Here is a 57,671-nt window from a genome sequence, read left to right as displayed (position 1 = left end):
CCGTCGGCCACAACCGCCGCCCGAGCGAGTCCGCTCTGGCAGGCGGCCAGCAGTTCAGTGAGTTCGGCGCATCGCCGGACCACCGTGACGGGACCGTGGAGCCGCTCCAACCCGCCCACCACATCCTCGCGGGACTGGCCCACTGTGACCACGGGGATGCTCATGAGGCCCCGCCGCCCGGGTTCCACACCACTGAAATCTTGGCCTGGTTCGCCTGCGCGCCGAGGATGGCCGGCATGTGGCTGTCGGCAACCAGCACCATAAGCACCGTGTTGCGGGAGGACCCCAAAGCCGTGGAGCCGGCGGTCACCTGGGCAATTTCCGCACCAGGCAGCAGGAGCTTTGGCTCACTAAAACCGTTGCGCGCATCCGGCAAGGCAACCCAGACATCCACCCGGGTCCCGGCCACTGCCTGCGGCGGCAGTGCTTCATCAACGGTCACGGCCACGGGCTTGCGGTCCAACGCATCCACAGTGGCCAGGCTTTCCTTCGGCACCAACTGGTTCTTGCCGATTCTCTGGACCGCCACCAGCCCGTCCGGCAGCCCTGCTTCAACGGTGACGTAATGCTGTTCGGTCTCACCCAGGCGGACCTTGGCCCGGACCACATTGTCCACGGTCAGCTTCTCCCCCACCGCAATGGAGTCCCGGGCGGCGTATACCTCGGTGGTCCGATCGGCGCTGCCAACCAGGGAGATCACTCCCACCACCGATGCCAGGACCAGCAATAGGCCAACCAGCAGGCGGGGATCCCTCCACGACGGCGGTTTCAACCTGGCACCCGTACTAGCTGCATCGTGACTCATGCTTTTCTCCCCCTTGCTCCGGCCCAGTCGGTTGGCTGCGCCCGGACACCTCATTGTTACGGCATGGGCCCCGGAACAAAAGTCAAAACGACCAAACAACATGAAACTGTGGATAACCGCACTAGATGGCACCTTCAATGGCAAAATGAAACTATGCCCAGATTCCTCACTCTTGCCGATGTTGCTGAACAACTGCAGATCAACTCCCCGGCAGCCTACGCTCTGGTACGCAGCGGAGAACTGAAAGCCATCCAGGTGGGTGGCCGCGGGCAGTGGCGCGTGGAGGAAAAGATGCTGGAGCAATACATCGAAGAGCGTTACGCCGAGGCCAGCCGCATGATCCAGGAAGCAAAAGCCAAGCAAGGTTGACCCAGGCCCAGGGGGCCGCCTCTGATGCGCCACCGTCCGTTGAGTTTTTGTCCAGATAATCGCCTCAGACGGGCGGCAAAGTCCCATTAGGTGAACAAAAAACTCCGGCCCGCGGCGCTAGAGTTCCCCTGCACTCCATGACCGGAGCGCCCCCAGCGCCGCAAACGGAATCGTGGCAACCTGCCGGACCTGCGATGCCCGCCGGGACTCCCCGGGGGTAACCAGCGCGAGGTCCAAAAAGTCACTGCCTACCCTGTCAATGACTCCCGCCAGCCCAGCGCCGCTTTCCGGCATGTGACGCAGTGTAACTCCGAGTTCGGCCCGATCCCGCGCGAGGCCCCGCAGCGCATGCGCCAATCCGATCCGGCGCCGTACCTGCGACGTCTCGGCCATAGAGACCCGCCCCAGGCCAGCGTAGCTCGCCACCGCGCCATACGGGATCAGCACCTGGTGACGCATCTCGTTCAGGACCAGGGCGTCGGCGCCGGCATGACTCAAGGTTCCTTCGAAGACGCGTCCGCACACCAGGTGCACTGCCACGTGACTCTCCAGGGAACCCCGCAAGCGGTCAGCCAGGGCTACGGAGGCGGTTTCCGCTCTCGCCCGTTCAGAGATCTCAGCATCAAGCCCCAGCCGCTCGCCCTCGGCGAACTGTGCCTCCATGTCACTGAACAGAGCATCCCAACGCATGGGGCCAAGCGTAGGGCGCGGCTTCATCCGAGGTCAATTCACCGAAGACTTCACTCCAGTCTCTGGACAAATCCACTAAAACTGCGTCAAACTGATCCTAGATTTATCAAACAACATCAAACAGCATCAAACCTTAGATAGGAACCACCATGGCGGCCGGTACAACACGCGGGCTCCGCGCAGACGCCGTTATGGCGGCGTCCATCCTCCTGTTGGGATTCTTCCTCTGCGTCGCCGGCGGGGGCATGGTGGATCGGTGGCAAGTATCAACAGCCCGCCGCCAAGGCCCGGATCTCGATGACCTACTTGGTGCTGTGGCCATTGCCGCAGGACTGGCCATCGTGGCGTGGTGGGTCCTCTCGATGATGATGGCGGCAACGGCTGCCGTGCTTGACAAGTGCGGCAGGCGGCGGGCCGCCGCCAGGGCAGGCAAGTGCTGCCCTGCATTTATGCGTCGGCTTGCCGTGGCCGTACTGTCGGTGCAGCTGCTGACGGCACCGCTGGCTCACGCTGCCGCAACACCGGCCGGACCTGCCTGGGTACCTACCCAGGAAGTGGCCGTCCAGGACGTACCGGTCCACGGCGTCGCCATCCAGGCGCAGTGGTCCCCCACCAGCGGCCACCCGCAGATCCCTGAAGCAGAGGGCACAGCTCCCGGGGACCCAGGAGACCGGACCAGCCAAACTCCTGCAGCTGCGGTCCGGCCCGACTGGCGTCCCAGCCCGCCGGTTCTGGACCCCGGCCTGATGGCTGCCCAGCCCGTCCGGGCGGAGCAGACCACACTGCCGGCGTTGAGTGAGGTCACAGTGCTGGCCGGCGACACACTGTGGGACATCGCCTCCGGCCACTTGGGCCCGGCTGCGTCGGATGTGGACGTCGCCCTGCACTGGCCCCGCTGGTATGAGGCCAACAAATCCCAGATCGGCGAGAGCCCGCACGTCCTGCTGCCCGGGCAGATATTGAAAGCACCTTCCGCGGCCTGACCGACGTTCCGACATTCATCAACTCACGACTAAGGGGAATCACATGTACGCAGTTACGCCAATCCACTCCGCCCCGGTTAACCCGGGCAGCGCGGCAGCAGTCCGCCAGGCACCTCCGCGCACCACTTCCGCGCCGGTCGCGCCCCTGCATGCTGCAGACGAGACCTCAGAAATCCTGGCAATCACCCGCAGCACCGTCCAGGCGGCCATGGAAGTCCTCGCCGGCATCCGGCCGATCCACCAGCTCGCGCGGCGCCTGGACCCGCGCTGCCTCGCCGTTCTGCAGCACCGCTCGGCCCTGATCCGCCGCGAACAGGGCCGGTCCGCCTCGCCATCCCTGGCCCGGCTGCACAGAAACTCCATCGTGCGCTCGGTCCGCGCCTGCGAGGTCGCCCCGGGCATTTATGAGGCAAGCGCCGTGGTGGTCGACGATGTCCGGGCCCGGGCGGTGGCGGTCCGTCTTGAACGCAGCAAGCAGGTCTGGCGCGTGACCGAGTTTATGGTCGGCTGACCGTTTGCCCACAATTGGCAGCCACGCGGTGACAGACGAAGAAGTGCCCGGAGCTAAATTGCTCCGGGCACTTCTTGTCTCCCGCTGCGGCCTACAGGTTTTTGCCTGGAAACCGTGACTGGATCAGCGGCGCTTCTTCTTGGCCGGACGCTTGGTGGCGTCCTGCGCAGCAGCTTTGGCCGGGTTGCCGGACTTGGACGAGGAACGGGCTTCCACCCGGGTCTCGGATGCGCCGTCTTCACCGGGAGCCGTGTACTGCAGCTGGGCAGGCTTCTCCGGCGCTTCCAGGCCAGCGGCGTGGATCTGCGGCTCAACGTGCTCCGTGTGGCCGCCGGCTGCGTCCGGAACCACCACATCCTGGGCCGGAGTCACCTCAACTTCAAGGTTGAACAGGAAGCCGACGCTTTCCTCGCGGATGGCCTCCATCATGCTCTGGAACATGGTGAAGCCCTCGCGCTGGTATTCCACCAGCGGGTCACGCTGTGCCATGGCACGCAGGCCGATGCCTTCCTTGAGGTAGTCCATCTCGTAGAGGTGTTCCTGCCACTTACGCCCGATGACTGAGAGCACCACGCGGCGTTCCAGCTCGCGCATGCTTTCGGAACCGATGGTCTCTTCACGGGTCTGGTAGACCACGCGGGCATCGGAGAGCAGTTCTTCCTTGAGGAATTCAACAGTGAGCTTGGACTTGCCACCGGCTTCCTCAATGATCTCCTCCGCTGTGACGCTGACGGGGTAGAGAGTCTTGAGATTGGTCCAGAGCTGGGTGTAGTCCCAGTCGTCGCCATTGCCTTCGGCGGTGGCGGATTCAATCAGGGCGATGATGGTGTCCTCGACAAAGAACTGGACCTTCTCGTGCAGGTCGTCACCTTCGAGGATCCGGCGGCGGTCACCGTAGATGGCTTCGCGCTGGCGGTTCAGGACGTCGTCGTACTTCAGGACATTCTTGCGCTGCTCGGCGTTGCGGCCTTCAACCTGGCCCTGCGCCGACGCGATGGCCCGGGAAACGAGTTTCGATTCCAAAGCCACGTCATCCGGAACGGAACTGTTCATCAACCGCTCGGCTGCGCCGGAGTTGAAGAGCCGCATCAGGTCATCGGTCAGGGAGAGGTAGAAGCGTGATTCGCCCGGGTCGCCCTGGCGGCCGGAACGGCCACGGAGCTGGTTGTCGATACGGCGGGACTCGTGCCGCTCAGTTCCCAGGACATACAGCCCGCCGAGGTTCAAGACTTCCTCGTGTTCGTCCTTCACGGACTGATTGGCGGCCTCCAAGGCAGCAGGCCAGGCGGTTTCATACTCTTCCGAATTCTCTTCCGGGTCCAGCCCGCGCTTGGCGAGATCGGCCACCGCGGTGAATTCGGCGTTGCCGCCCAGCATGATGTCCGTGCCTCGGCCTGCCATGTTGGTGGCCACCGTGACAGCACTCTTGCGTCCGGCCTGCGCAACGATGGCCGCCTCACGGGCGTGGTTCTTGGCGTTCAGGACTTCGTGCCTGATGCCCTCCTTGGCGAGCAGCCCGGAGAGGTATTCGCTCTTTTCGACACTTGTGGTGCCCACAAGGATGGGCTGGCCCGCCTCGTGACGCTCGGCAATGTCCTTTACGACGGCGTCGAACTTCACCTTTTCGTTCTTGAACACGAGGTCCGACTGGTCGAGGCGCTGCATGTCCCGGTTGGTGGGGATGGCCACCACGCCGAGCTTGTACGTGCCCATGAACTCGGCGGCCTCAGTCTCGGCCGTGCCGGTCATGCCTGCCAGCTTGGAGTACATCCGGAAGTAGTTCTGGAGCGTCACCGTGGCCAGCGTCTGGTTTTCGGCTTTGATCTCCACGGCTTCCTTGGCCTCGATGGCCTGGTGCATGCCCTCGTTGTAGCGGCGCCCGGCCAGGATGCGGCCAGTGTGTTCATCAACGATCAGCACTTCGCCGTCGAGGATGACGTAGTCCTTGTCCCGCTTGAACAGTTCCTTGGCCTTGATGGCGTTGTTCAGGAAGCCGATGAGCGGAGTGTTGGCGGATTCGTAGAGGTTCTGGATGCCCAGGTAGTCCTCCACCTTTTCGATGCCGCTTTCCAGGACGCCGACGGTGCGCTTCTTCTCATCCGCCTCGTAGTCCTCACCGGCCTTCAGCCGCTGCACTACCTTGGCAAATTCGCTGTACCACCGGTTGGTGTCGCCCTGCGCCGGGCCGGAAATGATGAGTGGCGTGCGGGCTTCGTCGATGAGGATGGAGTCGACCTCATCAACAATGGCGAAGTTGTGGCCGCGCTGGACGAGTTCTGACTGGTCCCAGGCCATGTTGTCGCGCAGGTAGTCAAAACCGAATTCATTGTTTGTGCCATAGGTGATGTCCGCGGCGTACTGCTGCCGGCGCACCGCGGGATCCTGGTTGGACAGGATGCAACCGCTCGTCAGGCCAAGGAACCGGTAGACCCGGCCCATGAGGTCTGACTGGTATTCGGCAAGGTAGTCGTTCACCGTGATGACATGGACACCATTGCCGGTGAGTGCGTTGAGGTAGGCGGGCGCGGTGGCCACGAGCGTCTTACCTTCGCCGGTCTTCATTTCGGCGATGTTGCCGAGGTGGAGTGCGGCGCCACCCATGAGCTGGACGTCAAAGTGACGCATGCCCAGGGTCCTGGACGAGGCCTCGCGCACCGCGGCGAAAGCCTCCGGCAGGAGATCGTCCAGTTGCGCGCCGTCCTGGTGGCGGGCGCGGAGGTGGTCAGTTTCCTCGCGGAGCTCAGCATCCGTGAAGGTTTTAAACGAGTCTTCGAGCGCATTAATCGAGTCGGCATAGTTCCGCAGTTGCCGCAGGGTTTTTTTGTCACCCGTGCGGAGAAGTTTTTCGATAAGTGATGCCACGTGAAGATACTCCCAGTCTTATGCTGCCGAATTCTGGCGTTTTTAGTCTACGGGAGAGACACAGGCCACGCGGCCGGTTTTCCCTGAGAGCGGAGCGGGCCCGCACGGTGGCGCAGGGCCCGCGCGAGAGACTCCGCCAAGTCGCCGACCGGGTTGACCACAATATCGTCCAGCTCCAGCCATCCGGCCATCAGCTCCAGCTCGGCGGCGAGTTCGAAGGCGGTCCCTGGCGGTGCGTCCGGCTCACCGTACGCGGACCTGACCAGCAGTTTTCCTGCCGCACGGTCCGCCTTAAGGTCTACCCGCGCCACGATCGTATCGCCCAGCAGGAAGGGCAGGACGTAGTACCCGAAGCGCCGGAGATGCGAGGGCGTGTAAATCTCGATCCGGTAGTGGAACCCGAAGAGCTCCTCCAGCCGGCGCCGTTCGAAGACAAGGGAGTCAAAGGGACTGAGCAGGGCCCGCCCAGTTGCCCGCCGCGGCCTGGCTGCGTCGGCATGGAGATATACCTTCCGGTCCCAGCCCGCGACAGCCACCGGCTCCAGCTTCCCCATGCTGACCAGGTGGTCCACCGAAGCGGCTGCCGCCTTGACGGGCGTTCGGAAGTAATCCGCGAAACACTTCACGGTTCCGATGCCATGGGCCTGCGCGGCGGCATCGATGAGCCGATGCATGGCCTCCACAGGGTCCGGCGTGGCTTCGAGGGCAAGCCGGTGCGGCAGTACCTTGGCCGTCAGCGTGTACTTTCGCTCGAATTGTTCGGTTCTGGACGCCGCGGAGATGGTGCCGGCCTCGAACAGGTCTTCAAGCACGCGTTTAACGGCGTTCCAGTTCCATCCCCAGTTGTCCTCCCGCCGGTCCTCCACATGCCCGATGTACGCCGTCAGTTCTCCGGCTGTCATGGGCCGCCCGTTGGCGAGGGCGCCGAGGATCTTTCCGGCCACGGCGTCGCGCAGTTCCGGGTCCATGGCGGATGCCCCCACCCACGTGCGTTTCTGCCATAAGCGGAGGTCCTGGAAGTGCTCGGGCCGGATGAAGCTGGCCTCGTGCGCCCAGTACTCCATCATTCGTCTGGGAGGCGAGCTGGCCATCCGCTGAAGTATGTTGCGGTCGTAGTTGCCGAGCCTTGAATAGAAGGGCAGAAAGTGACTGCGGGACAACACGTTGACGGAATCGATCTGGACAAGCTGGATCCGGGCAAAGGTACGGCCCACCGTCCGTAAGGTCACGGGGCCGGCGGGCCGTCCTTTGTCGAGTCGCTGAGCTGCCAAGGCGATCCGCCGGGCCTGGTTAAGCCTCAGCGTCGCTGGCACATCAGTCCCTTCATTGAGAGGCGTAAAGCGACTTAGATTTTTGCAGCCTCGTCATCGGAGCGGTAGGCGAGGATTTTTTCTTCGACGGCCGTTTCCCCCGGCTCGCATTCGTGGTCCAGGGTAATCACTCCGTACGTCCAGCCACGGCGCCGGTAGACCACCGAGGGCGTATTGGTGGCTTTATCCACAAACAGGTAGAAATCGTGGCCCACGAGCTCCATGTTGTCCACAGCATCGTCAAGAGTGAGGGAGGCCGCAGGGAAGACTTTGCGCCGGATCAGTACAGGAGAGTCCCCTGCCGGGATGTCGTTCTCAACCTCGTAGGGCGAGCGTTCAACAGGTGCTGCCTGGGGTTCGCTGCGATGGCTCGCCTCGACGTAAATGGGCTCGCTGGTACTTGCGGGTTCCAGTGACGCGGTGGCCTCACGTACTGCCTTGGGTGTGTGACGCCCGTGGTGGACCTTTTTACGGTCTTTGGCACGGCGGAGACGTTCAAGGAGCTTGGTGTAGGCGAGATCGAACGCCGCGAATTTGTCTGCGGCGCTGGCTTCGGCACGGATTACGGGTCCCCGGCCCAGAACCGTCACTTCAACGGTGAGCTGGTCGCCGGTCTGGCGGGCGTTCGTTTCCTTGGAAACCTTCGCATCCACCCGCTGGACCTTGTCGCCAAGTGACTCGATCTTCGAGATCTTTTCACCGGCGTATTCGCGGAATCGGTCTGAGACCGTGAGATTTCGTCCGCTGATCATAAACTCCATGGTGCCCTCCAAATGACTTCGGTGACACGACGGCGACACTTCCCATGGGCCGATCTGCTTGACAGTCGAGCCCCTTTCCGAGCCGCCATCGAAAGGTACAACTTGTTCTTGGTACCCACAACCGACGTTAGTTCATGGCCACCTGTTATTCATCCTTTCTTCGTTTATTTTTTTCTAAGACGGGCCGCTTTCCGCCAGCTCCCGGGCCGGACGATTCGCCGCCAGCTGAATCAGGCGGGCGTGTCGCGGCGAGGACCACAGCCCCCACCACTACGGCGCCGCTGACGTGGAGCGCGCGGGCTGCTTCCGCCAATGTGGCCCCTGTTGTGAGGACGTCGTCGACAATGATGCACCGGCGGCCGGACACCCGCGCGCCGTGGCGTACCGGGACTCTCATGGACCCCCTGACCCGGCTGGCCCGGGCACCACGGCCGAGTCCCTTTTGGCCTCCGGGCAGCCGTTCCAGTGCGGCGCGGCGCCTTGATTTCCGGATCACGTCAACCACCGGCACCCCGGGAAGGGTGGTCCCCCGCCGCAATTCTGCCAACAGGAGGTGGACCGGGCTGAAGCCCCTCTTGACGTAGCCGGCCGTACTGCTGGGCACGGGAACCAGGCAGACGCCGTCGACGCCGGCCACGGCCGCGGCAATGCCCCGCCCCAGACCCCGCGCCAGGACAGCCGTGAGCTGGAGCTGGCCATGGCTCTTGAACGAAAGCACGGCCTGCGCCAACTCCTCGCGGTACACCCCCGCCGCCACCACGGGAAGGATCAGGCCGCCGTCGACCTTCATCAGGGCCGGCGCGTGTTCCTCTGCCCGGAACGGGTGCCTGGTCAGCAGGCGCACCTGGCGTTCGCACGCGACGCACAAGGCCAGGTCCTCCGCGCCACAGCAGACGCAGTCCACAGGGATGGCAAGTGCCAGCAACTCCGCGGCGGCGGCTCCCATCTGTTCGGCGGCCCGCAACCAACGGCGGCTGTAGCCGCCGCGATGCTTGGCGTGCACCACAGGGGGCAGAATGTCCGGATCCAGGCTTGCAGCACTTCTGGCAAGGCTGTCCTCGGCGCGACAGGCAGCACGGCCCTCGGAGCTGGGCGCAGGAGAGCGCAGGACAGGAAGGTGCCGAGCGGGAGGACGTGCGGGCTGAGCTTCGGTCACACCCCATGGTGGCCTCTCGGCCGCGGCCCCGGAACCCCCAGGCCGGGCTATGTGGACAGCACGCTAGCCAGGGAATGATGGGTCGATGGGACCCTTAATCTGGGGCGACCAGCCGTTGCCCAGCCGCTGGAAAATGCCCTCGCCTGACTGGCCGTAGATTTCCTCCAGCCCGTTGCCGGCGCTGAGCCACACCAGCCCAGGCCATGGCGCCAGCTGCTGGGGTTGCCCGGAGGTGAGGGACAGCAGCTCCGGCGTGACATTCGAGCCTGCCGATGCCTTCATCACGGCAACCGTGGTGTCGTTCACCCAGACGCCCTGGTCCGGGTCGTCGGAAGCCACCAGGGTGATCGGGGCAGTCAGTTCCCGGGGAGTCCCGTCGGCATTCCGGATGATCCCGGCAATCTGCACCTTCGTTTTGCCGTTGTGTTCCGAAATGACCAGCGCCCGGACACCCTCACGGGAAATCCTCAGCTCCTTGACAATTCGTCCGGCCAGCCAGGACGGCGTGAGGGTAACGGTGGGAACTGCAGCGCCTTCGGCCACCCCGATGGGCCGATAGGCGACCACCTCAGTGCCCCCGGTGGCTCCCGGCCCTGCGGCCCACACCCAGTCATAAAGGCTGAAGGAAGGGTGCGTGATGGTGGCGCGCGTTGTCAGCGCCCGGGCCGGCTGTCCCGGCACCATGCTGTAGAGCGTCGTCCGGCTGTCGTTAAGGAAGGCCACGGTCTGGGACACCGGGGATTCCGCTGGGTAGCGCGGACCGAGCGAGGACACCGGCTGCATACCCGGCAGCGGGGACACCCTGTTGTTCTCGTAGCGAACCAGCTCATTGCCGCTGACGGCGATCTCGCGGACCGGCACGTTTTTGTCCCGCACCGGGGGCAGCACGGAGCCGTTGTCCTCGACCCGGACCAGGTCCTGGTTGGCGTGCAGCTCCACATTCACGACGTCGGGCTGGCTGCGGAATGTGAGTGCAAGCTGTGTCTGCATCCGGAGCCTGTCCTCCGTGGACGCCTCCGTGAGTTCCTTGGCGGTGAGGTCCACCTGCGCGGCTCCGGACACCACCGGAACCGATTCGCGGGCGAGCTTGATGCCGGACGGGAAGGCGCTCACCACGGCACCGCGAAGGTACGGTGCGGGGCCGGCAAGCAGGGCGCTGGTCATGGCCTTGACGGTCTTGTTCTTGATGAACCAGCGGACGTCGGGCACGGCATATGTGAAGCTGGGATCGTAGAAGTAGATGGGATAGGCCCCGTAGATGACCTTGAAGGTTTCCTCCGGGATCGCGGTTCCGTCCGGGATGGCTGAGATCCGCCATTCGCCGTCCACCTGGGTGAGTGTGGCCGGGATGTTCTCGATGGTGCCTTCGGGCATCTGGGTGGCGACGCCGTCAACATCTACGCTGTAGGACACGTCCAGCTGGTAGTTGTAAACGTTGTCGACGCCGGTGCCTACCACTTTCGCCTCGCGGTAGACCAGTGAGCGCTGGTCCGGTTTCCAGGACACGGACGCTGCCTGCGTCAGGTATTCGCGCGCCACCGCGTAGTCACCCTCGTAACCGGTACCGGCACGGTAGAAGTAATCAATGATGTTTTCCGGAGTAGCGCCGGCCTGGGGCGCGGCCGGGAGGAATACCGGTGCATTGACGTTTCCGGCGCTGCCTTCCGCACTCTTCCCCACCGGCCCGGCAGTCGGAATGCGCGCGCACGAAGCCAGCAGCAGCACAACAACGAGCAGCACAACGCTCCTCTTCAGCATTATGCGCACTCGTCGTCCCATCATGAAGGCTCCTTCGGCGTTCCTTGCCCCAGTGCCAGCACGTTCTTGGCGTGAGGAAGCTTGGGGAGGATGATGTCCTCCGGCTCAAGCTGCACGGGTGACCGGTCGATCTCCTCGCCCTGGCGCAACGGAATGGTCAGCCGGAAGTTGGCCCCTCTGCCCTTGTTTCCCCATGCCTGCAGCCAGCCATTATGGAGTTTGGTGTCCTCCATGGCGATGGACAGGCCCAGGCCGCTGCCTCCGGTGGTGCGGGCCCGGGCCGGATCCGCACGCCAGAACCGGTCAAAGACACGGGCGGCCTCGGCAGGAGTCATGCCTATCCCCTGGTCCCGGACAGCTACCCCCACCGCTGACTGATTGGCCGCAACAGTCACGGTAACCGGCCGGCCTTCGCCATGCTCCACAGCATTCAGGATGAGGTTCCGCAGGATCCTGTCGATCCTCCTGGCGTCCATTTCCGCGACAATTCCCTCGGCGGGCGCCCGGAGGATGATCTCAGAGCCGTATTCGGCCGCGACGGGCGCCGCCCCGTCGATGACGTGGGCAATCACCTGCAGGATGTCCTCGGGCTCGGCGTCGAGCATCGCCACGCCGGCGTCGAAGCGGGAGATCTCGAGAAGATCGGCCAGCAGGGATTGGAATCTCTCCACCTGGTTGTACAGGAGTTCGGCGGAGCGCTTGTTGATGGGGTCGAAGTCGTGGCGGGCGTCGTACAACACCTCCGCGGCCATCCGGACTGTGGTCAGGGGCGTGCGGAGTTCATGCGAGACGTCGGAAACAAACCGCTGCTGCATCTGGGAGAGCATGGCCAGCTGGGTGATCTGCTCCTGGAGACTGGCGGCCATGTGGTTGAACGACGCCCCGAGGCGTGCCACCTCGTCCTCGCCCTTGACCACCATCCGCTCCTGCAACTGGCCGGCCGCGAGCTTCTCCGACACCAGGGCAGCGTGGCTGACCGGGCTCACCACGTTGCGGGTGACGTACCAGGCGATGGCCCCGATCATCAGCACCAGCACCGCGGCGCCGGCCAGGAGGACACCCTGGATTTCGTCGAGCGTCTGCTGAGCCGTGTTGACGTCATAGATCAGGTACAGCTCATACACAGTCCCGTTGAATGTCACCAGGTTGCCCACAGCAATGCCCGGCCTGTCCTCGGTACCTACCGGAATCACGGTGGAAGCCCAGTACTGGTCCTTGCCTGATGCCTGGACTGCCGTACGGAGTCCAGGCGGGATGACGCTGACTGTCAGCTGGTCCGACGCCCGCGACTCCACCCAGCGGTTCCTGGGTTTGGTCTGCTCGGGCTTGGCTTCGAAAACGTAGCGTCGCTGGATGACGGAGCCGCGGCCCTCCACGGCGTTCAGGGTGTCATAGACCAAGGTGATTACGCTGGACTGGTCCGTGACCTGGGCGCCGTCGAACGTCTCCTGGACCTGCTTGACGTAGTAACGGGTTTCGGATTCTGCCTGAGTCAAGCGCTCCTGGAAAAGGTTGTTGGCGATCTGGTTGGACAGGTAGGCGCCCACGGCACCAAAGGATGTCACAGCCAGCAGCAGGGTGGTGAGGACGGTCCGGAACTGCAGGGACCGGCGCCAGCGCCGACGCATGGACCGCCCGATAAAACGGACAGCAGGGAAGAAACGGGTCACGCCGATCTGGACCAGGCGGCCCACCCGCAGCCCCACGATGACTCCGCGGCGCCGCCAGATCCGTGCCCGGAACGGCAGCGTTGCCAGCTCCGCCGGCAGCGCATCCGTATGCTCCGGGCCCTTCGCAGCGGGAGGGGCCGGGGCGCGGTGCGCTTCTGGTCCTGAGGGCTCAGGAACCTGCTTTGTAACCGACACCACGAACCGTCAATACAACTTCGGGAGCTTCCGGATCCCGTTCAATTTTTGACCGGAGGCGCTGGACGTGGACGTTGACCAGCCGGGTGTCCGCCGCATGGCGGTAGCCCCAGACCTGCTCCAGAAGAAGCTCGCGGGTGAAAACCTGCCATGGCTTACGGGCCAGGGCTACGAGGAGGTCAAACTCCAGGGGCGTCAGCGAGATCCGCTCATCGGCACGCTTCACGGTGTGGCCGGCCACGTCGATGGTGATGTCTGCGATCCGCAGCGTTTCAGGCGCTTTCTGGTCGCCGGGGCGCAGGCGGGCACGCACCCGCGCCACCAGTTCGGCGGGTTTGAAAGGCTTGGGCACGTAGTCGTCTGCGCCTGACTCAAGGCCGCGGACGACGTCGGACGTATCCGCCTTGGCGGTGAGCATCACGATGGGAACGTCCGATTCGGAACGGATCTGCCGGCAGACCTCGATGCCGTCCACGCCGGGAAGCATCAGGTCAAGCAGCACGAGGTCAGGCTTCGATGAGCGGAAAATATCCAGCGCCTGGCTGCCGTCGGCGCAAAAGACCGGCTCAAAGCCGTCATTGCGCAGAACAATCCCAATCATTTCGGCCAGCGCTTCGTCATCGTCAACTACCAGAATGCGTGCCTTCATAGTTATATGTTCCCCTATTGAACAGGGTTTGTCCTGTTCAACGGCCCTACGGCATGGCGCCACGCTATGACGTCCGACGGCGGAACTATAGGCTGGCCATACGCGGACAGTTCCGCACGGGGAAGGAACAGGGTGCCCAACCAGGATCCGAACATGCAGCAGCCGAATCCTGCCGGCGAGGCTGGGAGGAGCCAGCCGCCGGGGAGCCTGCCTCCGTGGGGTCCCCAGCCAGGTCCGGCCCAGCATACTTGGGGCGGTCAGCCGGTATGGGGCCCAACGCCGGGTGGCCCGCCGGATTGGGACACGCCTCAGCACACCCCGTACGGCGGCCCGCCGCCGTACCAACAGCCCCGCTACGTGGCACCGCCCAAACCCGGCATCGTTCCGCTGCGCCCGCTGATGTTCGGCGAGATCCTGGACGGCTCCTTCCAGGCGATCCGGCGCAATGCCAAGGCCATGCTGGGCGCCGCGCTGCTGGCGCAGACACTCGCCGCAGTGCTGACGGCAGTTCTCACGGCATTTTCCGCCACGTCGGCGGCGTCGCTGAAGACCTGGGCGGAGGGACTGACTGAGCAGGACCTGGTACCCGTGGTGCTCACCTTCGCGTCCGGCGTCGTGCTGGTCTCGGTGCTGACCGTTTTCCTGTCGGCGGTCCTGCAGGGCGCCATGGTGGTCCCGGTCGCCAGGTCCGTCCTCAACCGCCCCACTGGCTTCAGGCAGATGTGGGCATTGGCGCGGTCCCGCGCGTGGGCACTGATCCGCCTCGCGGCGTTGCTGGTCGGCGCCGGGCTCCTCGTAGCGCTGCTGTTTGCGGCGCTGGCAGTGCTGCTGGTCAGTACGGTGGGTGGAATGGGCGCCCTGATCCTGATCCCGCTGGGTCTCGTGTGCTTTGTGCTGTACGTGTGGGTCTACATCAAGCTGATGGTGGCTCCCGCTGCCGTGGTGGTAGAGGAGCTCGGGGCGGTGGCCGGCATATGCCGCTCCTGGGAACTCACACGAAACAGCTGGTGGCGGCTCCTGGGCATCACGTTGGTGGTGGGCATCATGGTGGGGGTTATCGCCCAGATCGTCACCATTCCGGTCTCTCTTCTCTCCGGCTTTTACACCGGCGTGGTCTCACCGCATGGTGGTGCCGAGCAGGCTATGACGGCGGCCGTGGTGGCGGGCGTTGCCACCGCGGTCGTTGGTGCGATGGTCGGCGCGGTGGGGTTCGCATTTCAGACCTCCGTCATGGCGCTGCTCTACCTTGACCTCAGGATGCGCCGGGATGGACTGGATATCGCCCTGCTCCGGTTGCTGGAATCGGGCGCGGATCCCGACGGCGTCCCGGGCCGCGGCGTCGCGGTCTACAGGGAGGGACCCGGCCAAACTCCGCGGCCGCCCTACGGGGGACCGCCAAACGGAACGCCACCGTTCGGGGCATGGCCCGATGGCCGCTGAACCACCGGTCCTGCCCGGCCGCGACGAGGCCCGCCGCTGGTCCGTAGAAGAACTTGCCAAGCCGGAATACCGCGACGCGGCCCCCGGCTGGCTGGACAGCGTGTGGGCAGACATCCTGGATTGGCTGCGGTCCCTTGACGGCGGCTCCGGCCCGGACAGCACCGCCGCGGCGCCGTGGATCGGCGTGGCCATCGCCGTGCTGATCGGCGCGACGGTCATCCTGGCCCGCCCGCGCCTCAACGCCAAAGCCAAGCGTGCCGGAGACGTGTTCGACGCCGACGCAACAGTCAGTGCTACGGCCTACCGCCAGCGTGCGGAAGCCGCGGCCGCAGCCGGCGCCTGGAGTTCCGCCGTCGTCGATTGTTTCCGTGCGCTGGTGCGCACGGCAGAGGACAGAACGGTTCTCGACGCGCGGCCCGGCCGGACCGCCGACGAGGTGGCACACGAACTGGCCACGCCGTTTCCGTCAGAGGCCGGCCGTCTGACGGAAACTGCGCGTACGTTCGACGGGATCCGCTATGGCAATGAAGACGCAGACCAGGCGGACTATGCCGCCGTGCGCAGGCTGGACGTCACCCTGCAGTCCCTCACGCCGGCGAGCGCGGCCCTGCCCGCTGAACGTGACGAACCGGCGGTTCAGCGATGACGCAGGGTCCCACCATGCAGAACCCTTCGCTGGATCGCCTGACGCCCAAACTTCTGACGCAGAGTGCACCGGAGGCACAGCCGGGTTTCGCCCCTGCACTCCGATCGGATTCCGGGTCCGGTGCCGGTTCCTGGCTCCGGCGGCACCGCGGCGGGGCAGCGATCGGCGCGGCGGCCGCCGTCGGACTGGCGGTGGTCATTTCCTCCCAACTCACGTCAAAGGGCGATTCTCTGCCCTTGTCCGTCCACAACGCCGGCCCGGCCGGCGCCAGGGCGGTCAGCGAGATACTTGGCCGCCACGGAGTCGAGGTCCAGGATGTTGGATCCTTTGACGCGGCCACCACGGCACTCGCGGACCGGCCAGGTGCCACCCTGCTCCTGTACGACCGGAGCGGATTCCTGGACCAATTCCGGCTGGAACAGCTGACCGCAGGTGCGGGACGCGTGGTGCTGGTGACGCCGCGGCTCAGCACGCTGAAGGCCCTCGATACCGGCATCAGCCAGGCGGGCGTGGTGCCGGAGTCAACGGCGCTCCTGGCACCGGGCTGCGATCTCAGCGATCCCGCCGCGGCCGGTGCTGTGTCCGGAACCGGCGGCTTCCTGTACGACGGCGGCACGGTGTGTTTCAGCCCGCCGGGAAGCAGCGCCGGGCTGCTTGTCCGCACGGACGACGGCGGCCTGACCGTCCTGGGCAGCACCGCCCTCCTCAACAACGGCGGGCTTGCCGACCCTGGCCATGCCGCGCTGGCCCTCCGGACTCTGGGCAGCTCAGAGGACCTCGTCTGGTACCTGCCCGGACTGGGCGACGCGGCCGCTGCGGAGTCAACGCAGACACTTGATGACCTCGCCCCTGGCTGGGTGGCTTTCCTGGGGCCGTGGCTGGTCTTTGTGGCGGTGCTCGCCGTCGTATGGCGGGGGCGCCGCCTGGGCCCGCTCGTCTTTGAACCGCTGCCTGTGGTGGTCAAGGCCGTGGAGACCGCCGAAGGCCGGGCGCGCCTTTATCAGGATTCCCACGCACTGGACCGTGCGCGGGACAACCTCCGGGCCGGCACCCTGGTTCGTCTGGCACACGCCCTTCGGGTTGGATCCGAGGCCACTGCCGACGACGTCGTGCAGGCAGCGGCCCGGCACCTGGGCCGGCCGGTCACCGATATCAACGGCGTGATCCAGGAAAGCCCCGGTACCGCAGCCAGGCTGGTGCAATGGTCACAGGAACTGGACAAACTAGAGAACGAGGTCAGGACCCGATGAACGAACCGTACGGCTCCCCGCAGATCATGGATACTTCCCCGCGGACGCTCGATCCCGCCCGGCAGGCACTGCTGGATGTCCGCCACGAGGTAGCCAAGGCCGTGGTGGGCCAGGATGCCACCGTCACGGGACTCCTGATCGCACTGCTGTCCCAAGGGCATGTGCTGCTCGAAGGCGTGCCCGGGGTGGCCAAAACACTCCTGGTACGGGCGCTGTCCGCCGCGCTGAGCCTGGACACCAAACGCGTTCAGTTCACCCCTGACCTGATGCCCGGCGACATCACCGGTTCCCTGGTCTATGACTCGCACACCTCGGAATTCAGTTTCCGCGAGGGGCCGGTCTTCACCAACATCCTGCTGGCCGACGAAATTAACCGGACGCCACCGAAGACGCAGGCCTCCCTGTTGGAGGCCATGGAGGAGCGGCAGGTCTCGGTTGACGGCGTGTCCCGGCAGCTGCCGGGGAACTTCCTGGTGGCGGCAACCCAGAACCCCGTGGAGTACGAGGGAACCTATCCCCTCCCAGAAGCCCAGCTGGACCGGTTCCTGCTCAAGCTCACCATGCCGCTGCCCGGCCGGACCGACGAGGTGGAAGTGATCCGGCGGCACGCGGCCGGCTTCAATCCGCGGGATCTGGCCGCCGCCGGTGTCCGGGCGGTGGCCGGGGCCGAGGACCTCGAACGGGCACGGCAGGGAGTGTCCACCGTTGCCGTCGAACCGGAACTCATCGGCTACATCGTGGACCTGGTGCGCGCAACGCGGCAGGCGCCGTCGTTCCAGCTGGGCGTTTCTCCCCGCGGCGCGACTGCGCTGCTGAACACCTCCCGTGCCTGGGCGTGGCTGTCCGGCCGCAGCTTCGTCACCCCCGATGATGTCAAAGCACTGGCGCTGCCGTGTCTGCGCCACCGGGTGTCCCTGCAGCCTGATGCCCAGATGGACGGGGTCCGCGTGGACGATGTCCTGGGCAGCATCCTGGCGTCCGTCCCCGTCCCCCGCTGATCCGCTCGGACATGGCACTCTCCGGACGGTTCGTGTTGCTGGCAATGCTGGGCATGGTGCCGGTACTGCTGTTCCCCGGCGGGGGAACAGTCCTGGGCGTGGTCGGGGCGCTCGCTGCCCTCCTTGGCCTGGACCTTGTACTGGCCGCGTCCCTGCGGGCCATCATCGTCACGCGCGCCGATCCGGGCAACGTGGCCCTGCACGGCGTGGCTTCTTCGGTCCTCACCCTGCGCAACGGTGGCCGACGACGGCTGCGGGCCACCGTCCGGGACGCGTGGCAGCCGTCTGCCGGGGCCGTGAATCCGGTCCAGGACCTGGACATCCCCGCCCTGGAAAGCCGCCGGATGACCGTCCGGTTGCAGCCGGTCCGCCGTGGCGATATGGCCGCCCGGCACGTCACTGTCCGCTCCCATGGACCTCTTCAGCTTGCGGCACGCCAGCGCACGTTTGACTGCAGCGGCCTCCTCCGGGTCCTGCCACCGTTCCATTCCCGCAGGCACCTGCCGTCGAAGCTCAGGAAACTCCGCGAACTCGACGGCAAGGCCGCCGTGCAGATCCGTGGTGCCGGCACCGAATTCGACTCATTGCGGGACTACGTCCGCGGGGACGACGTCCGCTCCATCGACTGGCGTGCAACCGCCCGCCGGTCCGCCGTCGTCGTCCGCACCTGGCGCCCGGAACGCGACCGGCGCGTGGTGATCATGCTGGATACCTCGCGCACGTCAGCCGCGAGAATCGAGGACGAACCCCGGCTGGATACCGGCATCGAAGCGGCACTCCTGCTGGCGGTGCTGGCCGAGCGTGGCGGTGACAAAGTGGATTTCCTGGCCTACGACCGCCGTCCGCGCGCCCGGGCCAGCTCTGCCACCACCGGCAACCTCCTGGGGCAGCTGGTGCAGGCGATGGCGCCCCTGGAGGCCGAACTGATTGAGCTTGACTGGTCCAGTCTTCCGGGCCAGATCCGGGCGGTCTCCGCACACCGGTCCCTGGTGGTGCTGCTGACGGCCCTGGACGGCGGAGCACCGGAGGAAGGGCTCATTCCCGTAGCCGCGCAGCTCGCGCAGCAGCACGTTGTGGTGGTGGCCGCTGTCCGTGATCCCAGGCTGGGGCAGATGCTGCATGAGCGTGGGAACGCCGCCGGCGTATTCCGGGCGGCAGCGGCTGAACGCGTACTCCTGGAACGGGCCGCGGTCAGCGCCGAGCTCCGGCACCACGGGGTGGAAGTGGTGGACGCGGAGCCACACCACCTGCCGCCGCAGCTAGCCGACATGTACATCCGGCTCAAGGCGGCGGGTAGATTGTGAATCACCGCAGCGCCGCTGACGGTACCGGCCAGGAGGTCACCATGAACGTCCCTATTTACCGGCAGGCCCTGGGCGAGGACTACTACCGGCTGCAGCCTGAGCTGCAGGAGTACTTTTCCCTGGCGCCCGGCTCGGGGCATTATGGCGTCGGAGAGGGCGTGTTCGATGTTGTGGGCTGCCGGCAGGCCTGGCTGCGGCCTCTCCTCAAGCTCACCTCCGGCGAAGACGCGTTTTTCCCGGATTACGGCGAAGGGATCCCCTTCCGGATTGAAAACCATGCGCACCAGGATCCGTTCGGCCGTTCCAGCCTGACTGCCCGGCGGGAAATCCGTTTCCCAGGGCACTTGCGGATTTTCCAGGACACCACCAGCCTCGTGGATTCCGGCGGCAGCCCGCGGCTGGTGGACTACCTGGGTCGTTTCCGGCGCATGGTGACCGACCTCAAGCTCAGTGTGACGGAGGAGGGCAGGCTGCGCGGCGTTTCCGACGCGTCCCGGCTGTTCCTGGGACCTCTCCGACTTCCGCTGCCGGCCATGGTTGACGCCAAGGCCTACGCCGAACAGTGGTGGGACGCCGATGCCGGCGAGCACGGTAAGCACCGGATCCAGGTCAAGGTCATCCAGCCACAGGCCGGGCTGGTCCTGGTCTATGCGGGCGGCTTCGACTACCGCCTGCGTCCTTACACTGGCGGCAGTTCGGCGCAGAGTTTCCTGCCCCGCTACGCCCGGCCGGACCGTTGGGAAAACCGGACGTAGCTGTTGGCCGTACGCGCGTTCAAACGGTGGGCCCGCTCAGCCGTGTGCACGCTGGTTCAGTCCGTCGGCCACCTGGGTGAGCCGGCCCAGCACCGCTGTGGCGGTGACCGGCGTATGGCCGGAAAGTCCCGCCGAGGGGGTGACCCGGATACTGCCGAGGGACGACGCCGGGAGCCCCAGCTCGTGCCACGGCCGCCAGACGGACTCCACCACGTCGGCCGCCCTGGGCAGCGTGCCGCGGCTGACGTCCAGGGCGCCGGCCCAGATCCGTTTGCCTGCCTCCACTGCTGTGGCCAGCTGCTCCCATTGCCGTGTGGTCAAGGCCCTCAGCGGCACGGCCACGCCGTCGGCACCGGCGGCTATGATCCGGTCAATCGGGGCCTCGATCTCTGGGACAGAGATAACGATTTCGGCGGCCCCCGCGGCGCGCAGTGCCTCGATCACCATCTGCCAGGACTCGGTGATCTCCTGGCCACCCACCGCCCGCAGCGTGCGGTAACCGCTCGACGTCGGAATAGTGCCGGCCAGTACGGCGGCGATATCAGGCTCATCGACCTGTACCACCAGCCGCGCGCCCGGAACCGCGCTGGAGATCCGGGACAGGTAACCACCAACCCCTGCGGCAAGTGAGTCGGCGATGTCCCGGCGTGCGCCGTAGTCGATCAGTGCCCGTTCACCGTTGTGCAGGTGCAGCCCGGCGGCTAGACCCAGCGGTCCCAGCAGTTGAACCTTCAGTTCAGGGGCCGTAGCGTCCTCGGCGCCCGCAACATCGGCAAGGACATTAATGTCCGTGGACAGTGCCGACGCGGCCCGGCGGAAATCCTTGCCGGGACGGTCCACCAGCCGCCAGCCGTACGGCTGGACATCCACGGCCATTTCAACCAGGAGTGCGGCCGTCCGCCCCAGGGCGTCGGAGCCGACTCCACGGTCCGGAAGCTCGGCCAGGAACGGCAGGTGCGGGCTGCCGAGCTCACCGCGGATAATGCGGGCAGCCTCCACGGGGTCCTCCCCCGGCCAGGGCCCAAGCCCGGTGGCAGTTACTTCCACTCTGCAGCGGCCTGGTGGTCCTCGGCGATGGCTTCATGATGCCGGATGACCTCGCCGATGATGAAGTTCAGGAACTTTTCCGCAAAGGCGGGATCGAGGTGTGCATCCTCTGCCAGCCGCCGGAGACGCGCGATCTGGGCGGATTCCCGGCCCGGGTCACCTGCGGGGAGCCGGTGCGCGGCCTTGAGGAAGCCCACTTTCTGGGTGGCCTTGAACCGTTCGGCCAGGAGGTACACCAGGGTCGCGTCGATGTTGTCGATGCTGGAGCGGATGGACAGCAGTTCCGCCATCACCGAGTTGTCCACCTGGCCTGCCAGCGAACTCGCGGCGGCATCGTAGGTGTCGGTGTCGGGAACATCGTGGTTTTGCTGCGTCATGGTCCAAGTCTATGGGTCGGCCGCGGAGATTCTTCCGGCGTTAAGCGGCGGACGGACACCCCGCCTGGTGGGGCGGGGTGTCCGTCTGGTGGTTCCGCGGCTGTGGAGTCGCCGCGGTGGGGTCGCCGCGGTGGGGTCGCCCGGAGTGCCTACTGCGCCAACAGCGCCCGGTGCGCTTCCCGGCGTCGGGCCTGTTCGTCCGGATCAGGGACCGGCAGGGAGGCAATCAGCCGTTTGGTGTAGTCGTGCTGCGGCGCGCCCATCACCTGGCTGCCGATGCCCTGCTCCACCAGCTTGCCCTTGTACAGGACGCCCACCCACTGCGACAGGATGTCCACCACCGCGAGGTCGTGGCTGATGAACAGGGCCGCAAACCCGAACTCGGCCTGGATTTCCTTGAAGAGTTCCAGGACCTTGGCCTGCACGGAAACGTCCAGGGCCGACGTTGGCTCGTCAGCGATGAGCAGCCGCGGGTTCAGGATCAGTGCCCGCGCCAAAGATGCCCGCTGGCGCTGCCCGCCGGACAGCTCGTGCGGGTACCGTGCAGCGTACGACGCCGGCAGCTGCACCGATTCGAGCAGTTCAGCCACGCGTTTGCGCGCCTGCGCCGGGCTGGGGTTGGTGTGGATGATCATGGGTTCCGCCACGCAGTCGCCGATGGTCAGCTGGGGGTTGAAAGACGCGGCCGGATCCTGGAACACAAAGCCGATGTCCTTCCGGAGGGGCTTGAACGTCCGCTCCTTAAAGTTCAGCATCTCGTAGCCGAGTACCTTCAGGCTTCCGCCGGTGGTCCGGTTCAGGCCCGCGATGGCCCGGCCGATGGTGGTTTTCCCTGAGCCGGATTCGCCCACCAGTCCAAAGACTTCGCCCTGGGACACGGTGAAGCTGACCCCGTCCACGGCCTTGAAGGCCGGTGTTCCCAGCCTGCCGGGATACTCGATGGTCAGGTTGATTGCCTCCACCAGCACCGGCGAACCCTGGTGGGCGCGTTCCAACATGCCCTCCGACGCCGAGTTCCGGCCCAGGTGGGGCACCGCGGCCAGCAGCCTCCTGGTGTAGTCCTGCTTGGGTTCGGCGAACAGCACCCGCACCGGCGCGTCCTCCACCACATCACCCTGGTACATCACCACCACCCGGTCCGCGAGATCGGCCACCACGCCCATGTTGTGGGTGATCAGCACGATGGAGGTGCCGTACGTGTCCCGAAGGTCCCGGAGCAGCTCCAGGATTTCGGCCTGGACGGTGACATCCAGGGCCGTGGTGGGTTCATCGGCCACAATCAGTCCCGGGTTCAGGGCCAGCGCGGCGGCGATCACCACGCGCTGCTTCTGGCCGCCGGAGAACTGGTGCGGATAGTAGTTGACCCGATGTTCCGGATCCGGGATCCCCACTTTGCGCAGCGCTTCAATGGCACGGGCCTTGGCATCCTTGGCCGAGACCCGCTTCCCGCCAGCGTGGGCACGGATGCCCTCTGCAATCTGCCAGCCCACGGTGAACACCGGGTTCAGGGCCGTGGAGGGCTCCTGGAACACCATGGCGACATCGCGGCCGCGGATCTGCCTCAGCTTCGCGGCGCTGACGCTGATCACGTTATTCCCGTTAATCAGGACGGCGCCGCCGCTGGTGGCGGTCTCGGGCAGCAGCCCGAGGATGGTTTTCGCGGTCACGGTCTTGCCGGAACCGGATTCGCCCACGATGGCCAGGACCTCGCCGGAGCGGACGTCCAGGCTCACGTCCTTCACGGCGTAGACGTCTCCGCCGTCGGTGGCGAAAGTGACTTTGAGGTGGTCGATCTCCAGTACTGGCTGGTCTGCCGGCCTGGACTGGTCAGGTACCGAATCAATAGTGATGGTCACAGTCCTCTCACATCCGCTGCGATGGCAGCCTGCGCGGCCGCGGTTGATGGTCCCGGGGCGCCCTTGGCGCCTGCAGCCTTGCGCCCGCGCAGTCGCGGATCGTTCAGGTCATTGATGCTTTCACCCACGAGGGTGAGGCCAACCACCGTCAACACGATGGCCATGCCGGGGAACACGCCGGTCCACCAAATGCCGGAGGAGGCATCGGACATGGCCTTGTTCAGGTCAAAACCCCATTCGGCGGCGGAGCTTGGCTCAATACCGAAACCGAGGAAGCCCAGGCCTGCCAGTGTGAGGATGGCTTCGGAGGCGTTCAGCGTGAAAATCAGCGGCAGGGTCCGGGTCGCGTTGGAAAAGATGTGCCTGCTGATAATCCTGGCGCTGGAGGCGCCAACAACCTGCGCTGATTCCACAAAAGGCTCGGCCTTGAGCCGGATGGTTTCCGCCCGTATCACCCGGAAGTACTGCGGGACAAAGACTGCCGTGATGGCGAACCCGCAGGCGAAGATACCGCCCCAGAATCCTGACTGTCCCTTGTTGATGGCAATCGACATCACGATGGCGACGAGGAGTGTCGGGAAGGCGTAGATTGCGTCAGCAATCACCACCAGCACACGGTCCAACCAGCCACCGAAGTAGCCGCTCACCAGTCCGAGGAACACGCCCAGGAAAATGGACATCAACACGGCAGCAACAATCACTGCCAAAGCTGTCTGCGATCCCCAGATCACCCGGGACAGGACGTCGTAGCCACCCACTGTGGTTCCGAGCAGATGCTTGCCACCGGGTTCGGCCTGCGCCGGGAATGAACCGGCATCGTCGGAAATCTGGGAATACCCGTACGGTGCCAACAGCGGCGCGAATATCGCAGCCACCACAAAAACAGTGCAAAGCACGACGCCGATGAGCAGCATTGTGCGTTGCAGGCCAACGCTTTGGCGGATGTGGGATGAGACCGGAAGCCGGTCCAGTAAGGACTTCTTTGTTGGTTCCATTGATGTGGTGGCCATCAGTACCTCACCCGCGGATCAATCAGGGCAGCGGCAATATCAACCACGAAATTGGTGATCGCCACAACGACGGCCAGCAGCATAACGATGCCCTGGACGGCAACAAAGTCACGTGCAGTGAGGTACTGCGCCAGCTGATATCCGAGGCCTTTCCATTCGAAGGTGGTTTCGGTCAGCACCGCACCGCCGAGCAGCAAGGCAATCTGCAGACCCATCACCGTGATGATGGGAATCAGTGCCGGCTTGTAGGCATGCTTTGTCACAAGGCGGTATTCGCTGACTCCGCGGGATCGGCCTGCCTCAACATAGTCCTTGCCCAGCGTGCCGATCACGTTGGTGCGGACCAGGCGGAGGAAAACGCCGGCCGTCAGAAGGCCCAGCGCGACGGCGGGAAGGACTGCATGGTGGACAACGTCGCCAAAGGCTGCCACGTTGCCGCTGCGTAGGGCGTCCAGCCAGTAGACGCCAGTGGGCGCCGCCAGCCTGCCCATCGCCAATTCGGTTGTGGTGGAAGCGCGGCCGGCCACCGGGAACCAGCCCAGACCCACCGAGAAAGTCAGCTTCAACAGCAAGCCGGCAAAGAAGACAGGGGTGGCGTAGCAAAGGATGGCGAACATGCGCAGGAAAGCGTCCGGAACCTTGTCGCGTTTGTGGGCGGCGAACATTCCCAGCGGTATCCCTACTAGCAATGCCACCACCACGGCGTTGATGCTCAGTTCCAGGGTGGCGGCACCAAATTTGGCGAGCATCTCAATGACGGGCCGGCCATCTGAAATGGTCCGTCCGAAGTTGCCGGTGGCGATGTTGCCAAGATACTCGATGTACTGGATGAAGAGGTTCCGGTCGTAGCCTGCCTGGTGTACCAAGGCGTCAATTTGCTCTTGCGGCAGGCGTCCGCCCTGGGCCGCCGTAATGGGATCGCCGGTGATCCGCATCAGAAAGAAGACCAGGGTAACGAGGATGAAAATTGTCGGGAAAATGAGCAGGAAGCGAATCAGGATGTAATTCCCGAGGCCACCTCCCGCAGATTTGGAGGTGGGGGCCGCAACTGTAGGCGGCGGCGCATCAATTAATGTGGCCATGCTGTCCCTGCTTGGTTTGATCTAGAAATTGTGGAGCCAACGCGTAGGAGGCAGGGCCATCCGGCCCCACCTCCTCACTCGGGTTTGTTCGGTATTGCCCGGAATCCAGGTCGCTACTTGGAAACGGTGCCGAGCCGGAACTTGAACGATGCATCCAGGGTGGAATCCACACCCTTTACGTTGGTCCCTGAAACGGCCACTTGGGCGCCCTGCAGCAACGGCAGAGTGGAGATGTCCTTGGCCAGCAGGTTCTGGACCTCCTGGATTGTCTTCTCACGCTCGGCCTTGTCGGCGGTGACCAACTGCTTGGCGACCAGCGTTTCGACCTCAGGGTTTGAGTAGTGGTTGTTCATGAACCCACCGCCCACAAAGAAGGGTGTCAGGTAGTTGTCCGCGTCACTGAAGTCCGGGAACCAGCCCAGCTGGAAGACGGGGTAGCTGTCCTTCTTCGACGCTGAGTTATAGGTGACCCACTCCGTGGACTGCAGATCCACCGTGAACAGTCCGCTCTTCTCCAACTGGTCCTTGACCATAGCGTATTCGTCACCGGATGACTTGCCGTAGTGGTCGGGGTTGTACTGCAGCTTGATAGTCACGGGGTCAGTGATGCCGGCGTCGGCCATGACCTTCTTGGCCTTGTCCAGGCTGGGTTTGCCGGAGCCGTCCCCGTACGCCTGCTTGAACGATTCGTTGGCTCCCACGAACCCGGAGGGAACGTTGGACCACATCGGCAAGTAGGTGCCCTTGTAGACCTGGTCCGAGATGGCCTGGCGGTCGATGAGGTTCGCAGCGGCCTGCCGGACGGCAAGCGCCTTCTTCGGGTCAGCGTCCGGAGCCTTTGCGCCGTACGGCATGGTGTCGAAGTTGAAGACGACGTAGCGCATCTCGCCTCCGGGGCCAACGTGGACCGTGACGTTCGAGTCCTTCTTGAGGTCATCGATGTCCGTGGCGCTCAGGCTGCGGTTGGCAACATCGATCTGGCCGCCCTTGACCTCCAACTTCATGTTGGTCTGGTCGGTGTAGTACTTGATGGTCGCCCCGGCGTTGGCCGGCTTGCCAAGAACGCCCTTGTAATCGGGCCACGCCGTCAGGCTGACCAGCGTGTTCTTGTTGTAGGAGTCGATGACGTACTGGCCATGGAACGCCTTGGCCTTGACAATTTCGTCGTCGGCAACCAGTTTGTCCGCCGGGAAGACTTCATCGTCAACGATCACGGCGGCCGGGCTGGTCAAAATCTGCGGGAACGTTTGGTCGTTGGCCTGCTTCAGCGTGAAAACCACGGTGCTGGCATCGGGTGTGGCGATGGACTCAATATTGGTCAGCAATGATGCCGGGCCATTGGGATCGTTGATCTTTTTCTGGCGATCAAACGAGAACTTGACGTCTTTGGAATCCAGCACGTGTCCATTGGCCCATTTGAGATCGCTCTTCAGCTTGACCGTGAATTCGGTGGGCTTGGTGAATGATGACGATTCGGCAAGGTCCGGCACGGGATCGGCGCCTCCGGGCTTGGAATTCAGCAAGAAGGAGTAAATCTGGTTGATCATCATGAACGAACCGTTGTCGTACGAGCCTGCCGGGTCCAGTGCTACGACCTTGTCCGTAGTGCCGTACGCAATAACGCTGCTTGCATTCTCCGAGGCTGTGCTGCCACCGCCACCATCTGTGGGGCCGGTGCAGGCCGTTAATGCGAAGGCGGAAACGCCTGCGAGCGCGATAACGCTCCGCAAGGCTTTGGTGCTCTTGGTCATCTGTGAACTTTCTGTTCGATGAGTACGCGCTCGCCGCCCGCAAATGGGTGTCTTGGCTTGAGCGGGCAGCGCGCTGTCCTGATGCCTAGATTCAACCAGACGCCGGACTCATCAACCGGCTTTTTTGTGAGTTGAGACACAAAATTTACCTGACCAGGGTGAATTTGCTCCGTCTCAGAGCTCCGCGCGCTGCAAAGACCGGGCAGCATCGATGGTGGCCTGCCCCAGGACGCGGCTGCCCTGGTACAGGACGACCGTCTGGCCGGGCGCCACACCGCGCAACGGGTCGGTCAAGGTGACCAGCAGCTGAGGTGCATCCTCGCCGGGCAGCACACGCGCGGTTGCCGGGACGGGGTCTCCATGGGCGCGGACCTGCGCGTAGCAGTCAAACTCGGCGCCGGTTTCGATTTCCGCGATGGGCAGGCCGGCCCAGGACACCTTGATGCCGCGGATCTCGTCAATGGCCAGCAGCGCCTGGGGCCCCACCACCACTTTGTTTTCCTTGGGCCGGATCTCCAGGACGAACCTGGGCTTGCCGTCCGCTGCGGGCGTACCAAGCTTCAGGCCGCGGCGCTGGCCCACGGTGAACGCGTTGGCCCCCGGGTGCTCCCCCACCTTTATGCCGGTCTCGTCCACGATGTCGCCGGTGCTCATGTCGATCTTCTCGGCGAGCCAGCCCGCGGTGTCGCCGTCGGGAATGAAGCAGATGTCGTGGCTGTCGGGCTTGTTGGCCACCGACAACCCCCTGCGCTCAGCCTCGGCCCGCACTTCAGCCTTGGAAGGTGTGTCCGCCAGCGGGAACATGGAGTGTTTGAGCTGCTCGTGGGTCAGGACACCCAGGACGTAGCTCTGGTCCTTGGCCCAGTCGGCGGCGCGGTGCAGCTCCGGATTACCGTCAGCATCCTGGATGACCTTGGCATAGTGGCCGGTACAGACGGCATCGAACCCCAGGGCAATCGCCTTCTCCAGCAAGGCTGCAAACTTGATTCGCTCGTTGCAGCGCATGCAGGGATTGGGTGTCCGCCCGGCCGCGTACTCATCGATGAAGTCCTGGACCACGTCTTCCTTGAAGCGTTCCGAGAAATCCCAGACGTAGTAAGGAATGCCCAGCACATCGCAGGCCCGCCACGCATCGCGCGAGTCCTCGATGGTGCAGCAGCCGCGGCTGCCCGTCCGCAGGGTGCCGGGCATCCTGGACAGCGCAAGGTGAACGCCGACGACGTCGTGCCCGGCTTCGACGGCACGTGCTGCGGCAACGGCGGAGTCGACTCCACCGCTCATGGCTGCTAGAACTCGCATGCTGGCTTTCTTTAGGGTCAGGGGGATGCAGGCAGAGGCGGCTGCCGATCAACCGGTAGCCGCAGGAATAGCACAATGCCTGCGTCACCAGTCTATCGCCACGCCGAATTCTCCCCAAAAGACCCCTTGACCCGGCAGGCCTTCACTTCTAAAGTCAGGATTAACAGTTTTAGACTTCGAGCACGCATCAGCGGGAATCGGGCGGACATGGCTAAGGACATTGCTAACGCGGGGGGCATTGTGATTGCCGGCGGAGGCCTGGCCGGGGCCACCGCCGCCAAGACGCTGCGGGCGGAGGGGTTCAAAGGCCGGGTGACCATCATCGGCGCAGAGCGGCATCACCCCTATCTCCGCCCGCCCTTATCCAAGGAGTATCTGCTGGGCAACGCCGCCGAGGAGACCATCCCGGTGGTGCCGCCAGGCTGGTACGCGGAGAACGACGTCGGACTCCGCCTGGGTGTCCGCGTCACGGGCATCCGGCCGGACGCCAGGACCGTGGACCTGGACGACGGCAGCACGCTGGCCTACGGCTCCCTGCTGCTCGCCACCGGAGCGGCGCCGCGCACCCTGCGCCTGTCCGGCAGCGACCTTGCCGGCGTTTCCACCTTCCGCACGCTCGATGACAGCCGGCGGCTGCGCAGCCGCCTCGCGACGGGCGGCCTGAAGGTGGTGATGATCGGTTCCGGCTGGATCGGTATGGAACTGGCTGCGGCTGCCGCCACGTACGGCAACACGGTCACCCTGCTGGGACTGGAAGCGATCCCCCTGGCTTCGGCCATCGGTCCTGACCTCGGACGGTTCTTCCGCGGACTCCACGAAGCCAACGGCGTGAGCTTCCGGCTTCCTGCCTCTGCGCGGGAAATTACCGGCGACGGCGGGGCTGTCACCGCGGTAATCACCGATTCCGGAGAAGTGCTCCCTGCGGACATTGTGGTCATCGCCGTCGGCGTGGTCCCCGAGACTGGCCTTGCCCAGGCTGCCGGTCTGGCCCTAGACAACGGGATCCTCACGGACGCCTCCCTGCGGACAAGCGCTTCCGGCATTTTTGCCGCCGGGGACGTCGCCAACGCCATGCACCCCTTCACCGGCCGGCACCACCGCAGCGAGCACTGGTCCAATGCGCTGAACGGCGGGAAGGTTGCGGCCAGGGCCATGCTCGGCCTGGACGCCGCCCTGAGCACGATTCCTTATTTCTACACCGACCAGTACGACGTCAGCATGGAATACTCCGGATTCCCGGCACTGGCTGCGGGCGCTGAGACGGTGATCCGCGGGTCCTTGGAGGACAAGGAGTTCATCGCGTTCTGGCAGCAGGATTCCAGGGTGGTGGCCGGGATGAGCGTCAACTGGCCGCGGAAGCCGCAGCCCGGCGCGCAGAAGACCATTAAGGCCCTCATCTCGGCCAGAACTCAGGTCTCAGCGGGGCGGCTCGCCGACAGCTCCGCCGGACTTGATCAGCTCCTGCCGGCGGACGCCTGACGCGCTACCGTACCCGCAGTCTGGATCGAGGATTCATGCCCGGCCATCCCTGCCTGGCGGGCGCGCTGGTACGCGCCCGGGAGGGCCGTCAGCAAAGCATCCACGTCCGCGTCGGTTGAGGCATGGCCCAGAGTGAAGCGCTGCGCGCCTCTGGCCGTCGCCTCATCCAGGCCCATGGCCAGCAGCACGTGGGACGGGCGCGGGACACCGGCTGTGCAAGCCGATCCCGTAGAGGATTCCACCCCCGCCAGATCCAGCAGGAACAACAGGGAATCACCCTCGCAGCCAGGGAACGTGAAGTGTGCGTTGCCGGGCAGCCGGCCCTCCCCCGGGGCACCACGGAGCACAGCTTCGGGCACCCGCGCGAGGACGCCGTCGATGAGCCTGTCCCGCAGTGCCGCGATCCTCGCGGAATCCACGGCAAAGTGTGCGGCGGCGGTTTCGGCGGCCGCAGCGAAGGCGGCGATGGACGCCGTGTCCAGCGTCCCGGAGCGCACGTCGCGTTCCTGGCCGCCGCCGTGCTGCACCGGGGTCAGCTTGACGGCCCGTCCCAACAAGAGTGCGCCGACTCCCACCGGTCCGCCGATCTTGTGCCCGGAAACGGACATCGCGTCCAGCCCGGAGGCCTTGAAATCCACCGGCAGCGAGCCGAAGGCCTGCACGGCATCCGAATGAACCGGCACCCCGGCGGCATGCGCCAGCTCCACAATCCTGTGGACCGGCTGGATGGTGCCCACTTCGTTGTTGGCCCACATGACCGTCACGAGCGCAATGGTCCCAGGGTCCCTGGCGAGCTCGGCGGCGAGGAGATCCAGGTCCACCACGCCTTCGCTGTCGACCGGAAGCCAGGTGACACTGGCGCCCTCGTGCCGTTCCAGCCATTCAACGGTGTCCAGCACGGCGTGATGCTCCACGGCGGAGCAAAGGATGCGCCGCCGTGCCGGGTCCTCGCCGGAACGGGCCCAGTACAGGCCCTTGACGGCGAGGTTGTCCGATTCAGTGCCGCCGGACGTAAAGATGACCTCGGAGGGATGGGCGCCTGCCGCCGTCGCGATGGCTTCCCTGGCGTCCTCAACGGAGCGGCGGGCCCGGCGGCCCGAGCCGTGCAGCGACGAAGGATTGCCCGTGCGGGACAGTTCCCGGGTCAGGGCCGCCAGCGCCGCGGCAGAAAGGGGCGTGGTGGCTGCATGATCGAGGTAGACGGGCACCCCTCAATTCTAGCGGCGCCCATGGCGCCCATCCGCGGCCCTGGCCGATCAGGCGTCAGGGCGGGGTGATCCTGGCACAGCACTGGCCCGGCTCACTGTTCGGCGCCACCCGCTCCGCCGGCTCCCCGCACGCCGCAGCCGCGCCCTGCAGGAAAGATCCGTTCATGGCGCACACCACGTCCGGGTGCGCTTCCGAGAGCCGATGGAACGGGCAGTTCACCAGCACGTAGCCGCCCGCGCCGTCAGGCCGTGGCCCGTAGCCTTCTCCTGCGAGGAAGTCCGCCAGGCTTGCGGCGCCGGAGGCCAGCGCCTGGCCCTTGCCGTACGACGTTGCCAGCAGGGAACCGCCCACCGCTCCACCGGTCGCTGTGGAATGCTCGATCGCTGCGACCAACAGCTCAGCGGCGAGGTCATAGTTGCGGTCAGGCACGGAGGCGCCGACCTCGCTTGCTGCCTGCCGGTACATTTTCGCCGGCCGCCCGGAGCCCGGACCCGACTTCCCGGCAGCCTTGTGGAATTCCACCGTAAGGAGTCCGTCCTGGACCAGCCTGTCGAGGTGGAAGGATGCCGTGCTCCTTGGCAGCCGGAGGGCCAGCGCGGCATCATCGCGCCCCACTGCGGTATCCGAGGCGGCGATCAGCTCAAAAAGCTGCCGGCGCTTCCCGTCGCCCAATGATGCGACAGCCGCCATGCGGCGGCCCCACGGAAGTCTGCGCACGCTGTACCCCTCTCTCTAAAAACAATATCCATTGCTTAATTCAGCCTATGTTTCTAAAATAATGATACCTACTTTTAGAAGGAGTCCCCCATGACAACCAACACGAAAATCAACGCGGGCGGTCGGCTTCAGTCGATGGCCCCGAACCGGCAGGCGTTCTTCCTGCTGCGAACAGTCTTCACCGTCGCACCGATTCTCTTCGGTCTGGACAAGTTCACCAACATCCTGACGGACTGGACCATCTACCTGGCGCCGCTTGCCACCACCGTGGTGCCCGTGTCCGCGCAGACCTTTATGTACATCGTCGGCGTCGTCGAGATCGTCGCCGGCATTGCGGTGGCGCTCCGTCCCCGGTTCGGTTCCCTGCTGGTTGCCGTCTGGCTGCTGGGCATCATCATCAACCTGCTGGTCCTGGGCAGCTTCTACGACGTTGCCTTGCGGGACTTCGGCCTGCTCGTTGGCGCGCTCGCCCTGAACCGTCTGTCCCCCGCAGGGTCCTGGCGCAGGCACGGCAAGTAACCGGTACGGCTAATTCGACGGCGGAACCAAAAAGAGGCGCCCGGCGACGTCGGCCCGGGCGGCTGCCAGGGTGGCGTCGTCCGGGCAGGCCACGGAAATGTAGACCGACGATGCCGCGGTGCCGAACACCCTGGCCATCACCGCCGTCGACCTGACGCCTGGTTGGCCGGGTTTCAACAGCACCATCACCTCGGCCGATGGCCCCGGCTTACCAACCTCGCTGCCCCACCGCAGCGACTCGGTCTTCAGGTAACCGGGCAGGATGGTCGGATCAAGGTACGCGAAGAGGCCAAGGGTTGACTCTTTATCGTCCTGGCGCGCCAGCGGGCCCTGGTTGGTGCGGACCTTGGCCGCCACCAGGCAGCCATCGGCCTTCAGGTACTGGCTCTCGCCGGCCACGTTGTCCTTTACCTGCTGCCAGCCGGGTGCTTCCTTCAGTCCGTCGGAGATCCCCACCGGGACACCGGCGGCCAGGGAACCGCCAGCGGAGAACGGCATATCCTTCGCGGCCACCGCCTCTGCATCGTGGCCGGGGGCAATGGTAGGGGTGGCCAGCGCGGTGACAATTGGCTCCACTTTCGGGGCGGCCGGATCGGGCACGCCAACACTGCAGCCTCCCGTTACTGCCACGCCAAGCAGCGCCCCCGCCACGAGTACAGCCGCCTGTGCCTTCACGTCCACCCCAACATGTTCGCCCGGACGGCCAGCCTGCCGTCACCCTCAAAGAGTCTAGACGTCGGCCACGGGAACTGCTGGCGCTTGCGCAGACGTTGTGTGGGCAGGCCGTAAACTGGGCGCACCGGGCTGCCCGCGGTGGACTGGCCAGACGAAGAAGAGGATGAGTGTTTGACCGAGAGCAGCAGCTCCTACTACGAGGTGCTCCGAGTCGCCGTGACAGCCACCGACAAGGAGATCAAAGTGGCCTACCGCCGGGCCGCACGAAAGGCCCATCCTGACCATGGCGGGGATGCCGCAGCTTTCCGGCAGGTGACGGCAGCATACGAAACCCTGATGGACCCCACGCGCCGGAAGGCCTACGACCGCTCCTATGCCGCAGGGACTTCCCGCAACATCGACGATTCGGCCGGACCGCATTTCGATGCGCCGGCGGCGGGCACCCATGCCTCGGCCACCGTGCACAGGACCACCACCCCCCGCAATACAGCGGGTGACCCGCCCGTGTACGTCCCTTCCTACGATGCTGCGGCTTTCGAGGCGTCCGGCACGGTGCCGCTGATCCCGTTCGCCCAGGCCAGCCAGCAGGTACACGGGACGCCACGGAAACGGGGCATTTTTGGCGCTGAGGCCAGGATCCAGCGCGAACTGCGCACCGTGCAGCTTGTTACCCGCCAGGTCCTGCCCGCGGTCCCTGCGGCCCGGCTGGTGAACGGCCTGCAGTCCCCGGCCGACAACAGCCACATCGACCACGCGCTCCTGTCCGGCTACCGGCTGGCGCTGATCGGGTCCATGCTGCTGCCAAAGGGGGCCTACGCCTGGGACGGACAGACGCTGAAGCACGGCGGACGCTCCATCGCGCCGCCGCAGCTTGCCCACGTTGTCCGGGCCATGCAGGACATCTTCCCGGAGCTGAACGTTACGGGCTGGACAGTCATTCACAGCGCCGACGGCAACCTCCACGAACCCGTCATCGACCGCCACCGGCGAACAGCCGGCACCTCCGAAGCCATTCAGGTGGTCAACGCGGCCGGCCTGGTCCGCGGCCTCAAACAATTTCTCTCCGCCGGCCCCACGCCCAACACAGTCAATGTGTCCGTGCTCGCCAGGCTGCTTCGCGGGATGCACTGAGACTAGGATTGGATCGTGTTCCGAATCCTCTTCCATGCCCCCGAAATCCCCGGCAACACCGGCAACGCGATCAGGCTGGCCGCCATTACCGGCGCCGAACTGCACCTGGTGGAACCCCTCGGCTTTGATTTCTCGGACGCCAAACTACGCCGCGCCGGGCTGGACTACCATGACCTCGCCGTCGTCACCGTCCACAAAAACATCGAGGATGCCTGGCGCGAACTGCAGCCGGAGCGTGTGTACGCCTTCACTTCGGACGGCACCGCCAGCTATGCGGACATCGCCTACTGCCCGGGCGACGTGCTGATGTTCGGCCAGGAATCAGTAGGCCTGCCCGAAACCCTCAAGAGCGATCCGCATGTCACGGCCACCGTGCGGCTGCCCATGCTGCCGTCCCTGCGTTCCCTGAACCTGGCTAACGCGGCGTCCATTGCGGTCTACGAGGCCTGGCGGCAACAGGGATTTTCCGGCGCCCAGATTTGAGAGCCCTCGGCCCATCCCCCGGGCCGCCCGCACCGAATTACTCCTGACAGCAATTCCGGGGCGAGGAGGAAGGAGCGGTAGGTGACACTGTTGGAGACGAGGCGGGCTAAGCCGCCGGCTTTCCCCTTCCCCAGGGGCAGCACCGGACGGAATGCTCAGGTTTTACCGCCGGGCGACCTATGCTGGGTAGTGATGGAAACTCCGAACGCGCCAAACTACGAGGCCCCGGCCGCAGTAACAGACACACCGGCGGATCTCAGCAAGCGCTTGGCCGGGCTGCTGGCACGCATAGCCGGCGGTGACCAGGCCGCGTTTGCCGAGTTCTACCAATTGACCTCCCGCCGGGTTTTCGGCATGGCCCGGCGAGTACTCATCGATCCCGAACTCAGCGAAGACAGCACGCAGGAGGTTTTCCTCCAGGTATGGCAAAACGCCGCGAAGTTCAACCCGGAAGCAGGCAGTCCGCTCTCCTGGCTGATGACCATTTCGCACCGCCGGGCCGTGGACAAGGTCCGTTCCTCGCAGTCGGCCACCGACCGAGAGGCGAAGTACGGTGCCAGCAGCCAGGACGTGGACCACGACTCCGTCTCCGCCGAGGTGGACAGTAGGCTCGAGGCCGAGGCAGTGGTCCGGTGCCTGGAAACGCTGACCGATACACAGCAGGAATCGGTGCGGCTTGCCTACTACGGCGGCCTCACCTACCGCGAAGTCGCGGAAAAGCTTAACGCAGCAGTACCCACCATCAAGTCCCGCATCCGCGACGGACTGATCCGCTTGAAAACCTGTCTGGGGGTGAGTTGAGATGACAGAAATGAATAGTCAGGGAGGCCCCCGCCGTCCAAGCTCTTTCGGAACTGAGGTCGCTGCCGACCTCGAATCCGGGCGGGCCGTGGATCTCGCCGAGCTCTATGCTCTGGACGCGATCCCCGATACCGAACGCGCCGCTATCGAACGCTATATCTCGGCCGCGCCCGACGCCGAGCGCAGCGCCTTCTTTGAGCGTGTCCGCCAGGCCCGGGAGACTCTCGCGACGTCCTTCACGGCTGAGGCCGAGCCTCCCGCTGACCTTTTCGCCCGCATCGTGTCGCAGTTGCCGTCCCTCGCGCAGCTGCCAGCCGATGGGCCCTCCGCAGTCACAGCGGCCCCTGCCGCCACGGCCACGCCGGCAACACAGTCGCCGGCAGATGCCTCGGATGAGCTCGCTGCGGCCCGGGTCCGCCGGGAAGAACGACGCCGGCCCGCCGGCGCCCGCCGCTGGCTCACCGCTGTGGCAGCCGCCGGCGTGATCGCCCTCGGTGGCGTAGGAGTGGGTGCGTACATGGCAGACCAGAACGACCCCCTGAACCAGGTGGTCCGGGCTGGCGACGTCCGCGAAGCATCCGTACCCGTCTCCGCCGGCGGCACTGCCACCGTGCTGATTTCTTCATCCAAGGATGCCGTGGTGGTCAAGATGAACGGTGTACCCGCGCCGCCGGCCGGCAAGGTCTACCAGATGTGGCTGATCCCGAAGGACGGCTCGGCACCGGTTTCCCAGGGCCTGATGGACGAAGCTGCCCTGTCGAAGCCTGCTGTGGTGAAAGGCATTGCGTCCGCTGCAGCGCTCGGCATCACCGTGGAGCCTGTGGGTGGCTCGGCCACCCCGACATTCCCCACCGTGGCTGCCGCACCTCTGGGCGCCTGAGCAAACCCTTCGAGTTTTTGTCCAGATAAAGTGCCTCAAACAGCGTTTAGGGCACGTTTTCTGGACAAAAACTCAGGGGCTGCGCCAAAGGCCAGCCGCCCCACCATCGGAAATCCTAGAACCCAGCGATCGTCCCTGGGCCGTTGACGGCGACCACGTGGAAAGCTTCGGCGCTGCGGCCCTCGGCAAAGCCCGCACTCCGGGCATTCGCGTGCATGCCGTTCCGCACCGCTGATTCCATGGCCGCGACGTCAGGATGCTGACTCACGTGCACGTGGATCGCCTCAAGCTTGGCGTCCACATGGTCGGTGACATCCTCAAAGTGGTTCTCGCGCTCCTCCGGCCCGGCGTAGAGCCACAGCCACGGCAGCTTATACGCCTCAAGGCCAGCCTCAGCCAGCTCGGGATAGGCGAACGGGTTTTCCACTGCAGGATAGACGGCCCGGGTCACCGCCTCACCCACAGCGAGGTGGTCCGGGTGGCTCTTCTGCAGACGGTTCCAGTTCCGTTCCGGATGCATGGCAAGCACGACGTCGGGACGGATTTCCCGGATCAGCTTCACCACACCTTTCATCACCTCGTGCGTCGGTTCCAGGTAGCCGTCGCGCTCATGGAGGTAGTGGATGTCGGTTACACCCACGAGTTCGGCGGCCCGGCGCTGCTCGGCCGCCCGTAGGCCGATGATCTCGGCCCGGTGCGCAGGGTCGAAGCCGCCCGCGTCGCCGTCGGTCATGATGCAGTAGCTGACGTGGATGCCGGCGGCCGTCCAGGCGGCGATGGTACCGGCCGCACCGAAGTCGATGTCGTCCGGATGGGCGGCGAAACAGAGCACCCGCCCAACCGGGTGGATGTCCGGATTGAACGGGCTCTGTGCTGAGGCAGCGGAGTGGGCCAAGGTCAGCCTTTTCGCTTCTTGATTTCTTGGGTGGCCTGCGGAAGGACGTCGAAGAGGTCCCCGATGATGCCAAAATCGGCGATTTCGAAGATCGGCGACTCGGCGTCCTTGTTCACGGCCACGATAATCTTGGCTGTTTGCATCCCGGCTTTCTGCTGGATGGCTCCGGAAATACCGGCGGAGATGTACAGCTGGGGCGAAACGGTCCTGCCGGTCTGGCCCACTTGGGCATCGTGGCTGATCCAGCCGGCGTCCGTGGCTGCACGGGAAGCGCCGACGGCAGCACCGAGGGCGTCCGCAAGCTGCTCCACGGGACCGAAGTCGCCGTCAACGCCGCGTCCGCCGGCCACCACGATGCGGGCGTCCGAAAGATCAGGGCGGCCGCTGGCCGCCTTCTGTTCGCGGGCGGTGATGCGGGCCGCGGTGGCCGTGCCGTCCGCCGGCACTTCGATGGTGGACGTCTCCGGAGCGGAAACCACGGATGCCGGCCCGGGCGTGACGTTGTTGGCCTTTACGGTCAGCACGGAAACCGCCGTGGTGGTCCGGGCAGAGGTGGTGTAGGACCCCGCGAGGACCGACTTGTGCGCTGTACCGTCGGCGTCGACCGCCACAACGTCGGTGATGACGCCGGCGTTGAGCCGGATGCCGAGCCGCGCCGCGATCTCTTTGCCTTCGGGCGAGTTGTCCAGGAGGACCGTGCCGGCACTGGCGGCACCGGCGGCGGCCGCGAGATAGGCTGCCTTCGCCGAGACAAGGTAGTCATCCAGGTCCTGGGCTGAGGGCCGGAAAACGGCGGTGACGCCGTATTCGGCGAGAGTGGCCGAAACATCCTGATGCAGATCGCCGTTCAGGGCCACAGCGGTCTCTCCCAGGGAACGTCCCAGGGTAAGCAGTTCGAGGGTGCTCTTCTTCAGGGCATCGCCGGGGTTGTCAATGAATACGAGTACGTTTGCCATGTCTGTGATCCCTCTTAGAGCAGCTTCTGGGCGGCCAGGAAGTCGACGAGCCTGACTCCGGCGTCGCCTTCGTCGGTGATGATGGTTCCAGCCGTGCGCGGCGGGCGTTCCTCGGCAGCTGTGACCGTGGTCCACGATCCGGCGTGGCCCACGTGCGCGGGATCAACTCCGATGTCGGCCAGGGACAGGGTGGTGATGCTCTTGCGCTTGGCCGCGATGATGCCCTTGAAGTTGGGGTAGCGCGGCTCGTTGATCTGGTCCGTCACGGAGACCACCGCGGGAAGCGTTGCTTCGACGGTCTCCGAGTAGGTGTCGGCGTCGCGGCGTGCGGTGAGCCGCCCGCCGTCGACCGTCAGTGAGGACGCGAAGGTGACCTGCGGCAGACCGAGGCGCTCGGCAAGTTGGGCCGGTACCAGGGACGTTTCGCCGTCGGTGGATGCCATCCCCGTGAGGATAAGGTCCACAGGGGCGCCGGTGCCGAGGTGGCGAATGGCAGCCGCGAGCGCCAGCGACGTGGCGGCGGCGTCTGAGCCGGCCAGTGCACTATCGGTGAGGTGCACACCTTCGGTGGCGCCCATCTGGAGTGACTTCTTCACCGCGTTCACGGCACCGGACGCGCCCATGCTCAGCGCAATGACCTGGTTGCCGGCCTTGGCGCCACCGCGGGCCTCAGCCAGCTGCAGGGCGGCCTCCAGTGCGTATTCGTCCAGCTCGGAAAGGATGCTTTCGTCACGGTCCGTGGTGTAGCCCTCGCCGGTGAGGTGTCGGTCGAACTGTGCGTCCGGTACATGCTTGACCAGGACGATGATCTTCAATGTCTCTTCCACTGTATTTACAGCAGCCTTCCATGCTTGTGGATAGCCAGCCGGATGGGGTCATGGCCTCGGAGCGCCCGGGGTGCGGGTAGATCCTAGCTAACCATATAGCCGTCCCCCGTTGCCGTCCCGTTAACGCCTGTGTCACGGCCCTGCCGTGCCGGGTAAGGGGAACGCGAACGACGGCGACGGCAATCACCTTGGTGAGCCCCGCCGTCGTCCGCTGTTTATGGTTGGCCGTGCGTCCTGCTGCCCAGTCCCTACTGGTCCGCTGCGGTGCCAAGCGTGACGTCGAACGTCTGTTCCTGGCCGTTGCGCAGGACCGTCAGCTTAACGGTGGAGCCGCCTGCCTGCTCGCGGACGGCCGCGGTCAGCTGGTTGGGCTCGCTGATGACTAGGTCATTGAACTTGGTCACCACGTCGCCCACCTTGATGCCGGCCTTGGCGGCGGCGGAATTTGCCTCGACTGTGGCCACGTCAGCGCCGACGGAGAACCCTGACGTGGTCCCGCTGGATGACTTGTCCCGAACGCTGACACCCAGTTGGCCGTGGGATGCCTTGCCGGTGTTGATGATCTCCTGCGCCACCCGCTTGGCGTTGTTGATGGGGATACTGAAGCCCACACCTATGTTGCCGCTCGACGCGGAATCGGAGCCAGCCGACGCGATGGCCACGTTAACGCCGATGATTTCACCCTTTGTGTTGACCAGGGCACCCCCGGAGTTGCCGGGGTTGATGGCGGCATCCGTCTGGATCACATTGATGGAGATGGACCCCTGGTTTGCGGTGCTTTGGCCTTGGCCACCGTTTGGCGGCGCGAACTGGAATCCCTGATCGCCGCCCTGCGAGCTGCTGTCACCGTTCTTGGGTGCCGCGGACGAGGCAACGCTGATGGTCCGGTTCAGAGTTGAGACGATACCGTCGGTAACGGTGCCGGTCAGGCCAAGCGGGGAGCCGATCGCGATGGCAGTGTCACCCACATTGAGCTTGCCGGAATCTCCGAGGGTCGCAGGGGTGAGGCCGGACGCGTTATCCACCTTGATGACCGCCAGGTCAGACAGCGGGTCGGTGCCCACGAGCGTGGCCTTGAGGACCTTGCCCGCACTGGTGCGGACCTCCAGCGCCGCGTTGGCGCTCTGGCCATCCAGGGTCACCACGTGCGTGTTGGTCAGAATGTGGCCCTGGTCGTCCAGGACGATGCCCGAGCCGGTCCCGCCGGAGCTGCCGCTGGAAGCGCTGATGGTCACCACGCTGGGGGAAGCCTTCAGCGCTGCTGCCGTGATGGCGTTGACATCGTCCTTGTTGTTAACGATCACAGTCTCAGGCTGGCTGCTGCTGCTCGCGGCCGACGGCGAGCCATTGTTGAAGAGGTTGCCTGAACCTACTGTGGCTACGCCGCCACCTACGAGGCCGGCGGCCAGGATGCTTGCCACCAGGGTGCCGACGCCGAACGTGGCTTTTCGGCGGGGCGCGTCGGCCGGGTTCGGGGCAGCGTTGTACGGGCCCGGACCGTTGTGGTGGTGTCCGGGCTGCTGCTGGTCTGGTGCCTGCTGGCCGTAGAAGGGCTCGCGGGGAGGATAAACCGGACGGGGCGCACCCGGCAGCGACTGGGTGGGGTTCTCCGATGCACCGGATCTGTCCAGCTGTTCGGTCGGATTAGTCTGACCGGCAGCGTCACTGCGGACCTCCGCAGTGCTCTGGTCCACATTCCGGTTCTCATCCGGTTTGCGGTTCTCCGGCGCTGCACCCTGGGTTGGGTTCTCAGTCATTGGACTTCCTTTCATCCTCGTCTGCATTAACTATGTACCGTCTGGCTGGAACTGGGGCGAACGTTGGCTGGGAGGTTGCTGGGAGGCCGAATTCCGCTGCCAGCGGGCTCTTACGGGGGTTTCGCTGGTGGCATATTCGCCGCTGTGGACGCACCAGGAGGTGCACCATAGAATCAAAAGGAAATGCCACAGCGACCTGCGGCTTTACACCACGCGTGGGGGCGCTGCTGCATTCTGAGACGCTCATTCGTCCCGAATCGGTGTCAGTCGTGCTGAAGGGTTGCACATGCGGTCAAAGTTCAAACGTATCCTCGCCGTGATCGGCCTGACCGGGCTGCTCGCGGTTCCTGCCGGGGCGGCCTGGGCTGAAGACCCGGTGACGCTGGATCCGGCGACCAAGATTGTGGACTCCGCCGGCGTTCTCGGTTCGAAGAAGGCTGATGTACAGGAAGCAATCAAGAAGCTGGGGACCGACCACGCCACCGTTCTCCATGTTGTCACTGTCAAGAAGTTCGAAAACCCAACCGACCGCGAAGCGTGGACGGACGAAGTAGCCAAAAAGGCCAACCTCGGACCTAACGCATTGATTTTTGCGGTGGCTACCGAGACCAGGCAGTACATCCTGAATAAACCCGGTGGCAGCAAGATCACCACCGCCCAAATTGAAAACATCAAGAGCAAAGCCATCGGCCCGCAGCTGGCCAATGACGACTACGCCCAAGCGGCAATTAACGCCGCGGCAGCCATCGGAGATGCCGCAGGCGGTGGCAACGGCAACGTCCCAGGTGACGGCGCCGGCGCTGGGGTCCTCGTCGGCGTAGGCGTCGTAGCCGCCGGTGGGGCTGGCGCCTACCTGTACCTCCGCAACCGGCGCAAGAAGGCCGCTCTGTCGTCCAGCGCCAGTTACGGTCCCCAGGGTGCCGAGCTCGATCCGCTGGCCTCGCTCAGCATCGAGGAACTCCGGCGCAAGAGCGGCTCGCTGATCATCGAGGCCGACGACGCCATCAAGTCCAGCGAACAGGAACTTGGGTTCGCGGAGGCCCAGTACGGCGATGCCGCGGTGGGGAACTTCACCAAGGCCCTGGCCGAGGCCAAAGCCCACATGTCAGAATCCTTCAAGCTCCAGCAGCAGCTTGACGACCACATCCCTGACACGGAAGAACAGCAGCGAAGCTGGCTCGGCGAAATCATCCGCCGTTCAGAGGCAGCGCTTGGCTCGCTTCAGGAACAGAAGGCCGACTTCGATTCGCTCCGCGAGCTCGAGAAGAACGCCCCGCAGGCACTGGCGGCCATCAGCGCCGGAGCCCACGAAGCAGACGCCAAGATCGCCAGCGCCGAACAGTCACTGACGGCTTTGCGTGCCAAGTATGCAGACAGTGCGCTGGTCCAGGTCGCTGACAACATCACCCAAGCCAAGGAACGGCTGGCCTTTGTGCAAAATGCCACGGCCACCGCCCAGGAGAAGCTCACCGCAGGCGAGGGCAGCCTCGCCGCGGTCGCCGTGCGGGCCTCTGAAGAGAGCCTGCACCAGACCAACGTGCTGCTGGACGCCATCGCCAAGGTTTCTGCCAGCCTGGACGAAGCCCGTACCGGCCTGGAGGCGGCCGTCGTTGAGACCTCCCAGGACCTCGCGCAGGCGAAGGCCATGATCCAGTCCGGCGAACACCCTGAACTCGCCGGCCCGGCCGCCGGCGTTGAAGCCGCGCTGGGCCAGGTCAAGGCCGAAATCCAGGGCGGGAAGATCGATCCCATCGCCACCCTGCAGCGCGTTGAAACTGCGCATCAGGCCCTGGACCAGTCCCTCACCGGCATCCGGAACCAGCAGGACCAGGCCCGCCGCGCGCAGGCGTCCCTGCAGCAGACCATCATGTCGGCGCAGGCCCAGATCAGCGCCACGTCGGACTACATCACTGCCCGTCGTGGCGGCGTAGGCACGGAAGCCCGTACCAGGCTCGCCGAGTCCCAGCGCAACCTCGACTACGCGCTGTCCATCTCCCGCAACGATCCCGTTACTGCCCTCACGTACGCCCAGCAGGCCCACGCCCTCGCGGCCCAGGCAGCGCAGCTCGCCCAGGCTGACGTCGACAACTTTGGTGGCTACGCCAACCAGGGCTTCGGCGGCGGCGGGGGCATGTTCGGCGGTCGCGGCGGAGGCGGCGGTGGCCTCGGTGGCGCCATCCTCGGCGGTATCCTCATCAACTCCATCCTCAACGGCGGCAGCGGCGGAGGCTGGGGCGGTGGCCACAGTGACGGCGGAGGCTGGGGCGGTGACTCCGGCGGCGGCGGTATGGGCGGCGGCTGGGGCGGCGATTCCGGCGGCGGCGGGGACTTCTGACCCATCAGAGGCTAGGCGCCGACAGGAATGCCCTGCCGGCCAAACAAGCGGTACAACAACTGTTCACTGATCTCAGTGGCCACCATTGAGCAGGACGAAAGGTAACACCATGGTTAAGCAGTCCATTTTCGGCCGGATCGCACAGCTGGCAAAGGCAAACATCAACACTTTGCTGGACAACGCTGAGGATCCGCAGAAGATGCTGGACCAGATGGTCCGGGACTACACCAACAACATTGCGGAGGCTGAATCCGCAGTCGCCCAGACCATCGGCAACCTCCGTATGCTCCAGGATGACTACCGCGAGGACATTAAGAACGCCCAGGACTGGGGCAACAAGGCCCTCGCTGCGTCCCGCAAGGCTGACGAATACCGCAGCGCCGGCGACAGCGTTGACGCCGAGAAGTTCGACAACCTCGCCAAGGTGGCCCTGCAGCGCCAGATGTCCGCGGAAAGCGAAGCCAAGGGTGCTGAGCCGAGCATCGCCTCGCAGACCGAAGTAGTGGACAAGCTCAAGTCGGGCCTCGACCAGATGAAGGGCAAGCTCAACGAGCTGACCAGCAAGCGTAACGAGCTGGTTGCCCGCTCCAAGACGGCCGCGGCACAGTCCCAGGTGCACGATGCCATCAAGAGCATCGACTTCATGGATCCCACCAGTGAAGTTGGCCGTTTCGAAGAGAAAATCCGCCGCGAAGAGGCCAAGGTGCGCGGCCAGCAGGAGCTTGCCGCGTCGAGCCTGGACGCCCAGTTCAATCAGCTTGAAGATCTTGGCGAGCAGGTGGAAATCGAGGCACGCCTGGCAGCGCTGAAATCCGGCGGCGCCAAGCCGGCCATCGGCACTTCCGGCGCGAGGTCCGAGTCCACAGTCGACGAAGCCGACTTCGGCAAGCTGTAGCCAGCAACGTCCGCCGGTGAGCGGGCCAGCCGGGGCCGGGGTTCATCATGAACCCCGGCCCTTGTTATGCCCGGACAGCACCTCCAACCGGCAGTGCAACCGGCCCCGGTGCGGCCGTGGTCGCGGATGTGTAGCGTGGAGGCCATGGCCTCCCCCGTCGCATCCTCCCTCGTTTGGCTCCGTGACGACCTTCGGCTGGACGATAACCCCGCGCTGTCCCACGCCGTCGAACTCGGCCTCCCGCTCACGGTGGTCTACATCCTCGACGAGGAATCCCCCGGAATCCGTCCATTGGGAGGCGCGGCCCGCTGGTGGCTGCACCACTCGCTGACGTCCCTGGCAGCGGCGCTTGCCGAGTCCGGGTCCGCACTTACCCTCCGGCGCGGACCTGCCCGCCGAGTGATCCGGGACCTCATAGCCGAAACCGGCGCGCGGCATGTGCTCTGGAACCGGCGCTACGGCGGTCCCGAGCGGTCCCTGGACGCCGATGTAAAGGCCTGGGCAACCGCGAATGACATCGAAGCCGCCAGCTTCCAGGCCAACCTGCTCTTCGAGCCGTGGACCATCACCACCGGAACAGGCGGCCCCTACAAGGTGTTTACGCCCTACTGGCGGGCCTGCACAGCGTCCGGCGAGCCCCGAGAGCCACTGGATGCACCGGCCGGCCTGCCCTCCCCTGCCGCTGCCGGGTCGAAGACGCAGGCCGGCAGCGACGCACTGGCGGAGTGGTCACTGCTGCCCGTCTCGCCGGACTGGAGCGGCGGACTGGCTGCGACCTGGGAACCAGGGGAGGCCGGAGCACACAGCAGGCTTGAGGACTTCCTGGACGGGCCCGCACAGGATTACGGCACCGGGCGCGACATACCCGGGGTGGACGGCACCTCCAGACTGTCCCCCCACCTCCGATTTGGTGAAATCAGTCCGTTCCGCGTCTGGCATGAGCTCCGCCGCCACTTCCCCCGCGAGACGACGCCCGACGTCGGGATCTTCCGTTCCGAGCTGGGCTGGCGGGAGTTCTGCTGGCAGCTGCTCTATGCCAACCCCCAGCTGGCTACCCGAAACTATCGGCCGGACTTCGACCGGTTCGAATGGCAGCAACCCACCGCGGCGGAACTGGGCGCCTGGCAGCAGGGCCGAACCGGCTATCCGCTGGTGGACGCGGGGATGCGGCAGCTGTGGCAGACGGGCTGGATGCATAACCGGGTCCGGATGGCCGCGGCGTCCTTCCTCGTCAAGAACCTCCTGGCCGACTGGCGCCTGGGCGAGGCGTGGTTCTGGGACACCCTGGTGGATGCCGATGCGGCGAGCAACCCCGCTAACTGGCAGTGGGTGGCAGGCTCAGGCGCCGACGCGTCCCCGTACTTCCGGATCTTCAATCCGGTAACGCAGAGCAAGAAGTTCGACGCCGAGGGCCGGTACCTTCGCGAGTTCATTCCGGAGCTCGCGCGGCTGGACCGCAAGGCCATCCACGAACCGTGGAAGCATCCCGATGCCCAAGGCTACCCTGCTCCCGTGGTGGGTCTCCCCGAGTCCAGGGAGCGTGCTCTGGCGACCTATCAGAAGCTTCGGGAGGACCAGCCGGGCCGGGACGCTCCCACCGGCCCGGAAATCAGCGGCTGACTTTGCCCATCAGGGAAGCAATGGGGCGCAGGAAGATGGGCCGGGCGAGGAACCATGCCGCCACCATCACGGCCACAGATACAAGGAAGATCCAGAAGCCGAGCCAGCCGTCGCCGTCGGACACTGCGTACATGTGGTTCAGGTTCCGCAGGGCCCCGGTGGCGAACACCAGCAAGACATGCACAACGATGAAAGCCACGAAGTAAATCATGACGGGGAAATGGATGGCCCGCGCCAGCTCGATCGGGTACGCCTTGTTCAGCGCGGCAGCCTTTTTGGGCCAAGCGGAGGACGTCCGGATGCCCGAGATGAAGGCAAGCGGCGCAGCGATGAAGACGGTGAGGAAATAGGTCAGCAGCTGCAGGGCGTTGTAGTTGACCCAGCCGTTTTCGGTGGGCCAGTTCAGGGATGCGTACTGCAGGGCTGCGGACAGCGCGTTGGGAAAGACATCCCAGCTGGTGGGGACGATCCTCGTCCACTGTCCTGTCGTGAACAGGAGGACGGCAAACACCAGTCCGTTGAGGATCCACAGTGCGTCCAGAGTCAGGTGGAACCAAAGCTCCAACGTGATCTTGGTGGGCGCGTTCCTGGTCTTGATCAGGCCCTTGTTGTTGCGGGTCCAGTGGCCGGTGGGGCGGGTGGTGGTCCGCACCTGCCAGCCGGTCCTGATGATGAGCAGCAGGAGGAAACCATTCAGGAAGTGCTGCCAGGCCAGCCACGTCGGGAACCCGACGGGCGCGCCCTCAGGCAGTTCCGAATGTCCTGGATAATCCGCCAGGAACGAGGCCACCGCAGGAAGGCCCGTCATCCACTTCGCCAGCAGCACCACCAGCACCAGCACTACGAGCGCGACAGGAACGCCCCAGTAGAGCCCGGACCGCTTGCCTGTCGAGGAGCCGGGCTTCTTCGGGGGTGTGGACATCGAACAACGTTCCTCTCGAGAATGACTTACCAGGTGCTCAAAGCTTTGCGAACGAGAATACTAGGAGCCACGTGTAATCGGGCAAAAGAAGACCCCGACCGGCGTACTACCGGTCAGGGTCTTCTCCATGGTTGCGGGGACAGGATTTGAACCTGTGACCTCTGGGTTATGAGCCCAGCGAGCTACCGAACTGCTCCACCCCGCGTCGCAAGAACAACACTACCGTACTTTGGAGTAGGTAAAAACCAATCGTGATCACAGGACACCACAGCCCCGAGGTTGCCTACCTGGGACGGTCCGGTTAAACCAAAAAGTCCGGATTCTGTTTCCAGAATCCGGACTTTTCGCCAGTTGCGGGGACAGGATTTGAACCTGTGACCTCTGGGTTATGAGCCCAGCGAGCTACCGAACTGCTCCACCCCGCGTCGCAAGATCAACTCTACCGTTCGGTGAACGGGAGGCCAAATCCTGGTGGCGTGATGTGCGTCTCGCTGGGTCAAACCCCCTAGTTGCTGGCTGCAGGCGAGGGCGTAGCCGTCGGTGTAGCCGTCGGCGTAGCCTCGGGCGACGGCGTGGCTTCAGGGGCCGGCGCCGGGATCTTGCCCTCGGCGTCAATAGCCTTCTGAAGGGCAGCAGCCAGTTTCTTCTGCTCTTCCCCATAGGCCGCAAAGTCCCCGGCCGCCAACGCTGCCTGGCCCGCCTTGATGGCTGCGTTCGCCTCATCCAGCGCGGCCTTCAGGTCAGCCTGGGCACCTGCGCTCACCGGCGGTGTAGTGCCCGGAGCGGGCGGGGTCTGACCGGTGTTGTCCGAGTCGCCCGCGGCAGCACCGGAGTCGCCACCGAAGAGTTGCTTCAGGGCTCCGTCGAGCGTCGGCGCAAAGCCGACCTTGTCACCGAAAGCCACCAGCACACGCTGCAGGGTGGGGTAGGACGTCTCGCCGGTCGACTTGAGGTACACCGGCTGGACATATAGGATGCCGCCGCCCACAGGCAGAGTCAGCAGGTTGCCGTTGAGCACTTCGGAAGCCCCCTGCCGCAGAAGGTTCAAGGCCTGGGACACCGTGGGATCGGAGTTGAACTTGTTCTGCGCCTGCCCGGGCCCCGGAACCTGGATCTCCGGTGGAATCTGGAGCAGCCTCAACTTGCCATAGCTTTCAGCCTTGACGCCCTTCTCCTTGCCGGCGTCAGAGTCAGCGGCAAGGAAGCCATACAGGACGTTCCGGGCAGTGCCGTTGACAATCTGCGGAATGAAGGATGAGGTCAGTTGGAAGGCTGACTTGTCCTGGTCCGGCATTTGCAGTGACATGTAGAACGGCGGCTGCTTGACCTCGGTGTCCACGGTGGGATCGTTGGGAACGCTCCAGACATCCTTCGCCTGGTAAAAGCTGCCCGGCTCGGTCACGTGATAACGGCCCAGGAGCTCACGCTGGACCTTGAAGAGGTCCTCCGGGTAACGGACGTGGCTCATGACGTCCCCCGACATCTCCGAGTATGGCTTCAGTGACGTGGGGAAAACCTTCTGCCAGGCCTTAAGGATGGGGTCCTGGTCGTCCCAGGCATACAAGGTCACTGAGCCGTCATAGGCGTCGACGGTGGCCTTGACGGAGTTCCTGATGTAGTTCACCGAGCTGTTCGGCAGGGCAACCGTCCGGCCTGCAGAGGTCTGCGAGTCCGCGGTGGCGGCAGAAAGCTGCTCCGGCTGCGAGTACGGATAGTGCTGGCTGGTGGTGTACCCGTCCACGATCCATTTGACGCGGCCGTCCACAACCGCAGGGTAGGCGTTGCCGTCCACGGTCAGGTACGGGGCAACCTTCTCGACCCGGTCCTGCGGGCTGCGGTCATACAGGATCTGGGATTCTGCATTCACACCGTCAGAGAGGAGCAGGTCCGACGACTGGAACTTAATGGAGTAGAGCACCTTGTTGAAGAAGCTGCCCACGTTCGGGCCACCGTTGCCGGCGAAGGTGTACTGGTTGTCTCCCTCGCCTTCCTTGCCGGAGGGCCTGTCCTGCTCACGGGGGGCCGCTCCATCCGGCGCGCCGACAATGGAGTACTCCGGGGAGTCTTCGCCGAAGTAGATGCGGGGCTCGTAGGTGGAGTCATTGCCAAGGACCCCGGTTGATGGAATTCCCGACTGCAGGAACTCCGGCTTGCCGTCGACGGTGAACTTGTTTCCCTTGGCCGCCACCACGCCGTAGCCGTGCGTGTAGACGACGTGCTGGTTGAGCCAGCCCTGCTGGTTGGTGGCAACGTTCGCCGGGTTCAGCTCGCGCACGGCGATGACCGTGTCCTGGATCTTGCCGTCAACCTCGTAGCGGTCCACGTTCAGTGCCTCCGGAAACTGGTAGTACGGGCGGTACTGCTCCAGCTGGGAGAACGCATCGGAGATCAGGTTGGGGTCCAGGAGCCGGATGTTGGCCGTGGTCTGGGCGTCCGGGGCCAGCGCCCCGGTGCTGGCAGTGTTCGTCGCGTCATAGCGGTCCACCTGAATCTGGTCCAGGCCGTAGGCCGCCCGGGTCATCTCGATGTTGCGCTGGATAAAGTCCTTCTCCAACGTTTGCTCAGAAGGGCGCACCTGGAACTGCTGGATGACCCACGGGTACACGCCGCCGGCCAGGATTGAGGTGATGATCAGCATGGCCGTGCCGATGACCGGGAGCCGCCAACGGCCAATGACTGCTGCGATGATGAAGAGGATGGCCACGAGCCCCGCCGCCACGGCGAGGATTGCCTTGGTGGGGATCACGGCGTTCACGTCCGTGTACAGTGCGCCTGCCCAGCGCCCGCCGTTGCTCTGCAAGGCCGCATAGCGGTCCAGCCAGAAATTTGCACCGAGCAGGAGCAGGAAGGAGGCACCTGTTACAGCGAGGTGGATCTGCGCCGCGCGGCTGGTGAAGACCCCGCGTTCCATCAGCCGGATGCTGCCATAGAGGTAGTGGGTGAGGATTCCGGCGATGCCGGCCACCACAACCACGCTGATCAGGAAGCCTGTGACGAATCCCAGGAACGGAAGAGTCATGAGGTAGAAGCTGATGTCCAGGCCGAACTCAGGATCGCTCTGGCCGAACGGTTCCTGGTTGAAGAACAACAGCACTTTCTGCCATTGGCTGGCCGCGGCGCTGCCCGCGAACAGCCCGAACAGGATGGGCAGGCCCACCATAACGACGCGGCGGACCGGTTCAAGCTGGGCCTGGTAGCGGTTCAGGTTGTCACGCATCTCGGAGTCGGGTGCGTACACCGGCCGTGCGTGGTAGGCAACCCGGATGGCAAAAAAGACGGCCGCAAACATAAGCGCGAAGCCGGCGAGGAAGATCCCGATCCGGGCGAGGTTTTCCGTCACAAACACTTCGAAGTAGCCGAGCTGCCGGTACCAGAGGACGTCAGTCCAGACGTTGGCGAAGAAGATGAAGCCCACCACTACGATGGCAACGACAATCAGCGTGGGCGTAAGCGCCCCGCGTCGCGTGGGGGGTCTTCCGGGCGGGATGGGGCTGGTAGGACGGGACAAACTCGGTACCTCATAGCTGGTCGTCAGGTTTACATGAGAAGCGTGCGTGCGGTTGACGTCCGGCACCAGTCAAGCGTGTGGCAACGTCCGTCATATCTGCCACGAGTGGCGGTAAAGCTTAGTTCCTGCCTCAGTCTAGTTGCTGGTGCAGACCGGCAAAGCGCCCATGTCCTGCCCGGATCCGGCGACTTCGACGGCGTGCCGCGCCTCTGCGATGTTCTCCACTTTCAGTACCTGCAGCCCGTCCGGAATATGGCCCACAACTTCGTCGCAGTTTTCTGCCGGGGCGAGGAACACGGTGGCTCCCCCGGCACGCGCGCCCAGCATCTTCTGCCGGATGCCGCCGATGGGACCTACGGTGCCGTCGGGGGTGATGGTCCCCGTTCCGGCGACATGTTTGCCGCCGGTCAAGTCCCCCGGCGTCACGGTGTCGATAATGCCCAGCGAAAACATCAGCCCGGCGCTTGGCCCGCCCACCTTGTCCAGGGAAATTTTCACGTCGAACGGAAACGTGAACAGGTACTTGAGCATGACTCCGAGAATGTAGCGGCCCGCACCGTTGTTCATGGGGGTGATGGTCTGTGTGACGGATTCCCCTGCGCGCTGCACCACCAGGGTGGCCGGCGCTCCGTTGCCGGCGGCAAGTTCCTCCTGCACGACGGCAAGCGATGTGATGGGCTTGCCGTTGATCGATTCAAAGATGTCGCCGTTTTCAACCTTGCCGGCCGACGGCGACCCATCGGGCAGCTCCGCGGCCTGGAGCTGCTGGCCGAAGGGAATGTCGAGCTCGTTGAGCGCCGAGGCGACAGCGTTCTCCTGCGACGAGGTCATAGCCACGGAACTCTGCTCGTCAGCCTGCTCCTTTGTGGTGCCGCTGGGGTACAGCAGCTCCACCGGGTGAACAGACTTGGACCAGTCAAGCCACGCGGTGAAGGCACCCAGGACACTCACCGGGCCGTTGGGGCCGCCGTCGACATAAACGGTGGTCAGGTCCAGATTTCCCTTGGCGGGATAGGTTTCTTGGCCCGTCACGCTGATGACAGGACTGCCCTGGCTCTGGCCGATTGTGTTGAAGGTGGGTCCGGGTGACTCCACAACATAGGGCACCGGGACCGTGACGGCCGCGATCCCCAGACCCAGCGCCAGGACGCCGGAAAGCATCATCACGGACACCCGCCGTTCCCCGGGCGGCGCACTGCGGGGGGCACTCTGCCCTGTTGGCGGGGGGCCCGCCACACCCGTTCCGGGCGCTGCGGCACTCCCTGTGGTGCCGGCGTCGAGCTCTGGAGCGTGGTCCTCATGCGGATGATCGCCGCGGGTTGTAGTCACTGAATCAACAGTACGCGGTGCCGCCTCCGGCCGGCTCTTTGCCTACAGCGAACGTGACGCCTGTCCGGCAGACAGCCGCCCCTGCCCGGGGTACCGTGAAGTGAACAGTCACACCGACGATCGGCGGGATCATGACCTCCAACCCACTCAATCCGTCCAACGGCGACGATACGCCGAAGGATCCGTTGACCGAGATGCTGCAGAACCTGATGGGCGGCAAGGGCATGGAAAACTTCGACCCTGCCGAACTCGCAAAGGCAGCCGGCCTGCCGAACGACCCCAATCTCCTGGCCCAGATGTTCTCCCAGGTCCAGGCCATGATGAGCGCCCCTTCCGAAGGGCCCGTCAACTGGCAGCTCGCGCACGAAAACGCCCGCCGGGTTGCCGCCAGCAGCGCGGACCCGTCAGTCACATCCCTGCAGACCCGCGAAGTCGACGAGGCCCTGCGGCTGGCGGAACTGTGGCTCGATCCCGTAACCGACCTGCCTGCCACCGGCCTGATCGGCCGTGCGTGGTCGCGTGCCGAGTGGGTGGAAGCCACCCTTGGAACGTGGAAGCGGCTGACCGAGCCCGTTGCCAACAGCATCGCCAACGCGCTCTCCAGCGCCATGACCGAACAGATGCCCGAAGAGATGAAGTCCATGATGGGCGGGGCCTCTTCCATGCTGCAGAACATGGGCGGCGCGATCTTTGGGATGCAGCTGGGGCAGGCGATCGGTGCCCTGTCCGCCGAGGTTGTCAGCTCCACGGACATCGGTGTTCCCCTGGCCGACCTGGAAATGGCGCTCCTGCCAGCCAACGTGTCGAAGTTCGGCGAGGGCCTGGGCCTGCCGGAGAACGACATCCGGCTGTTCCTGGCCGTCCGCGAGGCAGCCCATGCACGGCTGTTTGTCCAGGTGCCCTGGCTGCGCGGCCACCTGCTCGGCGCCATCGAGGCCTACGCCCGCGGCATCCATATCGACACTTCCAGGATTGAAGAGCTGGCCCGCGACCTGGACCCCAGCAACCCTGAAGGCATCCAGGAAGCGCTGTCCCAAGGTGTCTTTATGCCGCAGCGGACCCCTGCACAGGAGCAGGCGCTGGAAAAACTGGAGACCGCCCTGGCCCTCGTTGAAGGCTGGGTGGACGAGCTCACCGCTGCGGCCACAGAGAAGCTGCTGCCCTCCGCTGACGCGCTCCGGGAAACGGCCCGCCGGCGCCGTGCCACCGGCGGCCCGGCGGAGCACGCGTTCTCTTCCCTCGTGGGACTGGAACTCCGTCCCCGCCGCCTGCGCGACGCTGCCACATTGTGGGCCGCGCTTAAGGACGAGCGCGGTATCGCCGGACGCGATGCCATCTGGCAGCACCCGGACCTCCTCCCCACCGCCGAGGACCTCGATGACCCGCAGGGCTTCAGTGGCCGCCGCCAACTGGCCGAGGCCAGCGATAGCGAAGTGGACGATGCCCTGCAGAAGCTGCTGAGCGGCGGCTTCGACGACGCGCCGCAGGATGATTCCGACGCCGGCGACGACGGGGACCAGCCCGCAGCCGATGGTGAGCAGCCTAAAGGTTAGCCGGACCGCGGGTTCGTTCCTGATGATGTCGGTGTCCTTGGACGGATTCTTCGAGACGGCCGGCCATGACATCTGCTGGCCCCTGGTGGATGACGAACTCCTCCTCCACTAGAGCGGGCAGTCCGGGCCCTCTGAATCATTGCTGGCCGCGGTCAGGCCCCGGGAGGTGGCGAAGGAGACGCCTTCCAGGAATGCCTTGGCCCGCATCGTGTCGGGGTAGGCCTCCAGCAGCTTCCAGAACGCGGTATTGTGCCCGGCCACCAGCAGATGTGCGAGTTCGTGCAACAGAACATAATCGATGACCCACTGCGGCATGGCCCTGAGCTTGTCGGAGAGCCGGATGGATCCTTCCGACGGCGTCGCGGAGCCCCAGCGCGAGTTCTGGTTGCTGACCCAGCGGACCGACGTCGGGACTGCCCTGCCGCCGAAGTACCGGGCCGAAAGGGCTGCGGCGTGGGCGGCTAACGCAATATCCGTGGCTGGCTGCTTACTTCCTTTGCGTGAGCGCCGCTCCCCTTGGCGGTGCAGCTTCTCCAGCATGCGGTGCACCCATTCAGACTCCTGCGCGGCGGTGAAACGGGCCGGAATGGCCACCACTGCCGTCCCGTTTTCCCAGAAGGCTGCCACGGTCCTGGTCCGGCGCGCCGACCGCCGCACTTCAACGCGTGCCCCGTCCGCGGTGGTGAGGGGAAGGGCGTCCTGTCCTGCCGGCCGCCGGGTCACAGGGTGGTGCTTTCGACGAGCACCCGCAGCACGTCTTCGCCGTAGCGTTCCAGTTTGGATGGACCCACGCCTGCCAGCGCCGCCAGTTCCTCCAGTGTGGACGGTTTGGCCTCTGCGATGGCGGTCAGCGTGGCATCCGTGAAGACCACGAACGCCGGCATCTCCGCGGCCAATGCAATTTCCTTCCGCCACTGCCGAAGGGCATCGAATGTCTGTTCTTCGTAGCTGGGAGGACAGTCGTTACAGCGGCCCACCTTCCGTTCGGCGCCACTCGCCAGCATGCTTCCACAGATCCTGCAGGTGGCGGGGGCCGCCGATTTCCGGCGCGGTGCCGGCCCTTTTCCGCGGGCGCTGGAGCTGGCAACCGAGTTGGGCCGGAGCCCGTCGAGGAAGCGTGAGGGTTTGCGGTTGGCCCGGCCGCCCGGCGTGCGTGCCGTGGACCAGGAAAGTGACAGGTGCTCGCGGGCCCGCGTGATGCCCACGTAGAGCAGCCGGCGCTCCTCATCCACGGCTTCGGGTGTGTCCGCGAAGGAAATGGGCATCAGGCCTTCGCAGAGGCCCACCAGGAACACGGCGTCCCATTCGAGACCCTTGGCGGCGTGCAGCGAAGCCAGCGTCACACCCTGGACAGTGGGCGCATGCTGGGCGAGGGACCGCTCCTGGAGTTCATTAACAAAGTCACCGAGACTGAACTGCTCGCCCCGGACGTGGACAAGCTCGTCCGCAAGAGCCACTAGCGCGGCCAGGGACTCCCAGCGTTCGCGCAGCGCGCCGCCGTTATGGGGTGGAGCCTCCGTGTAACCCAGCGAGGCCACGATATCGCGGACCAGTTGGCCGAGGGGTTCCGGTGTCGCGGTTTCAGCGACGGCCCTGGTGGCCGCGCGCAGCTGAAGGATGGCGTCGCGCACTTCCTTGCGGGCGAAGAAACGCTCACCTCCACGGAGCTGGTAGCTGATTCCGGCCGCCGCGAGCGCCTGTTCGTAGGCTTGGGACTGTCCGTTGGTGCGGAAAAGGACAGCCACCTGGCTGGCGGGAGTGCCGGCGTCGAGCAGTTCCTGGATCTTGATGGCCACGGTGGCGGCTTCGGCTTCATCGTCGCTGCATTCGGTGAACTGCGGGACGGGCCCGGCCGGCCGCTGGGCCATCAGCTGCAGCGGAGCCGCCCAGGCAGCATCAGCCACCGGCCCGCCGCCGCGACGGGCGGCAAGGAGGTCGTTGGCCAGCTTGACCACCTGCGGCGTGGAACGGTAATCCCGGATCAGTTTGACCACATTGGCCTCGGGGTACTGGGCCTTGAATCCCAGCAGGTGTTTGGGCGAAGCGCCGGTGAACGAGTAGATCGTCTGGCTCGCATCGCCCACTACGCACAGCTCGTCCCGCCCACCAAGCCACAGTTCCAGGAGTCGCTGCTGCAGCGGCGAAACGTCCTGGTACTCATCCACCACAAAATGCCGGTACTGCTCGCGGACGGTGGCCGCGACTTTCTGGTCCTCCTGCAGGATCCCGACTGTGATCAGGAGTACGTCTTCGAAGTCGATGACGTTGCGGTCGGTTTTGACGTCCTCATAGGACTGGAAGACCCGGGCGACGGCGGTGAGATCGAACCCGCCCGGAGTTCCCCTGCCCTGCGCGTTCTCCAGGTAGTTGGCCGGGGTCAGCATTGAGACCTTGGCCCACTCGATTTCGGAGGCGAGGTCCCGGATGGACGCGCGGTCAGTGCTGAGCCGCAGGCGGCGGGACGCTTCGGCGATCATCTGGGCCTTGTGGTCCAGCAGATTGGGCAGCGTGCCGCCGACCGCCTGCGGCCAGAAAAACTGCAGTTGCCGCAGGGCGGCGGCGTGGAAGGTGCGCGCCTGGACATTGCCCACGCCGAGGTCCCGCAGCCTGCTACGCATTTCCGCGGCGGCCCGGGCCGTGAACGTCACGGCGAGGAGCCGTTGGGGGCTATACACGCCGGAGTGCACGCCATAGGCAATCCGGTGCGTAATGGCCCGGGTCTTGCCGGTGCCGGCACCGGCGAGGACGCACAGCGGCCCATTCAGCGTGCTGGCGACCTCGCGCTGTTCAGCGTCAAGTCCCCCAAGGATTCGTTCCTCAAGGGACTCGGCACTGTCAAAATTCTCTGTGGTCACTTCTGCTGCTCTGTTGTTGTCGCGACTGCCACGTGCTGGCGTCTGGCCAATGGTGATGCCTGGTCCGGGTCTTAGGTGTCCGGGCGGTCCATGATCCTGCCGCCATACCAGTGCTCAATCAGCGAGCGGGCGATGGACAGCCTGCTGGAGATGGTGATTTCACCGGTAAGCACGGCGTCCTGGAGTTCCTCCCGGCTGAACCAGCGCGCACGGGTTACCTCCACGCCGTCGGGCTTTGCCACGGCGTCTTCGGTGATGGCGGTAAATCCAAGCATAAGGGAGGCCGGGAACGGCCATGACTGCGAGCCCAAGTACTGGCATCCCGTGACCCGGACGCCCACTTCTTCCTGGATTTCCCTGATGACGGCTTGTTCCAGGGATTCGCCTGGTTCGACGAATCCGGCCAGCGTGGAGTAGTTCTTGGCGTCAACCGGCCCGCCGCCACCTAGCAGCAGCCGTCCGTCCGGCCCTACAACTGTGACGATGATGGCCGGATCCGTGCGGGGGTAGTGTTCCGAGCTGTCCACGGGGCAGCGGCGGACCCAGCCGCCGGCCTCCACGGCGGTACGGGCCCCGCAACGGGGGCAATGCGTATGGCTGGCATGCCAGTTGGCGATGGCGCTGGCTTCCACGAACAACGCCGTGTCAGTGGGGTTTAGGACGGCAGCGATGTCGCGGAAGCCAGCCCACTGCGCATCATCCGGGATTCCCGCAGCGCCGGGCTCGGCAGGTGCGGAAAGGATAACGAGGACCACTTCGGTGCCGGCGGCAAGATCCGAGCCGTCCAACGCGGCGCCAAGATAGATGACCTGCTCCGGAACTGAGCCGCGGTCCCGCAGGTCAGCGAGCAATTGGGCGGCTGCAGGCAGCAGGAGCTGGTTGCCGTGTACCAGGGCCTGCCGCCCGGCCAGGACCACTGCCCGAGTATGCTCGCTGTCCAGCAATTCCTCAACCATGCCTGGCCGGACGCGGTCAGCGGAGCCGCGGTCAACGGCAGCAGGGAGGACCGGCAGCACGGTATCGAACAGGTGGTTGGCCGGCAGCTGGACTGACTGCGGCTGGTAGGCCGGTATAGCGGACTCCGCATGACTCATGTGTCCACCGTACTGACTCGGGCTGACAATTTACATTCGGCGGGGCCATTCGGCAAGGACATGCGCTGTGGGCCTCCACGCGTTGTGCCGAGGCCGACTTTTGCAGCATATCTGGAGACTCGCCGCCGCACATCGTTGTCTTGGACGCCACTCAATCTACCGTGGAACGGTGAGAAGAAAACCGATCGAACTGGCAGCCGTGGCAACCGCGGCAGTCCCCGGGCTGACCCCTACCGCCGTTAGCTCAGCTGCGGACGATCCCGCGGATTTCGACTCCGCGCTGCTGCTGGATTCGGAGGGCAAGCAGTGGCGGGTAAGGTCCCCGCGGCATGCGGAAGCAAGCGCCAGACTCGAAACGGAGTTCCTCGTCCTCCGTGCATTCGTACCGGCCATCCGGGCAGAGCTGCCCTTCCTGATGCCCACGGTGGCCGGTAGCGTCCGGCTGGGTAGCCTCAGCACCTTTGTCTACTCCCATCTGGCCGGCAGCACGCAAAGTGTTGAGCAACTCACCGCGGGTCCCGCCACACTGGCCCGGGAAATCGGGACAGCCCTGGCGGCCATCCATGATCTTCCGCACTCCCTGGTCAGCAACGCGGACCTGCCCAGCTATACGGCCAACGAATTCCGCCAGCGCCGGCTCAACGAGCTTGACCAGGCAGCCACTACCGGAAAAATTCCGGCGTCGCTGCTGCTCCGC

General features: G+C 65.1%; 51 protein-coding genes and 2 tRNA genes (2 of these 53 running past the window's edge). 21 read left to right on the top strand and 32 right to left on the bottom strand.

What is annotated here, in order from left to right:
• Nucleotides 1-164, bottom strand: partial view of a chromosome partitioning protein gene (locus QK290_RS00810; RefSeq protein WP_282328868.1) — the beginning only. The gene continues 1,135 nt to the left of window position 1, outside the view; only the first 164 of its 1,299 coding nucleotides appear in the window; the start codon lies at nucleotides 162-164; its stop codon lies off the left edge, out of view.
• Nucleotides 161-805 (bottom strand): hypothetical protein, encoded by a 645-nt coding sequence (locus QK290_RS00805; RefSeq protein WP_282328867.1) that lies wholly within the window; start codon nucleotides 803-805, stop codon nucleotides 161-163. Before QK290_RS00805 ends, QK290_RS00810 begins: the two co-directional genes overlap by 4 nt.
• Nucleotides 806-958: 153 nt before the next feature.
• Here QK290_RS00805 and QK290_RS00800 point away from each other — a divergent pair, with 153 nt between their 5' ends.
• On the top strand, nucleotides 959-1,174 hold the full coding sequence (locus QK290_RS00800) for a helix-turn-helix domain-containing protein (RefSeq protein ID WP_104062208.1): 216 nt from the start codon (nucleotides 959-961) through the stop codon (nucleotides 1,172-1,174).
• A 117-nt stretch (nucleotides 1,175-1,291) separates the two neighbouring features.
• On the opposite strand, the gene QK290_RS00795 is transcribed toward QK290_RS00800, so the two are convergent.
• A complete protein-coding gene (locus tag QK290_RS00795) occupies nucleotides 1,292-1,864 on the bottom strand; it encodes a hypothetical protein (protein WP_282328866.1) in 573 nt (190 codons plus the stop codon).
• 149 nt (nucleotides 1,865-2,013) lie between these two features.
• Between QK290_RS00795 and QK290_RS00790 the strand changes: the two genes are divergently transcribed.
• Both QK290_RS00790 and QK290_RS00785 read left to right on the top strand, forming a co-directional pair.
• Nucleotides 2,014-2,847, top strand: coding sequence for a hypothetical protein (locus QK290_RS00790; protein WP_282328865.1), 834 nt, complete (start codon nucleotides 2,014-2,016; stop codon nucleotides 2,845-2,847).
• 43 nt (nucleotides 2,848-2,890) lie between these two features.
• Nucleotides 2,891-3,358, top strand: coding sequence for an Rv3235 family protein (locus QK290_RS00785; RefSeq protein ID WP_282328864.1), 468 nt, complete (start codon nucleotides 2,891-2,893; stop codon nucleotides 3,356-3,358).
• A 123-nt stretch (nucleotides 3,359-3,481) separates the two neighbouring features.
• Here the strand turns inward: QK290_RS00785 and secA are convergent, their stop codons facing one another.
• The 7 genes from secA to mtrA all read right to left on the bottom strand — a co-directional run bounded on the left by secA (nucleotide 3,482) and on the right by mtrA (nucleotide 13,719).
• Complete coding sequence (secA, locus tag QK290_RS00780) at nucleotides 3,482-6,220, bottom strand: preprotein translocase subunit SecA (protein WP_282328863.1); 2,739 nt, start codon at nucleotides 6,218-6,220, stop codon at nucleotides 3,482-3,484.
• Between the two features lie 47 nt (nucleotides 6,221-6,267).
• A complete protein-coding gene (locus QK290_RS00775) occupies nucleotides 6,268-7,533 on the bottom strand; it encodes a crosslink repair DNA glycosylase YcaQ family protein (RefSeq protein ID WP_282328862.1) in 1,266 nt (421 codons plus the stop codon).
• Between the two features lie 32 nt (nucleotides 7,534-7,565).
• Entirely contained in the window at nucleotides 7,566-8,291 is a 726-nt protein-coding gene (raiA, locus tag QK290_RS00770; RefSeq protein WP_193342179.1) for a ribosome-associated translation inhibitor RaiA, read from the bottom strand.
• Nucleotides 8,292-8,436: 145 nt separating this feature from the next.
• The gene (locus tag QK290_RS00765) at nucleotides 8,437-9,447 is read right to left on the bottom strand and encodes a phosphoribosyltransferase family protein (protein WP_282328861.1); all 1,011 of its coding nucleotides are present in this window, start codon (nucleotides 9,445-9,447) and stop codon (nucleotides 8,437-8,439) included.
• A 63-nt stretch (nucleotides 9,448-9,510) separates the two neighbouring features.
• Nucleotides 9,511-11,205: an LpqB family beta-propeller domain-containing protein gene (locus QK290_RS00760; RefSeq protein WP_282328860.1), complete on the bottom strand. Its 1,695-nt coding sequence runs from the start codon at nucleotides 11,203-11,205 to the stop codon at nucleotides 9,511-9,513.
• A gap of 20 nt (nucleotides 11,206-11,225) precedes the next feature.
• On the bottom strand, nucleotides 11,226-12,974 hold the full coding sequence (gene mtrB, locus QK290_RS00755; RefSeq protein ID WP_282329068.1) for an MtrAB system histidine kinase MtrB: 1,749 nt from the start codon (nucleotides 12,972-12,974) through the stop codon (nucleotides 11,226-11,228).
• A 70-nt stretch (nucleotides 12,975-13,044) separates the two neighbouring features.
• On the bottom strand, nucleotides 13,045-13,719 hold the full coding sequence (mtrA, locus tag QK290_RS00750; protein WP_282328859.1) for an MtrAB system response regulator MtrA: 675 nt from the start codon (nucleotides 13,717-13,719) through the stop codon (nucleotides 13,045-13,047).
• Between the two features lie 357 nt (nucleotides 13,720-14,076).
• On the opposite strand from mtrA, the gene QK290_RS00745 reads away from it, so the two are divergent.
• From QK290_RS00745 to QK290_RS00720, 6 genes are read left to right on the top strand one after another with little or no spacing between them, the layout of a single operon-like run.
• Nucleotides 14,077-15,159 (top strand): hypothetical protein, encoded by a 1,083-nt coding sequence (locus tag QK290_RS00745; protein ID WP_282328858.1) that lies wholly within the window; start codon nucleotides 14,077-14,079, stop codon nucleotides 15,157-15,159.
• Entirely contained in the window at nucleotides 15,149-15,805 is a 657-nt protein-coding gene (locus QK290_RS00740) for a DUF4129 domain-containing protein (protein ID WP_282328857.1), read from the top strand. Before QK290_RS00745 ends, QK290_RS00740 begins: the two co-directional genes overlap by 11 nt.
• A gap of 14 nt (nucleotides 15,806-15,819) precedes the next feature.
• A complete protein-coding gene (locus QK290_RS00735; RefSeq protein ID WP_282328856.1) occupies nucleotides 15,820-17,055 on the top strand; it encodes a DUF4350 domain-containing protein in 1,236 nt (411 codons plus the stop codon).
• The gene (locus QK290_RS00730; protein WP_282328855.1) at nucleotides 17,052-18,053 is read left to right on the top strand and encodes a MoxR family ATPase; all 1,002 of its coding nucleotides are present in this window, start codon (nucleotides 17,052-17,054) and stop codon (nucleotides 18,051-18,053) included. Before QK290_RS00735 ends, QK290_RS00730 begins: the two co-directional genes overlap by 4 nt.
• Nucleotides 18,054-18,064: 11 nt before the next feature.
• A complete protein-coding gene (locus QK290_RS00725) occupies nucleotides 18,065-19,357 on the top strand; it encodes a DUF58 domain-containing protein (protein ID WP_282328854.1) in 1,293 nt (430 codons plus the stop codon).
• A 41-nt stretch (nucleotides 19,358-19,398) separates the two neighbouring features.
• Nucleotides 19,399-20,112: a DUF4166 domain-containing protein gene (locus QK290_RS00720; RefSeq protein ID WP_282328853.1), complete on the top strand. Its 714-nt coding sequence runs from the start codon at nucleotides 19,399-19,401 to the stop codon at nucleotides 20,110-20,112.
• Nucleotides 20,113-20,148: 36 nt separating this feature from the next.
• Here QK290_RS00720 and QK290_RS00715 read toward each other — a convergent pair whose 3' ends face one another.
• The 7 genes from QK290_RS00715 to mnmA form a co-directional block, all read right to left on the bottom strand.
• Nucleotides 20,149-21,159 carry a hypothetical protein gene (locus QK290_RS00715; RefSeq protein WP_282328852.1) on the bottom strand — a complete coding sequence of 337 codons (1,011 nt, stop codon included), beginning with the start codon at nucleotides 21,157-21,159 and terminating at the stop codon, nucleotides 20,149-20,151.
• Nucleotides 21,150-21,536, bottom strand: a complete 387-nt coding sequence (locus tag QK290_RS00710; RefSeq protein ID WP_056343785.1) for a chorismate mutase — start codon at nucleotides 21,534-21,536, stop codon at nucleotides 21,150-21,152. Before QK290_RS00710 ends, QK290_RS00715 begins: the two co-directional genes overlap by 10 nt.
• 149 nt (nucleotides 21,537-21,685) lie before the next feature.
• Nucleotides 21,686-23,386: an ABC transporter ATP-binding protein gene (locus tag QK290_RS00705; protein ID WP_282329067.1), complete on the bottom strand. Its 1,701-nt coding sequence runs from the start codon at nucleotides 23,384-23,386 to the stop codon at nucleotides 21,686-21,688.
• Between the two features lie 2 nt (nucleotides 23,387-23,388).
• A complete protein-coding gene (locus QK290_RS00700) occupies nucleotides 23,389-24,402 on the bottom strand; it encodes an ABC transporter permease (RefSeq protein ID WP_282328851.1) in 1,014 nt (337 codons plus the stop codon).
• Nucleotides 24,402-25,484 (bottom strand): ABC transporter permease, encoded by a 1,083-nt coding sequence (locus tag QK290_RS00695; RefSeq protein WP_282328850.1) that lies wholly within the window; start codon nucleotides 25,482-25,484, stop codon nucleotides 24,402-24,404. Before QK290_RS00695 ends, QK290_RS00700 begins: the two co-directional genes overlap by 1 nt.
• Before the next feature lie 113 nt (nucleotides 25,485-25,597).
• Nucleotides 25,598-27,235: an ABC transporter substrate-binding protein gene (locus tag QK290_RS00690; protein ID WP_282328849.1), complete on the bottom strand. Its 1,638-nt coding sequence runs from the start codon at nucleotides 27,233-27,235 to the stop codon at nucleotides 25,598-25,600.
• A 174-nt stretch (nucleotides 27,236-27,409) separates the two neighbouring features.
• Nucleotides 27,410-28,534, bottom strand: a complete 1,125-nt coding sequence (gene mnmA, locus QK290_RS00685) for a tRNA 2-thiouridine(34) synthase MnmA (protein WP_282328848.1) — start codon at nucleotides 28,532-28,534, stop codon at nucleotides 27,410-27,412.
• A 207-nt stretch (nucleotides 28,535-28,741) separates the two neighbouring features.
• Between mnmA and QK290_RS00680 the strand changes: the two genes are divergently transcribed.
• Nucleotides 28,742-30,013 carry an FAD-dependent oxidoreductase gene (locus tag QK290_RS00680; protein ID WP_282328847.1) on the top strand — a complete coding sequence of 424 codons (1,272 nt, stop codon included), beginning with the start codon at nucleotides 28,742-28,744 and terminating at the stop codon, nucleotides 30,011-30,013.
• Here the strand turns inward: QK290_RS00680 and QK290_RS00675 are convergent.
• Nucleotides 29,989-31,221 (bottom strand): cysteine desulfurase family protein, encoded by a 1,233-nt coding sequence (locus QK290_RS00675; RefSeq protein ID WP_282328846.1) that lies wholly within the window; start codon nucleotides 31,219-31,221, stop codon nucleotides 29,989-29,991. The two genes, QK290_RS00680 and QK290_RS00675, sit on opposite strands and share 25 nt — an antisense overlap.
• Nucleotides 31,222-31,276: 55 nt before the next feature.
• Nucleotides 31,277-31,939 carry a transcriptional regulator gene (locus QK290_RS00670; protein WP_282328845.1) on the bottom strand — a complete coding sequence of 221 codons (663 nt, stop codon included), beginning with the start codon at nucleotides 31,937-31,939 and terminating at the stop codon, nucleotides 31,277-31,279.
• Between the two features lie 90 nt (nucleotides 31,940-32,029).
• Between QK290_RS00670 and QK290_RS00665 the strand changes: the two genes are divergently transcribed.
• On the top strand, nucleotides 32,030-32,458 hold the full coding sequence (locus QK290_RS00665; RefSeq protein ID WP_282328844.1) for a hypothetical protein: 429 nt from the start codon (nucleotides 32,030-32,032) through the stop codon (nucleotides 32,456-32,458).
• Between the two features lie 9 nt (nucleotides 32,459-32,467).
• Here the strand turns inward: QK290_RS00665 and QK290_RS00660 are convergent, their stop codons facing one another.
• The gene (locus QK290_RS00660; RefSeq protein WP_282328843.1) at nucleotides 32,468-33,133 is read right to left on the bottom strand and encodes a hypothetical protein; all 666 of its coding nucleotides are present in this window, start codon (nucleotides 33,131-33,133) and stop codon (nucleotides 32,468-32,470) included.
• 171 nt (nucleotides 33,134-33,304) lie between these two features.
• Here QK290_RS00660 and QK290_RS00655 point away from each other — a divergent pair, with 171 nt between their 5' ends.
• The 4 genes from QK290_RS00655 (at nucleotide 33,305) to QK290_RS00640 (ending at nucleotide 36,428) form a co-directional block, all read left to right on the top strand.
• On the top strand, nucleotides 33,305-34,264 hold the full coding sequence (locus QK290_RS00655; protein ID WP_282328842.1) for a J domain-containing protein: 960 nt from the start codon (nucleotides 33,305-33,307) through the stop codon (nucleotides 34,262-34,264).
• A 15-nt stretch (nucleotides 34,265-34,279) separates the two neighbouring features.
• Complete coding sequence (locus QK290_RS00650; RefSeq protein WP_282328841.1) at nucleotides 34,280-34,747, top strand: tRNA (cytidine(34)-2'-O)-methyltransferase; 468 nt, start codon at nucleotides 34,280-34,282, stop codon at nucleotides 34,745-34,747.
• Nucleotides 34,748-34,939: 192 nt separating this feature from the next.
• Nucleotides 34,940-35,548 carry an ECF RNA polymerase sigma factor SigK gene (gene sigK / locus QK290_RS00645; RefSeq protein WP_282328840.1) on the top strand — a complete coding sequence of 203 codons (609 nt, stop codon included), beginning with the start codon at nucleotides 34,940-34,942 and terminating at the stop codon, nucleotides 35,546-35,548.
• Between the two features lies 1 nt (nucleotide 35,549).
• Entirely contained in the window at nucleotides 35,550-36,428 is an 879-nt protein-coding gene (locus QK290_RS00640; RefSeq protein ID WP_282328839.1) for an anti-sigma factor, read from the top strand.
• Nucleotides 36,429-36,543: 115 nt separating this feature from the next.
• On the opposite strand, the gene QK290_RS00635 is transcribed toward QK290_RS00640, so the two are convergent.
• From QK290_RS00635 to QK290_RS00620, 4 genes are all read right to left on the bottom strand, one after another.
• The gene (locus tag QK290_RS00635; protein WP_282328838.1) at nucleotides 36,544-37,323 is read right to left on the bottom strand and encodes a PIG-L deacetylase family protein; all 780 of its coding nucleotides are present in this window, start codon (nucleotides 37,321-37,323) and stop codon (nucleotides 36,544-36,546) included.
• A 2-nt stretch (nucleotides 37,324-37,325) separates the two neighbouring features.
• Complete coding sequence (locus QK290_RS00630; RefSeq protein WP_282328837.1) at nucleotides 37,326-38,279, bottom strand: electron transfer flavoprotein subunit alpha/FixB family protein; 954 nt, start codon at nucleotides 38,277-38,279, stop codon at nucleotides 37,326-37,328.
• A 14-nt stretch (nucleotides 38,280-38,293) separates the two neighbouring features.
• Nucleotides 38,294-39,094 (bottom strand): electron transfer flavoprotein subunit beta/FixA family protein, encoded by an 801-nt coding sequence (locus QK290_RS00625; protein WP_282329066.1) that lies wholly within the window; start codon nucleotides 39,092-39,094, stop codon nucleotides 38,294-38,296.
• Between the two features lie 260 nt (nucleotides 39,095-39,354).
• Complete coding sequence (locus tag QK290_RS00620) at nucleotides 39,355-40,863, bottom strand: trypsin-like peptidase domain-containing protein (protein WP_282328836.1); 1,509 nt, start codon at nucleotides 40,861-40,863, stop codon at nucleotides 39,355-39,357.
• A gap of 286 nt (nucleotides 40,864-41,149) precedes the next feature.
• Between QK290_RS00620 and QK290_RS00615 the strand changes: the two genes are divergently transcribed.
• From QK290_RS00615 to QK290_RS00605, 3 genes are all read left to right on the top strand, one after another.
• Nucleotides 41,150-43,198 carry a TPM domain-containing protein gene (locus tag QK290_RS00615; protein WP_282328835.1) on the top strand — a complete coding sequence of 683 codons (2,049 nt, stop codon included), beginning with the start codon at nucleotides 41,150-41,152 and terminating at the stop codon, nucleotides 43,196-43,198.
• Nucleotides 43,199-43,307: 109 nt separating this feature from the next.
• On the top strand, nucleotides 43,308-44,093 hold the full coding sequence (locus QK290_RS00610; RefSeq protein ID WP_282328834.1) for a PspA/IM30 family protein: 786 nt from the start codon (nucleotides 43,308-43,310) through the stop codon (nucleotides 44,091-44,093).
• A gap of 144 nt (nucleotides 44,094-44,237) precedes the next feature.
• Nucleotides 44,238-45,713 (top strand): deoxyribodipyrimidine photo-lyase, encoded by a 1,476-nt coding sequence (locus QK290_RS00605; protein ID WP_282328833.1) that lies wholly within the window; start codon nucleotides 44,238-44,240, stop codon nucleotides 45,711-45,713.
• Here the strand turns inward: QK290_RS00605 and QK290_RS00600 are convergent.
• The 5 genes from QK290_RS00600 to QK290_RS00580 all read right to left on the bottom strand — a co-directional run bounded on the left by QK290_RS00600 (nucleotide 45,703) and on the right by QK290_RS00580 (nucleotide 51,307).
• On the bottom strand, nucleotides 45,703-46,635 hold the full coding sequence (locus QK290_RS00600) for a cytochrome b/b6 domain-containing protein (RefSeq protein WP_282328832.1): 933 nt from the start codon (nucleotides 46,633-46,635) through the stop codon (nucleotides 45,703-45,705). The genes QK290_RS00605 and QK290_RS00600 overlap by 11 nt on opposite strands.
• 128 nt (nucleotides 46,636-46,763) lie before the next feature.
• Nucleotides 46,764-46,840: transfer RNA gene (locus QK290_RS00595), tRNA-Met, on the bottom strand.
• Nucleotides 46,841-46,986: 146 nt separating this feature from the next.
• Nucleotides 46,987-47,060, bottom strand: a tRNA-Met gene (locus tag QK290_RS00590).
• An 80-nt stretch (nucleotides 47,061-47,140) separates the two neighbouring features.
• Nucleotides 47,141-50,143, bottom strand: a complete 3,003-nt coding sequence (locus tag QK290_RS00585) for a UPF0182 family protein (protein ID WP_282328831.1) — start codon at nucleotides 50,141-50,143, stop codon at nucleotides 47,141-47,143.
• Nucleotides 50,144-50,278: 135 nt separating this feature from the next.
• Entirely contained in the window at nucleotides 50,279-51,307 is a 1,029-nt protein-coding gene (locus QK290_RS00580; protein ID WP_282329065.1) for a S16 family serine protease, read from the bottom strand.
• A gap of 296 nt (nucleotides 51,308-51,603) precedes the next feature.
• On the opposite strand from QK290_RS00580, the gene QK290_RS00575 reads away from it, so the two are divergent.
• Nucleotides 51,604-53,025 carry a zinc-dependent metalloprotease gene (locus QK290_RS00575; RefSeq protein ID WP_282328830.1) on the top strand — a complete coding sequence of 474 codons (1,422 nt, stop codon included), beginning with the start codon at nucleotides 51,604-51,606 and terminating at the stop codon, nucleotides 53,023-53,025.
• A complete protein-coding gene (locus QK290_RS00570; RefSeq protein ID WP_282328829.1) occupies nucleotides 53,006-53,137 on the top strand; it encodes a hypothetical protein in 132 nt (43 codons plus the stop codon). Before QK290_RS00575 ends, QK290_RS00570 begins: the two co-directional genes overlap by 20 nt.
• Here the strand turns inward: QK290_RS00570 and QK290_RS00565 are convergent.
• The 3 genes from QK290_RS00565 to nudC all read right to left on the bottom strand — a co-directional run bounded on the left by QK290_RS00565 (nucleotide 53,134) and on the right by nudC (nucleotide 56,974).
• Nucleotides 53,134-53,748 carry a M48 family metallopeptidase gene (locus QK290_RS00565; RefSeq protein WP_282328828.1) on the bottom strand — a complete coding sequence of 205 codons (615 nt, stop codon included), beginning with the start codon at nucleotides 53,746-53,748 and terminating at the stop codon, nucleotides 53,134-53,136. The two genes, QK290_RS00570 and QK290_RS00565, sit on opposite strands and share 4 nt — an antisense overlap.
• Entirely contained in the window at nucleotides 53,745-55,880 is a 2,136-nt protein-coding gene (locus QK290_RS00560) for an ATP-dependent DNA helicase UvrD2 (protein ID WP_282328827.1), read from the bottom strand. Before QK290_RS00560 ends, QK290_RS00565 begins: the two co-directional genes overlap by 4 nt.
• Nucleotides 55,881-55,951: 71 nt before the next feature.
• The gene (nudC, locus tag QK290_RS00555) at nucleotides 55,952-56,974 is read right to left on the bottom strand and encodes an NAD(+) diphosphatase (protein WP_282328826.1); all 1,023 of its coding nucleotides are present in this window, start codon (nucleotides 56,972-56,974) and stop codon (nucleotides 55,952-55,954) included.
• Nucleotides 56,975-57,143: 169 nt separating this feature from the next.
• Between nudC and QK290_RS00550 the strand changes: the two genes are divergently transcribed.
• Nucleotides 57,144-57,671 carry the 5' portion of a macrolide 2'-phosphotransferase gene (locus QK290_RS00550; RefSeq protein WP_282328825.1) on the top strand. Its footprint extends 720 nt past the window's final position, so 528 of the gene's 1,248 nt are visible here — the first part of the coding sequence; its start codon is at nucleotides 57,144-57,146; its stop codon lies off the right edge, out of view.

The organism is Pseudarthrobacter sp. AL07 (genome assembly GCF_029960665.1).
GTDB lineage: Bacteria > Actinomycetota > Actinomycetes > Actinomycetales > Micrococcaceae > Arthrobacter.
This window is presented reverse-complemented; position numbering and strand designations above follow the sequence as displayed.

Coding starts and splice junctions, on each gene's coding strand:
- QK290_RS00805 (WP_282328867.1), bottom strand. CDS start 805: ATGAGTCACGATGCAGCTAGTACGGGTGCCAGGTTGAAACCGCCGTCG.
- QK290_RS00800 (WP_104062208.1), top strand. CDS start 959: ATGCCCAGATTCCTCACTCTTGCCGATGTTGCTGAACAACTGCAGATC.
- QK290_RS00795 (WP_282328866.1), bottom strand. CDS start 1,864: ATGCGTTGGGATGCTCTGTTCAGTGACATGGAGGCACAGTTCGCCGAG.
- QK290_RS00790 (WP_282328865.1), top strand. CDS start 2,014: ATGGCGGCCGGTACAACACGCGGGCTCCGCGCAGACGCCGTTATGGCG.
- QK290_RS00785 (WP_282328864.1), top strand. CDS start 2,891: ATGTACGCAGTTACGCCAATCCACTCCGCCCCGGTTAACCCGGGCAGC.
- raiA (WP_193342179.1), bottom strand. CDS start 8,291: ATGGAGTTTATGATCAGCGGACGAAATCTCACGGTCTCAGACCGATTC.
- QK290_RS00760 (WP_282328860.1), bottom strand. CDS start 11,205: ATGCTGAAGAGGAGCGTTGTGCTGCTCGTTGTTGTGCTGCTGCTGGCT.
- mtrA (WP_282328859.1), bottom strand. CDS start 13,719: ATGAAGGCACGCATTCTGGTAGTTGACGATGACGAAGCGCTGGCCGAA.
- QK290_RS00740 (WP_282328857.1), top strand. CDS start 15,149: ATGGCCGCTGAACCACCGGTCCTGCCCGGCCGCGACGAGGCCCGCCGC.
- QK290_RS00735 (WP_282328856.1), top strand. CDS start 15,820: ATGCAGAACCCTTCGCTGGATCGCCTGACGCCCAAACTTCTGACGCAG.
- QK290_RS00730 (WP_282328855.1), top strand. CDS start 17,052: ATGAACGAACCGTACGGCTCCCCGCAGATCATGGATACTTCCCCGCGG.
- QK290_RS00725 (WP_282328854.1), top strand. CDS start 18,065: ATGGCACTCTCCGGACGGTTCGTGTTGCTGGCAATGCTGGGCATGGTG.
- QK290_RS00720 (WP_282328853.1), top strand. CDS start 19,399: ATGAACGTCCCTATTTACCGGCAGGCCCTGGGCGAGGACTACTACCGG.
- QK290_RS00710 (WP_056343785.1), bottom strand. CDS start 21,536: ATGACGCAGCAAAACCACGATGTTCCCGACACCGACACCTACGATGCC.
- QK290_RS00700 (WP_282328851.1), bottom strand. CDS start 24,402: ATGGCCACCACATCAATGGAACCAACAAAGAAGTCCTTACTGGACCGG.
- QK290_RS00695 (WP_282328850.1), bottom strand. CDS start 25,484: ATGGCCACATTAATTGATGCGCCGCCGCCTACAGTTGCGGCCCCCACC.
- QK290_RS00690 (WP_282328849.1), bottom strand. CDS start 27,235: ATGACCAAGAGCACCAAAGCCTTGCGGAGCGTTATCGCGCTCGCAGGC.
- mnmA (WP_282328848.1), bottom strand. CDS start 28,534: ATGCGAGTTCTAGCAGCCATGAGCGGTGGAGTCGACTCCGCCGTTGCC.
- QK290_RS00680 (WP_282328847.1), top strand. CDS start 28,742: ATGGCTAAGGACATTGCTAACGCGGGGGGCATTGTGATTGCCGGCGGA.
- QK290_RS00665 (WP_282328844.1), top strand. CDS start 32,030: ATGACAACCAACACGAAAATCAACGCGGGCGGTCGGCTTCAGTCGATG.
- sigK (WP_282328840.1), top strand. CDS start 34,940: ATGGAAACTCCGAACGCGCCAAACTACGAGGCCCCGGCCGCAGTAACA.
- QK290_RS00640 (WP_282328839.1), top strand. CDS start 35,550: ATGACAGAAATGAATAGTCAGGGAGGCCCCCGCCGTCCAAGCTCTTTC.
- QK290_RS00630 (WP_282328837.1), bottom strand. CDS start 38,279: ATGGCAAACGTACTCGTATTCATTGACAACCCCGGCGATGCCCTGAAG.
- QK290_RS00620 (WP_282328836.1), bottom strand. CDS start 40,863: ATGACTGAGAACCCAACCCAGGGTGCAGCGCCGGAGAACCGCAAACCG.
- QK290_RS00615 (WP_282328835.1), top strand. CDS start 41,150: ATGCGGTCAAAGTTCAAACGTATCCTCGCCGTGATCGGCCTGACCGGG.
- QK290_RS00610 (WP_282328834.1), top strand. CDS start 43,308: ATGGTTAAGCAGTCCATTTTCGGCCGGATCGCACAGCTGGCAAAGGCA.
- QK290_RS00605 (WP_282328833.1), top strand. CDS start 44,238: ATGGCCTCCCCCGTCGCATCCTCCCTCGTTTGGCTCCGTGACGACCTT.
- QK290_RS00600 (WP_282328832.1), bottom strand. CDS start 46,635: ATGTCCACACCCCCGAAGAAGCCCGGCTCCTCGACAGGCAAGCGGTCC.
- QK290_RS00580 (WP_282329065.1), bottom strand. CDS start 51,307: ATGATGCTTTCCGGCGTCCTGGCGCTGGGTCTGGGGATCGCGGCCGTC.
- QK290_RS00575 (WP_282328830.1), top strand. CDS start 51,604: ATGACCTCCAACCCACTCAATCCGTCCAACGGCGACGATACGCCGAAG.
- nudC (WP_282328826.1), bottom strand. CDS start 56,974: ATGAGTCATGCGGAGTCCGCTATACCGGCCTACCAGCCGCAGTCAGTC.